Source organism: Brevibacillus sp. NPDC003359, from assembly GCF_042878995.1.
Taxonomy (GTDB): domain Bacteria; phylum Bacillota; class Bacilli; order Brevibacillales; family Brevibacillaceae; genus Brevibacillus.
In genome coordinates this window covers 1-57,671 of the sequence record NZ_JBIAOR010000018.1, presented here as the reverse complement: position 1 = coordinate 57,671, position 57,671 = coordinate 1, and the positions used below count along the sequence as shown (strand labels likewise).

The 57,671-nt window shown below is 48.0% G+C and carries 55 protein-coding genes and 2 tRNA genes (1 of these 57 running past the window's edge); 50 read left to right on the top strand and 7 right to left on the bottom strand.

Features of this window, described 5'->3' with window-relative positions:
* Together rsmI and ACFYU8_RS27485 are read left to right on the top strand one after the other, a co-directional pair.
* On the top strand, positions 1–48 hold the 3' end of the coding sequence (gene rsmI, locus ACFYU8_RS27490; RefSeq protein WP_390305809.1) for a 16S rRNA (cytidine(1402)-2'-O)-methyltransferase. It extends 825 nt beyond the left edge of the window; 48 of the gene's 873 nt are visible here — the last part of the coding sequence; its start codon lies beyond the left edge, outside the window; it ends in the stop codon at positions 46–48.
* Positions 49–178: 130 nt separating this feature from the next.
* Positions 179–829: a class I SAM-dependent methyltransferase gene (locus ACFYU8_RS27485; RefSeq protein ID WP_390305807.1), complete on the top strand. Its 651-nt coding sequence runs from the start codon at positions 179–181 to the stop codon at positions 827–829.
* Between the two features lie 61 nt (positions 830–890).
* Here the strand turns inward: ACFYU8_RS27485 and ACFYU8_RS27480 are convergent, their stop codons facing one another.
* Entirely contained in the window at positions 891–1,139 is a 249-nt protein-coding gene (locus tag ACFYU8_RS27480) for an AbrB/MazE/SpoVT family DNA-binding domain-containing protein (RefSeq protein ID WP_007719913.1), read from the bottom strand.
* A gap of 754 nt (positions 1,140–1,893) precedes the next feature.
* Between ACFYU8_RS27480 and metG the strand changes: the two genes are divergently transcribed.
* The 11 genes from metG to spoVG all read left to right on the top strand — a co-directional run bounded on the left by metG (position 1,894) and on the right by spoVG (position 11,431).
* Complete coding sequence (gene metG / locus ACFYU8_RS27475; RefSeq protein ID WP_390305805.1) at positions 1,894–3,921, top strand: methionine--tRNA ligase; 2,028 nt, start codon at positions 1,894–1,896, stop codon at positions 3,919–3,921.
* Positions 3,922–3,948: 27 nt separating this feature from the next.
* Positions 3,949–4,719 carry a TatD family hydrolase gene (locus tag ACFYU8_RS27470; protein ID WP_017246933.1) on the top strand — a complete coding sequence of 257 codons (771 nt, stop codon included), beginning with the start codon at positions 3,949–3,951 and terminating at the stop codon, positions 4,717–4,719.
* Between the two features lie 358 nt (positions 4,720–5,077).
* Positions 5,078–6,175 (top strand): resuscitation-promoting factor, encoded by a 1,098-nt coding sequence (locus ACFYU8_RS27465; protein ID WP_390305803.1) that lies wholly within the window; start codon positions 5,078–5,080, stop codon positions 6,173–6,175.
* Positions 6,176–6,346: 171 nt separating this feature from the next.
* Positions 6,347–6,895 (top strand): ribonuclease M5, encoded by a 549-nt coding sequence (gene rnmV, locus ACFYU8_RS27460; RefSeq protein WP_390305874.1) that lies wholly within the window; start codon positions 6,347–6,349, stop codon positions 6,893–6,895.
* 3 nt (positions 6,896–6,898) lie between these two features.
* Positions 6,899–7,792: a 16S rRNA (adenine(1518)-N(6)/adenine(1519)-N(6))-dimethyltransferase RsmA gene (gene rsmA / locus ACFYU8_RS27455; RefSeq protein WP_390305801.1), complete on the top strand. Its 894-nt coding sequence runs from the start codon at positions 6,899–6,901 to the stop codon at positions 7,790–7,792.
* Between the two features lie 216 nt (positions 7,793–8,008).
* Complete coding sequence (gene veg / locus ACFYU8_RS27450; RefSeq protein WP_005830485.1) at positions 8,009–8,281, top strand: biofilm formation stimulator Veg; 273 nt, start codon at positions 8,009–8,011, stop codon at positions 8,279–8,281.
* A 118-nt stretch (positions 8,282–8,399) separates the two neighbouring features.
* Positions 8,400–8,579 carry a small, acid-soluble spore protein, alpha/beta type gene (locus tag ACFYU8_RS27445; RefSeq protein WP_017246937.1) on the top strand — a complete coding sequence of 60 codons (180 nt, stop codon included), beginning with the start codon at positions 8,400–8,402 and terminating at the stop codon, positions 8,577–8,579.
* Between the two features lie 217 nt (positions 8,580–8,796).
* Positions 8,797–9,675, top strand: a complete 879-nt coding sequence (gene ispE / locus ACFYU8_RS27440) for a 4-(cytidine 5'-diphospho)-2-C-methyl-D-erythritol kinase (protein WP_390305799.1) — start codon at positions 8,797–8,799, stop codon at positions 9,673–9,675.
* 55 nt (positions 9,676–9,730) lie between these two features.
* The gene (gene purR / locus ACFYU8_RS27435) at positions 9,731–10,564 is read left to right on the top strand and encodes a pur operon repressor (RefSeq protein WP_007719934.1); all 834 of its coding nucleotides are present in this window, start codon (positions 9,731–9,733) and stop codon (positions 10,562–10,564) included.
* Positions 10,565–10,570: 6 nt separating this feature from the next.
* Complete coding sequence (locus ACFYU8_RS27430) at positions 10,571–10,951, top strand: RidA family protein (RefSeq protein ID WP_017246939.1); 381 nt, start codon at positions 10,571–10,573, stop codon at positions 10,949–10,951.
* A 192-nt stretch (positions 10,952–11,143) separates the two neighbouring features.
* Positions 11,144–11,431, top strand: coding sequence for a septation regulator SpoVG (gene spoVG / locus ACFYU8_RS27425; protein WP_007719936.1), 288 nt, complete (start codon positions 11,144–11,146; stop codon positions 11,429–11,431).
* Positions 11,432–11,486: 55 nt separating this feature from the next.
* Here the strand turns inward: spoVG and ACFYU8_RS27420 are convergent, their stop codons facing one another.
* Positions 11,487–12,503 carry a CobW family GTP-binding protein gene (locus ACFYU8_RS27420; protein WP_390305797.1) on the bottom strand — a complete coding sequence of 339 codons (1,017 nt, stop codon included), beginning with the start codon at positions 12,501–12,503 and terminating at the stop codon, positions 11,487–11,489.
* 195 nt (positions 12,504–12,698) lie between these two features.
* Between ACFYU8_RS27420 and glmU the strand changes: the two genes are divergently transcribed.
* The 12 genes from glmU to ACFYU8_RS27360 all read left to right on the top strand — a co-directional run bounded on the left by glmU (position 12,699) and on the right by ACFYU8_RS27360 (position 28,088).
* A complete protein-coding gene (glmU, locus tag ACFYU8_RS27415) occupies positions 12,699–14,084 on the top strand; it encodes a bifunctional UDP-N-acetylglucosamine diphosphorylase/glucosamine-1-phosphate N-acetyltransferase GlmU (RefSeq protein WP_390305796.1) in 1,386 nt (461 codons plus the stop codon).
* A gap of 22 nt (positions 14,085–14,106) precedes the next feature.
* Positions 14,107–15,057, top strand: a complete 951-nt coding sequence (locus ACFYU8_RS27410) for a ribose-phosphate diphosphokinase (RefSeq protein WP_007726399.1) — start codon at positions 14,107–14,109, stop codon at positions 15,055–15,057.
* A gap of 92 nt (positions 15,058–15,149) precedes the next feature.
* Positions 15,150–15,758 carry a 50S ribosomal protein L25 gene (locus tag ACFYU8_RS27405; protein ID WP_390305795.1) on the top strand — a complete coding sequence of 203 codons (609 nt, stop codon included), beginning with the start codon at positions 15,150–15,152 and terminating at the stop codon, positions 15,756–15,758.
* 105 nt (positions 15,759–15,863) lie between these two features.
* Positions 15,864–16,433 (top strand): aminoacyl-tRNA hydrolase, encoded by a 570-nt coding sequence (pth, locus tag ACFYU8_RS27400; RefSeq protein WP_390305793.1) that lies wholly within the window; start codon positions 15,864–15,866, stop codon positions 16,431–16,433.
* Between the two features lie 61 nt (positions 16,434–16,494).
* Entirely contained in the window at positions 16,495–16,725 is a 231-nt protein-coding gene (locus tag ACFYU8_RS27395) for an anti-sigma-F factor Fin (protein ID WP_007726431.1), read from the top strand.
* A gap of 146 nt (positions 16,726–16,871) precedes the next feature.
* Positions 16,872–20,420, top strand: coding sequence for a transcription-repair coupling factor (gene mfd, locus ACFYU8_RS27390; RefSeq protein ID WP_390305791.1), 3,549 nt, complete (start codon positions 16,872–16,874; stop codon positions 20,418–20,420).
* Positions 20,421–20,460: 40 nt separating this feature from the next.
* Entirely contained in the window at positions 20,461–21,528 is a 1,068-nt protein-coding gene (locus ACFYU8_RS27385; RefSeq protein ID WP_390305788.1) for a peptidylprolyl isomerase, read from the top strand.
* A gap of 236 nt (positions 21,529–21,764) precedes the next feature.
* Positions 21,765–22,307 carry a stage V sporulation protein T gene (gene spoVT, locus ACFYU8_RS27380; protein ID WP_106837126.1) on the top strand — a complete coding sequence of 181 codons (543 nt, stop codon included), beginning with the start codon at positions 21,765–21,767 and terminating at the stop codon, positions 22,305–22,307.
* A gap of 108 nt (positions 22,308–22,415) precedes the next feature.
* Positions 22,416–24,062, top strand: coding sequence for a putative polysaccharide biosynthesis protein (locus ACFYU8_RS27375; protein WP_390305785.1), 1,647 nt, complete (start codon positions 22,416–22,418; stop codon positions 24,060–24,062).
* A 27-nt stretch (positions 24,063–24,089) separates the two neighbouring features.
* Complete coding sequence (gene yabN / locus ACFYU8_RS27370) at positions 24,090–25,562, top strand: bifunctional methyltransferase/pyrophosphohydrolase YabN (RefSeq protein WP_390305872.1); 1,473 nt, start codon at positions 24,090–24,092, stop codon at positions 25,560–25,562.
* The gene (locus ACFYU8_RS27365) at positions 25,549–25,842 is read left to right on the top strand and encodes an RNA-binding S4 domain-containing protein (RefSeq protein ID WP_012683879.1); all 294 of its coding nucleotides are present in this window, start codon (positions 25,549–25,551) and stop codon (positions 25,840–25,842) included. Before yabN ends, ACFYU8_RS27365 begins: the two co-directional genes overlap by 14 nt.
* Positions 25,843–25,952: 110 nt before the next feature.
* A complete protein-coding gene (locus tag ACFYU8_RS27360; RefSeq protein ID WP_390305783.1) occupies positions 25,953–28,088 on the top strand; it encodes a GDYXXLXY domain-containing protein in 2,136 nt (711 codons plus the stop codon).
* Positions 28,089–28,121: 33 nt separating this feature from the next.
* Here ACFYU8_RS27360 and ACFYU8_RS27355 read toward each other — a convergent pair whose 3' ends face one another.
* On the bottom strand, positions 28,122–29,402 hold the full coding sequence (locus tag ACFYU8_RS27355) for an MDR family MFS transporter (protein ID WP_390305781.1): 1,281 nt from the start codon (positions 29,400–29,402) through the stop codon (positions 28,122–28,124).
* Positions 29,403–29,501: 99 nt separating this feature from the next.
* Between ACFYU8_RS27355 and ACFYU8_RS27350 the strand changes: the two genes are divergently transcribed.
* From ACFYU8_RS27350 to nadA, 16 genes are all read left to right on the top strand, one after another.
* On the top strand, positions 29,502–31,280 hold the full coding sequence (locus ACFYU8_RS27350; protein ID WP_390305779.1) for an SgrR family transcriptional regulator: 1,779 nt from the start codon (positions 29,502–29,504) through the stop codon (positions 31,278–31,280).
* 60 nt (positions 31,281–31,340) lie between these two features.
* Positions 31,341–33,389, top strand: a complete 2,049-nt coding sequence (locus tag ACFYU8_RS27345; RefSeq protein ID WP_390305777.1) for a copper amine oxidase N-terminal domain-containing protein — start codon at positions 31,341–31,343, stop codon at positions 33,387–33,389.
* Positions 33,390–33,573: 184 nt separating this feature from the next.
* Positions 33,574–33,858, top strand: coding sequence for a sporulation protein YabP (yabP, locus tag ACFYU8_RS27340; protein WP_007726414.1), 285 nt, complete (start codon positions 33,574–33,576; stop codon positions 33,856–33,858).
* Positions 33,855–34,427: a spore cortex biosynthesis protein YabQ gene (gene yabQ / locus ACFYU8_RS27335; protein ID WP_390305775.1), complete on the top strand. Its 573-nt coding sequence runs from the start codon at positions 33,855–33,857 to the stop codon at positions 34,425–34,427. The genes yabP and yabQ overlap by 4 nt, the downstream gene beginning before the upstream one ends.
* 18 nt (positions 34,428–34,445) lie before the next feature.
* Positions 34,446–34,754 (top strand): FtsB family cell division protein, encoded by a 309-nt coding sequence (locus tag ACFYU8_RS27330; RefSeq protein ID WP_390305772.1) that lies wholly within the window; start codon positions 34,446–34,448, stop codon positions 34,752–34,754.
* A 41-nt stretch (positions 34,755–34,795) separates the two neighbouring features.
* Complete coding sequence (locus ACFYU8_RS27325; RefSeq protein WP_390305770.1) at positions 34,796–35,167, top strand: S1 RNA-binding domain-containing protein; 372 nt, start codon at positions 34,796–34,798, stop codon at positions 35,165–35,167.
* Positions 35,168–35,452: 285 nt separating this feature from the next.
* Positions 35,453–37,927 (top strand): stage II sporulation protein E, encoded by a 2,475-nt coding sequence (gene spoIIE / locus ACFYU8_RS27320; protein WP_390305768.1) that lies wholly within the window; start codon positions 35,453–35,455, stop codon positions 37,925–37,927.
* A 138-nt stretch (positions 37,928–38,065) separates the two neighbouring features.
* Entirely contained in the window at positions 38,066–38,827 is a 762-nt protein-coding gene (locus ACFYU8_RS27315; RefSeq protein ID WP_142067473.1) for a vWA domain-containing protein, read from the top strand.
* Positions 38,817–39,752 (top strand): serine/threonine protein kinase, encoded by a 936-nt coding sequence (locus tag ACFYU8_RS27310; RefSeq protein ID WP_390305766.1) that lies wholly within the window; start codon positions 38,817–38,819, stop codon positions 39,750–39,752. The genes ACFYU8_RS27315 and ACFYU8_RS27310 overlap by 11 nt, the downstream gene beginning before the upstream one ends.
* Before the next feature lie 15 nt (positions 39,753–39,767).
* A complete protein-coding gene (locus tag ACFYU8_RS27305) occupies positions 39,768–40,517 on the top strand; it encodes a threonine/serine exporter family protein (RefSeq protein ID WP_390305764.1) in 750 nt (249 codons plus the stop codon).
* A 5-nt stretch (positions 40,518–40,522) separates the two neighbouring features.
* Positions 40,523–40,975 (top strand): threonine/serine exporter family protein, encoded by a 453-nt coding sequence (locus ACFYU8_RS27300; RefSeq protein ID WP_390305762.1) that lies wholly within the window; start codon positions 40,523–40,525, stop codon positions 40,973–40,975.
* Positions 40,947–42,374 carry a tRNA lysidine(34) synthetase TilS gene (gene tilS / locus ACFYU8_RS27295; RefSeq protein WP_390305760.1) on the top strand — a complete coding sequence of 476 codons (1,428 nt, stop codon included), beginning with the start codon at positions 40,947–40,949 and terminating at the stop codon, positions 42,372–42,374. The genes ACFYU8_RS27300 and tilS overlap by 29 nt, the downstream gene beginning before the upstream one ends.
* Positions 42,371–42,910, top strand: coding sequence for a hypoxanthine phosphoribosyltransferase (gene hpt, locus ACFYU8_RS27290; RefSeq protein ID WP_390305758.1), 540 nt, complete (start codon positions 42,371–42,373; stop codon positions 42,908–42,910). Before tilS ends, hpt begins: the two co-directional genes overlap by 4 nt.
* A gap of 69 nt (positions 42,911–42,979) precedes the next feature.
* The gene (ftsH, locus tag ACFYU8_RS27285) at positions 42,980–44,953 is read left to right on the top strand and encodes an ATP-dependent zinc metalloprotease FtsH (RefSeq protein WP_390305756.1); all 1,974 of its coding nucleotides are present in this window, start codon (positions 42,980–42,982) and stop codon (positions 44,951–44,953) included.
* A gap of 342 nt (positions 44,954–45,295) precedes the next feature.
* The gene (locus ACFYU8_RS27280; protein ID WP_390305754.1) at positions 45,296–46,165 is read left to right on the top strand and encodes an HAD family hydrolase; all 870 of its coding nucleotides are present in this window, start codon (positions 45,296–45,298) and stop codon (positions 46,163–46,165) included.
* A 275-nt stretch (positions 46,166–46,440) separates the two neighbouring features.
* Positions 46,441–47,385, top strand: coding sequence for a quinolinate synthase NadA (gene nadA / locus ACFYU8_RS27275; RefSeq protein ID WP_390305752.1), 945 nt, complete (start codon positions 46,441–46,443; stop codon positions 47,383–47,385).
* A gap of 59 nt (positions 47,386–47,444) precedes the next feature.
* Here the strand turns inward: nadA and ACFYU8_RS27270 are convergent, their stop codons facing one another.
* The 3 genes from ACFYU8_RS27270 to ACFYU8_RS27260 form a co-directional block, all read right to left on the bottom strand.
* Positions 47,445–48,599, bottom strand: a complete 1,155-nt coding sequence (locus ACFYU8_RS27270) for an FtsW/RodA/SpoVE family cell cycle protein (protein WP_390305750.1) — start codon at positions 48,597–48,599, stop codon at positions 47,445–47,447.
* Entirely contained in the window at positions 48,596–48,931 is a 336-nt protein-coding gene (locus ACFYU8_RS27265) for a PadR family transcriptional regulator (RefSeq protein ID WP_007729943.1), read from the bottom strand. The genes ACFYU8_RS27270 and ACFYU8_RS27265 overlap by 4 nt, the downstream gene beginning before the upstream one ends.
* 111 nt (positions 48,932–49,042) lie before the next feature.
* Positions 49,043–49,537, bottom strand: a complete 495-nt coding sequence (locus tag ACFYU8_RS27260) for a PCYCGC domain-containing protein (RefSeq protein WP_390305748.1) — start codon at positions 49,535–49,537, stop codon at positions 49,043–49,045.
* A 191-nt stretch (positions 49,538–49,728) separates the two neighbouring features.
* On the opposite strand from ACFYU8_RS27260, the gene ACFYU8_RS27255 reads away from it, so the two are divergent.
* The 7 genes from ACFYU8_RS27255 to ACFYU8_RS27225 all read left to right on the top strand — a co-directional run bounded on the left by ACFYU8_RS27255 (position 49,729) and on the right by ACFYU8_RS27225 (position 56,288).
* Positions 49,729–50,694, top strand: a complete 966-nt coding sequence (locus ACFYU8_RS27255; protein WP_390305746.1) for a metal ABC transporter solute-binding protein, Zn/Mn family — start codon at positions 49,729–49,731, stop codon at positions 50,692–50,694.
* Positions 50,695–50,826: 132 nt separating this feature from the next.
* On the top strand, positions 50,827–51,597 hold the full coding sequence (locus ACFYU8_RS27250) for a metal ABC transporter ATP-binding protein (RefSeq protein ID WP_390305744.1): 771 nt from the start codon (positions 50,827–50,829) through the stop codon (positions 51,595–51,597).
* A 35-nt stretch (positions 51,598–51,632) separates the two neighbouring features.
* On the top strand, positions 51,633–52,472 hold the full coding sequence (locus ACFYU8_RS27245) for a metal ABC transporter permease (protein ID WP_390305742.1): 840 nt from the start codon (positions 51,633–51,635) through the stop codon (positions 52,470–52,472).
* 39 nt (positions 52,473–52,511) lie between these two features.
* Positions 52,512–52,937 (top strand): Fur family transcriptional regulator, encoded by a 426-nt coding sequence (locus tag ACFYU8_RS27240; RefSeq protein WP_016740938.1) that lies wholly within the window; start codon positions 52,512–52,514, stop codon positions 52,935–52,937.
* A 113-nt stretch (positions 52,938–53,050) separates the two neighbouring features.
* The gene (nadB, locus tag ACFYU8_RS27235; RefSeq protein WP_390305740.1) at positions 53,051–54,673 is read left to right on the top strand and encodes an L-aspartate oxidase; all 1,623 of its coding nucleotides are present in this window, start codon (positions 53,051–53,053) and stop codon (positions 54,671–54,673) included.
* On the top strand, positions 54,660–55,508 hold the full coding sequence (gene nadC, locus ACFYU8_RS27230; RefSeq protein ID WP_390305737.1) for a carboxylating nicotinate-nucleotide diphosphorylase: 849 nt from the start codon (positions 54,660–54,662) through the stop codon (positions 55,506–55,508). The genes nadB and nadC overlap by 14 nt, the downstream gene beginning before the upstream one ends.
* 12 nt (positions 55,509–55,520) lie before the next feature.
* Complete coding sequence (locus tag ACFYU8_RS27225) at positions 55,521–56,288, top strand: type III pantothenate kinase (protein ID WP_390305735.1); 768 nt, start codon at positions 55,521–55,523, stop codon at positions 56,286–56,288.
* Here the strand turns inward: ACFYU8_RS27225 and ACFYU8_RS27220 are convergent.
* On the bottom strand, positions 56,283–56,714 hold the full coding sequence (locus ACFYU8_RS27220) for a GNAT family N-acetyltransferase (protein ID WP_390305733.1): 432 nt from the start codon (positions 56,712–56,714) through the stop codon (positions 56,283–56,285). The genes ACFYU8_RS27225 and ACFYU8_RS27220 overlap by 6 nt on opposite strands.
* A 757-nt stretch (positions 56,715–57,471) precedes the next feature.
* Here ACFYU8_RS27220 and ACFYU8_RS27215 point away from each other — a divergent pair.
* Together ACFYU8_RS27215 and ACFYU8_RS27210 are read left to right on the top strand one after the other, a co-directional pair.
* A tRNA-Ser gene (locus ACFYU8_RS27215) sits at positions 57,472–57,564 on the top strand.
* A 16-nt stretch (positions 57,565–57,580) separates the two neighbouring features.
* Positions 57,581–57,654, top strand: a tRNA-Glu gene (locus ACFYU8_RS27210).
* Positions 57,655–57,671: the final 17 nt, after the last annotated feature.

Sequence of the window (57,671 nt, the reverse complement as noted above, 5' to 3'; positions counted from 1 at the left end):
CGAAACGTACCCAAACGAGATGTCTACAACGAATATCATCGCGAATAGAAGTCAATGAGTGAGCGAAGCTGGCCGATACGGTCGGCTTTTTCTTTTTCGTCATCTCGATGTTGTGTGTGAATACGATGGTAAGGAACGCTGACGGTGTTTTCGGAAGGAATAGATGGAGGGATCAGCAGTGAGTATTCGTGATTCTCGTTTTATTGTGAATACAGATGAAAAAGACGATCATTTCATATTTACACTGCCGGATACATGGAACAGTAGACCGTACGAATATGCCTGGGCCAAACAGTTTGTCAATCCGAATGACGTTGTGCTTGATTCGGCCTGCGGGATATGCCACCCATTCAAATTTTATTTGGCCGATCATTGTCGAGAAGTACACGCTTGTGATCTCGATCAGCGGATTCTGTCCAAAGATGCTATCTACCAAGAGATTGTGGACGTCTTTGGCAAAAGCGTGGCTGACAGCTTGCCTCCCCATTATTTTGATGGTATTCATTATTTGCGAGCCAATTTGACCAACTTGCCTTATTCCAATCAAAAATTTGACACCGTATTCTGCATCTCCGTTCTTGAGCATCTCGAAGACGCGATTATGGTGCAAGCATTCCGCGAATTTCACAGAGTGTTAAAAGACGACGGGCAGCTCGTACTCACTTTTGATTACCCGTTGATCAATTTAGAGCGACTGCAGCAAGTATTGAAAGAGGTTGGGCTAACGTTTTCGGGCAGTGCCTCTTTTGATCTGTCACCGGACGTAGTCTATTCTGATTTGTATGCGCCAAGGCTGTTTTTCTTCCGAGCCTTGTTGCAGAAGAAATAGGAAACAAATAGCCTTCGCGAGGCTTGTCCTCACGAAGGCATGTTTATGTAATCATATGATGTTAGCGTTTAACAGGCATCTCAGTCAGGCAATCTTGGCACACAATTTTACCTTTAAAGTGAGATACTTTATCAGCGTTTCCACAGAAGATACATGCAGGCTCATACTTTTTCAGGATGATGCGCTCTCCGTCAACGTAGATTTCCAAAGCATCTTTCTCAGCGATACCCAAAGTGCGGCGCAATTCGATTGGAATAACAACACGACCCAACTCATCTACTTTGCGAACGATACCGGTTGATTTCATCATAGTTAAAATCTCCTCCCAAAATCTGTATATGTCGATGCTATTGTTAAACGCTCATCATTTATCGTCAATATTCGACATTTTCTGTTGGGATAATCATACCAGCCATTCCCAAAGGTGTCAACATGATTTTGACAATTCCTTGAAAAGCAAAATGTTTTTTCAAAACGAAAACGCTGTTAAATCGGTGTTTTTCGAAGTGTTGGAAGCGATATGGAAATTTTTATGGATAAAATTTACTGGAAGTATTGGGTGTCGAATAAGTCGACGAATGTCGAAACTCATCATGTCGATTCGACAAAAACCCCAAGTTCTCTCTTTTTTTCTTGTATTTTGTAAAGTTGTTATGCCGAACGATAAAATTCATCACTAAAATGGGGTAGCCGAGGATGTTTACAAAACAGGTTGGTCGTGTACAATAGAGGATAAATGCAGCAAATGATAGCAAACGACCATGATGGGAAGAGTAAGCCGATCCTCCTTATTTCAGAGAGCCGGGGTAGCTGAAAACCGGTATAAGCGAGCAAGCTGAACATGGACCCTGAGTCTTGCAAATGAACAGTGACGGGATTGACCGTACTCAGTAGTTTGTGACGTGTGCCCACGTTACGGGTCGAGTCAAATTTTTGACTCACCAAGTCCGTTATCCGCGAGGATACGGAGTGTTTGGGTGGTACCGCGAGATAGAGCTCGCCCCAATTTTTTTGGGGTGGGCTTTTCCTTATTTATAAACGTATACAGGAGGGGAATAGTTGCAATGAAGCCTACTTACTACATTACAACACCGATCTACTATCCAAGTAACAAGCTCCACATCGGTAACGCCTACACCACAATTGCATGTGATGCCTTGGCACGTTACAAGCGTTTGCGCGGCTATGATGTGTATTACCTGACAGGGACAGACGAGCATGGTCAAAAGCTCCAAGAGCGTGCAGCCGAAGATGGCAAACAACCGCTCGAATTCATCGACCCAATTGTCGATTGGGTAAAGGATCTGTGGGAAAAACTGGACATCTCTTATGATGATTTCATCCGTACCACAGAGCCTCGCCATAAAGATGTTGTACAAAAGGTGTTCCAGCGCCTGCTCGACCAGGGTGATATTTATTTGGGCGAGTACGAGGGCTTCTACTGTGTGCCTTGCGAGGCTTTCTGGACAGAAACCCAAGCGAAAACGGACAACGGATATGCTTGCCCAGACTGCGGTCGCGAAGTGAAAAAAGTGAAGGAGAAAAACTACTTCTTCCGCATGTCCAAGTACCAAGAGAGACTGCTTGCACACATCGAAGCAAATCCGGAGTTTATTCAACCGGAAAGCCGCCGCAACGAAATGATCAACAACTTCCTGAAGCCAGGTCTCCAAGATTTGTCCGTATCCCGCAGTACATTTGACTGGGGAATCAAGGTGCCAAGCGATCCAGAGCACGTTATTTATGTATGGATTGATGCATTGACGAACTATATTTCTGCTCTCGGCTATTTGTCCGAGGATGACAGCAAATACCGTAACTTCTGGCCAGCCAATGTTCACATGGTTGGAAAAGACATTTTGCGCTTCCATACGATCTACTGGCCAATCCTGTTGATGGCACTGGATATTCCGTTGCCAAAACAAATTTTTGGTCATGGCTGGCTTCTGATGCCAGATGGAAAAATGTCAAAATCCAAGGGCAATGTCATTGATCCGAAGGTTTTGATCGACCGTTACGGCTCTGACGGTGTTCGCTACTTCCTGCTTCGTGAAATCAACTTCGGTCAGGATGGCATCTTCACGCCAGAATCGTTCGTACAACGCCTGAACTACGACTTGGCTAATGATATCGGAAATCTGCTGAGCCGTACCGCTACGATGATTGAGAAATATTTCGATGGAATCGTTCCAGCTCCACAGGATGCAGGAGAGCCAGATGACAGTTTGATCGGTCTCGCGTTGAAAACAAAGGCGCTGGTGGAAGAGCACATGGAAGAAATGCGCTTCTCCAATGCATTGGCTCACATCTGGGAGCTGGTAGGACGTACGAACAAATACATTGATGAAACAATGCCTTGGAACTTGGCAAAATCCGAAGAAACCAAAGGTCGCTTGGCAACTGTTATGTACAATCTGGTAGAGAGCATCCGCATCAGCTCTGTGCTGATTCAACCGTTCATGACAAAAGCACCAGCGAAAATTTGGGACCAACTGGGTATCTTGGGTAATGCAGAAGCGACGAGCTGGGAATCTGCCACCGTATGGGGTGGGCTGCCTGCTGGAAGCACCGTTAGCCGCAAGGAACTGCTCTTCCCGCGTCTGGACGTTCAAGCCGAATTGGCATTCATCGATGATTCGACAGCGGAAGCGCGTCGTCAAGCAGAGGAAAACAAGAAGAAGCAAGCAGCTTTGAAAGGGGAAGCACCTGTGAGCGAAACGAACACCAACCAACCTGAAGCAGCGACAGACAAACCTGCTGATGCGAAAGAAGAAATCAGTATTGACGATTTTGGAAAAGTAGAGCTGCGTGTCGCACAGGTAGTGGAATGTGCAAAGCATCCAAATGCTGACAAGCTGTTGGTGCTGCAATTGGATCTCGGCTATGAGAAGCGCCAGGTTGTTTCCGGTATCGCGAAATACTACTCACCAGAAGATATGGTCGGCAAAAAAGTGATCCTCGTAGCCAATCTGAAGCCAGTGAAGCTCCGTGGTGAGTTGTCTCAAGGCATGATCTTGGCAGCGTCGGCAGGAGATCAGTTGACACTCGCGACTGTTGATCCAAGTATGCCAAACGGAGCAATCGTGAAGTAACGAGGGCAAGGAAAGGAAGGACCCATCTTGTTATTTGAAACCCATGCTCATCTAAATGCGAAGGAATTCGATGAAGATCGTGCGGAAGTCATAGCTCGTGCGCAGGAAAATGGCGTCAGTACGATTGTGAACATCGGATTCAACGCTGAAACAATTCCAACCTGCATGGATTTGGCTCATGCATATGACTTCATTTACGCCGTCATCGGTTGGCATCCGCAAGACGCCAAGGACATGACAGATGAACACCTAGAATGGATCGAGGAACTCAGTCGTGATCCGAAAGTAGTGGGATTGGGTGAAATGGGCTTGGACTACTACTGGGATACATCGCCTCGTGATGTGCAGGCAGAGGTATTCCGCAAGCAGATTCGTCTGGCTCGCAAGCTCGACATGCCGATCATCATACACAATCGCGATGCGCACCAAGACGTTTTGACGATCCTGAAGGAAGAGAAAGCAGCAGATGTTGGCGGCATTATGCACTGCTTCTCGGGCAGCTGGGAAACAGCGAAGCAGGCACTGGACATGAATTTTTATATTTCGTTCGGTGGTCCGCTTACGTTCAAGAATGCCAAGCAGCCAAAAGAAGTCGCAGCGAAGGTACCGCTAGACAAACTGTTGATAGAGACGGATTGCCCGTATCTCACTCCGCATCCTTTCCGCGGAAAGCGAAATGAGAGTGGATATGTGCGCTACGTCTGTGAAGAAATGGCGAACATTCATGGTTTGTCTTACGAGGAAATGGCGCAAATTACCGCAGACAATGCCAGACGTCTTTTTCGGATGAATGGTTAATAAAAACGGGAAATCACGATTGATCACGTGATTTCCCGTTTTTTCGTGTCAGGCAACCCAGTTCTACTCCATTTTGTCGACGCATACGATGAACAATGTGTCGAACGATTATTGTCCATCCGACATGGCTTCTCGACAGGTTTCTGCTACCATTCGCCATGCCTATTTTGCTAGTCTGGTAGCATTATCGCTTCAGCCAAAAGGGAGGGTAAATTTGACAAAGCCGGGAAAGTGAAATACAATCAAAGCCGACCTTGTGAAGTACCGGCCACTTCCAGAATATTAGTGCAATTACATCGACCCTTACCTGGCTAGACAAGAAGAGCCTTGTGCTTTTCTAGGAAAAGGAGTGTGGGAAATGGAGTTACGCGCGATATGGGAAAGGTATAAGAATCGTGGGCTAGTCATTTTTGGCTGCCTTGCTCTTGTGCTCGTACCCATGATTGGCTATTTCTCTGCCCAGGCTACTCAGCCAAAACAGGTCACTTTTTCGTTGGACGGAGAAAGCAAGACGGTCGCTACAAAAGCCAAGACCGTTGAGCAGTTCTTGACCGAGCGAAACATTACGGTAACGGAAAAGGATTCCCTTCAACCGACACCTGAGACGAAGCTAAAAGACGGAGCACTCATTACTTTATATACGACCTGGTCCATACCAGTCCAGGTTGACGGGCAGAAAAAAACGATAGAGACACTTAGTCGTGATGTTGCTGGTGCGTTGAAGGACGGCGGCATCGTGCTAGGTGAGAAGGACCGGGTAGAACCGGCATTGACCGCTACAATTACCAAGGACTCCTCGATCAGCGTAAAGCGGGTTGTTGAGAAAATGGTAAAAGTCGATGAGCGAGTCACCTTTCAAGAAATACGCAAAAATGATCCAGCGCTGGAAAAAGGTAAGACCCGCGTATTACAGAGCGGGCAAGAAGGTAAGGCAATTGCACACTATAAGCTAGTCATGGAAGATGGAAAAGAAGTCTCCCGTGATCTGGTCAAAAGAGATGTACTTGTACCGAAGAAAGATAATGTCGTAGCCATGGGTACCGCAGTCCCAACGTTGCAGAAAAAGGGTCAACCAGATCGGGTCCTGGTTGCTTCTGCAGCGGGTCCGGTCTCGCGTGGTGGAAAAGTGTTTAGGCCGAAAAAAGTACTGAATGGGGTTACCCTGACTGCTTATACTCCTTCGGGAGGTGGAAAACACCCAAGCTCGCCGGGCTATGGACGCACATCGACAGGGGCAAAAGCCAAGACAGGTCATACCATCGCTGTAGATCCTAAAGTCATTCCGTATGGATGGTGGGTGTACATTGAAGGTGTAGGGTATCGTCGAGCTGAAGATACGGGTGGAGCCATGAAAGGTGGCAAAATCGACGTATTCGTAGGCACGGAGTCCGAGGCGAGGAAATTCGGTCGCAAGCGCAACAAAACTGTATATATCATTGGACCACAGAAGCCTTAGGACAGGAGCGATTGCTCCTGTTCTTCTGTTTCCTCCAAGGTTATTGTGATAAGCTGTTTGTTAGTTAGACGATCCTTATTTACCAAATGTTTCATGTAATTTGGGCTTTGGGTACGGTTTTTTTTGGAACACTAGTATTGTACCGACTTTGTACGAAAGTAGGAGCACATGATGAAGATCAAGGAAGTCATCGTGGTGGAAGGACGAGATGATACCGCAGCAATCAAGCGTGCGGTTAATGCCGATACGATTGAAACTGGCGGTTCTGCCATTCATAAAAGAACGATTGAAAAAATCAGGCTGGCGCAACAAAAACGCGGTGTTATTATTTTTACAGACCCTGATTATCAAGGGGAGCGCATCCGTAAAATTATCAGCAAGGCGGTTCCAGGCTGCAAGCACGCGTTTATTACCCAGGAGGACGGGACCAAAAAGGGCGACATCGGCGTCGAAAACGCCACACCTGACGTGATTATTCGTGCGCTCTCAGAAGTGCGTACCGAAATGGCGGAAACGGCTGGAGAGATTACTTCTGACGATTTGTTGACAAATGGCCTTACGTCCGGAGTAGATGCCAAAGAACGTAGAATCAAGCTGGGAGAAGCATTGGGGATCGGGTACGCCAACGCGAAACAAATGCTGCAGCGTCTCAATGCCTTCCAAATCAGTCGAGCAGAATTCGAAGCGGCCATTACGGCCATCAACAAAGAGAGGGAGTAAGCCATGACCCAAATAGCGGGCAAGGATATTGCCACACCTACGCGCACAAAAGAAATATTGGAGAAGTACGGCTTTTCTTTTAAGAAGAGTCTGGGCCAGAACTTCCTGATAGACACCAACATTTTACATAACATTGTTTCAGAGGCAGACCTGACCAAGGAAAAGGGCGCGATTGAAATTGGGCCCGGTATCGGTGCGCTGACGGAGCAATTGGGACGAGCAGCCAAAAAAGTGATGGCGATCGAAATCGACCAACGTCTTTTACCTATTTTGCAGGACACGCTGTCACCCTATGAAAATATCGAAGTCGTTCATGGGGACGTATTAGAGCTGGATCTGAAGAAGTTAATAGAAGAAAAGATGGCAGGAGTGGAAAAGCTGAGCGTAGTGGCGAATCTGCCCTACTATGTGACGACACCGATCCTGATGAAGCTGCTGGAAGAGAGATTGCCTCTCGAAAACATCGTGGTTATGATTCAAAAGGAAGTGGCAGAGAGAATTGCAGCCAAACCAGGAACGAAAGATTATGGCTCTCTATCGGTCGCAGCTCAATTTTATGCAGAAACAGAAGTAGCGATGATTGTGCCTGCTAGTGTGTTTATCCCGCGTCCAAATGTCGACTCGGCAGTGATTCGCTTAAAGGTAAGAGATCGTCCACCAGTAGAAGTAGACGATCAGGATATGTTTTTCCGGGTGGTACGCAGCTCGTTTGCACAGCGCCGTAAGACATTGTTGAACAACCTAATGAACGGACTGTTTCCTAAAACCCAAAAGGATGAAGTAATACAGATGCTCACTGACATCGGGATCGATCCGATCCGGCGTGGTGAAACACTCAGTTTGGACGAATTTGCCCGCCTAGCGAACGAAAGTATGCGCCGCGGACTGATTTCGTAAATCGTGTAGACGACCCCCTTATTTTTGGGCGAGATCCCCCAAGAATGGGGGTTTTTGCTTATTTAAGCCCTTTATGCATATCTTTTGACAAATATCTACGTTTTTTATGAAAAAAACCCCGTTGACAAAATATCTGCAGGGTTGCTATAATTTTTTATTTCTTTGACAAAATATAAGGGAGCTGTTATACTAGATGTAAGCGAGGTGGATGGAACAATGGCAAGAAACGCGTTACTTGACATTAAACGTAGTTTAGACGGACACATTGGTGAGCGCATCCTGCTGAAGGCTAATGGCGGTCGCCGCAAAACCGTTGAACGTAGTGGCATCCTCGAAGAAACTTACCCATCTGTGTTTGTGGTAAAGCTGGATGACGACCAACTCTTTGAGCGGGTATCTTACAGCTATGCTGACATCTTGACGGAAACAGTAGAATTGACGGTGTGCCGCGAAAACGAGCACATCCGCATCACATTTGTACAACAGTAGAGCCCTTTTGGGTTCTACTGTTTTGTTTTTTATATCGAAAAGCTCTGAACATTTGGGTGATGCAATGAAAAAGGACTGCGTGGAGCACACTAAGCCTGTCAACGAGAAGGAGGGTGCTATGGGTCGCAGACGAGGACTGATGTCAGAGCAGTTTAAGATGGAACTGGCCAAAGAGCTTGGGTTTTACGATACGGTAAAAGCCGAGGGTTGGGGGGGCATCACGACACGGGATGCGGGTAACATGGTCAAGCGCGCTGTTCAGCTTGCTGAGGAAGCGTTAGCCGCTAAGCGATTGTAACGTTTGGGTTTTATCGTAGGGACGTTTCTCACCATATAAACACTCGTTGACAAGGCCGGGGCATCCCGGCCTTTTTTCAATTAAAGAGAGCTGAATTTTCGAAATACCCATAATGATCTCGATCCTATTCTTTTTAATTGATCAAGTGGCATGGGTGAGTTTTCCTATGCTACAATAAGAAACTAGGAAATTTAGAAAGTAGGCAGAGGTGAACTACGTGCGTATCTCGGTCAAAGCTCCGGCCAAAATTAATTTGACTCTCGACGTGCTTGCCAAACGGCCGGACGGTTATCACGAAGTAGAAATGGTGATGACAACCGTAGACTTGGCAGATCGTGTGGACATGACTCTACGCGAAGATGGTGAGATTACGCTGGACTGTTCTGCCAGCTTCGTACCGGATGATATCCGTAACCACGCATATAAAGCGGCAACGCTCATGAAAGAAAAATTTAAAGTACGCCAAGGCGTACACTTGTATATCGACAAGCAAATTCCGGTTGCGGCTGGACTGGCAGGCGGGAGCAGTGATGCAGCAGCAACACTGCGCGGCTTGAACCAATTGTGGAATCTCGGACTGACTAGAGATGAGTTGGCTAAAATCGGTGCGGAAATTGGCTCTGATGTGCCATTTTGCGTTTATGGAGGAACAGCGCTAGCGACAGGGCGTGGCGAACAGATTGCGCATCTGGGAGCGCCTGCACCGTGTTGGGTCATTCTAGCGAAGCCGCCTATCGGGGTATCTACACCGGATGTATACGGAAACCTGCGTGTGGCTCAGATCGATAATCATCCAGATAATAAACAAATGCTGCAAGCCATCGCGACTCAAGACTTTTCACTCATGTGCCACTCTCTTGGGAATGTGTTGGAGAACGTCACGCTCTCGCTCCATCCACAAGTAAAGCAGATCAAGGATCTCATGGTCGCTTCGGGAGCAGATGGTGTCCTGATGTCTGGTAGCGGTCCTACTGTGTTTGCTCTTGTGCAAAAGGAAGCGAAGGTGCATCGGATCTACAATGCGTTGCGAGGTTTTGTCAAAGATGTGTTTGTTGTCCGAATGTTAGGCGCTCAAGATGGGGAAATACTTGCATAAACCCGTATGGAAATGATACATTAACAGCATAATATTCGGTTTTGGAGGAAGAGCCATGAAGAAATTGCGCAGAAGTGCACGTCTGGTTGACATGACGCAGCACTTGCTCGCCCATCCCCATACGCTGACTCCTCTCACTCTGTTCGCGGAACAATACGGCGCAGCGAAATCATCCATCAGTGAAGACTTGTCTATCATCAAAGAGGCTTTTGAAGTCCAAGGGGTAGGCTTGTTGAAAACGGTGGCGGGAGCGGCAGGCGGAGTGAAGTATATTCCACAGGTAAAGACGGAAGAGGCCCTTCACTTCATGCGCGAACTGATCGGTCAACTCGCTAATCCAGAGAGACTTTTGCCAGGTGGATACTTGTACATGTCCGACATTCTCGGGAATCCACAAACGATGGCGAAGATTGGAAAGCTCTTTGCAACCGCTTATGCGGATAAAAATGTGGATGTCGTCATGACGGTGGAAACAAAGGGGATTCCACTTGCGTATGCGACGGCTATGTTTTTGAATGTGCCTGTTGTGATTGTGCGTCGTGACAACAAGGTGACGGAAGGTTCAGTAGTGAGCATTAACTATGTATCGGGTTCCAGTAAACGGATTCAAACCATGTCACTCGCTCGCCGCGGTTTGGCCGAGCAGTCTCGCGTCCTCATTGTGGATGACTTTATGAAAGCTGGCGGGACACTGCGGGGCATGATTGATCTGTTGCAGGAATTCCGTGCAACCGTAGTAGGATGCGGCGTACTGGTAGAAACGACAGCGGATGTATCTGAACGTCTGGTAGATGAATATGTATCGCTTGCAAAACTGCAGGATGTAGACTTCAAGGGCAAGCAAATCGAAATAGAGCTGGGCAGTTTTTTTGAAAATAGAGGGGAGTAGATAGGTATGGCAATCTCTTTTGTTTCAACTGACAAGGCTCCTGCCGCTATTGGTCCTTACAGCCAAGCTGCAAAGGTAGGTCCATTTCTTTTTGCATCGGGTCAGATTCCTCTGCGTGCAGACGGCACTTTGGTAGAAGGTGACGTCGTGGAGCAAACCCATCAGGTTTTTTCCAACATTCAAGCGGTACTGGCAGAAGCCGGTGGCAACCTGACGAACGTAGTGAAGGCGACTGTATTCATCAAGGACATGAATGATTTTGGCCAACTGAATGAAGTGTACGGCCACTATTTCGGCGATCACAAGCCAGCTCGTTCCACTGTGGAAGTGGCACGTCTGCCGCGCGATGTAAAAGTCGAGATCGAAATTGTAGCTTATATCGAATAGTGAAAATTGGAAAATAGCCTAATGCCACGCGCGTTAGGCTATTTTTTGTGTGATTGTAGAAAAACTTCCAAAAAATGACATATAAACATATTTATATATTTTTTCAAATATTGCATAATGGTAAGCAGGAATATTTACCCAGCGGGTGGAAATAATCCTAAACGCGTTACATAGATAAAGGGAGTGAACTAGATGGAAGTAACAGACGTAAGACTTCGTCGAGTGAATACGGATGGTAGGATGAAAGCGATTGCATCCATTACAATTGACCATGAGTTTGTGGTTCATGATATCCGTGTCATTGACGGAAACAATGGTATGTTTGTAGCTATGCCGAGCAAGCGCACGCCAGACGGAGAATTCCGTGATATTGCCCATCCGATTTCTTCGACTACCCGTGAAAAAATCCAGGCAGCAGTTCTCACAGAATATGACCGCGTAGGTCAAGAGGAAGAAAGCACTATCGAAGCTGGTGCTTAAAAAGTCCTTATACTCAAAGCACCCTGTCACATGCGGCAGGGTGCTTCGGCGTCCGTTAACCATAACATTTTTTTAGGTCGTTCAAAATAATTTCTCGGTCCATGCCTTCCCCGATGAAAACAGCCACCATTTTGGGGCCGAAATTTTCAAAAGGGAACAGGAGCACCTGATTATCGGTATGTTGAAAAGAGATCAGTTCGGGCTTTCCGTGGAACTGGACGTAGCCTTTTGCCCGATAGACGTTTTTGGGGAGATCGTATAGAAAGTCTTCGAATTTTTTCGCGTCTACGGGTCCGGTGAATGCATAGGAGAACGTTTCGATACTATTGTAGAGAGAGGGCGGGCTTGTTTTCAGGCCAAGGGATTGCTTGAGCCTGTCCATCGTTGACATTCGGCCGATGCTTTTCTGTACGGCAATGGGGCGGTTCGTCTCATTGTCGAGCGACCGCTCATGGATGGTGCGTTTGACAGACAAAAGCCGGGAGACTTCTATTTCAGCCTGAACAGTAGAGTGTATGGTTGCAGTCGGATTGATTTCACTGAGCTTTTGCTTGACCCGCTCTACGACATCAGGACTGGTCAAATCGGTTTTGTTCAAAAGGAGCAGGTCTGCGTAACGCACTTGGTTTCGAATCGTTTTGACCAGAGTGGCAGTCGAGGAGAATCGTGAGTTGAGGTCCAGAAAGCGAGAGGCGTCGACAACACTGATGGTCCCTTTTAACTCCAGTTGATCATACAGCTCTGGATGGGTAATCGTATCGATAACATCAAGCGGATCGGCTACGCCAGTAGTCTCGATCAGGATTCGGTCTGGCGCAATGGCGTTCATAATATCTTTCAAGCTTTCTGTGAGCTCACCCTTGATCGAGCAGCATATGCAGCCATCGAGCATTTTTTGGACGGGAAAGCCGAAGCCTTGCAATTGTTCTCCATCGATATCTTCCTCCCCCATTTCATTCATCAAGACGACTACCTTCTGGTCTTGGATGCGCAAATGAGTCAGCCATTTTTGCAAAAGGGTGGTTTTTCCGCTCCCTAAATATCCAGTCAGCAAGTATACCTCTGCGCTCATCTAATCCTACCTCCTTCAAATAACCCCTTTCGCCCAACAATATATCACATTTCTTTCAGAAAATTAAATGTTGTCTGCCTTGCGTCTAACTACTGGCAATGCAAGGAATCGTCGATAATCATGTATCGATTGTCTTGAAATTCACATACGAATTAGGATATAGTCATTGTGGAACTTCTACGATGGAGGGTTGACATGTCTAAGATCCATGCCGTGGTTCTGGCTGCTGGTCAGGGTACACGGATGAAATCGAAGCTGTACAAAGTCCTGCACCCTGTGTGCGGAAAGCCTATGGTTCAGCATGTAGTCGATACGATGGCGTCCATGCAGGTTCAGGATATCGTTGTCGTCGTAGGTCATGGTGCTGACACTGTCCGCGCCAAACTAGGCGAAGACGTCACTTATGCACTGCAAGAAGAACAGTTGGGAACGGCACATGCCGTTTCGCAGGCAGCGCCGTTTTTACAGGATAAAGAAGGAACTACGTTTCTTTTATATGGAGACGTTCCACTCTTGTCAGCGACTACGTTGTCGGCCTTGCTGACCTATCACGAGGAGCAGCAAGCGGCTGCAACCGTATTAACTGCCGTGTTACCTGATGCAACAGGTTATGGGCGTATCGTGCGCAATGAGGCGGGCGAAGTATTGCGAATCGTGGAACATAAGGACGCTACAGAAGCGGAACGGGCGATCAGTGAAATTAATACGGGCATATACTGCTATGACAACCGAAAATTATGGAAAGCCTTGGCGGAAGTGAAAAATGACAACGCACAAGGCGAATACTATGTAACAGACGTTGTCGGTATTTTGCGTGATGCGGGTGAAAAGGTAGTCGGATTTGAAGCGATTGACCCGGAGGAAACGATGGGTGTTAACGATCGTGTACAGCTATCAGAAGCAGAAGCCTACATGAAAAAGCGTATTATGACTGGTCACATGCGAAATGGTGTGACAATCATCGATCCAGCTTCTACGTACATCGAAGCGGATGTGAAGATTGAGGCAGATACCGTGATCCACCCAGGCTCTTTCCTGCGTGGACAAACAACCGTTGGAGCTGATTGTGTAATCGGACCCCAAGCGGATCTGACGAATGTAGAAGTAGCGAGTGGCGTGGCCATTTCTTACTCGGTGATGGTTGATTCGAGTGTGGAAAGCGAGTCTTCTGTAGGGCCATTTGCTTATGTTCGACCAGGAACACAGATTGGAAGCAATGCTAAAATCGGTGATTTCGTGGAATTGAAAAATGCGAAAATTGGTGACGGTACGAAGGTTCCTCATCTCAGCTATGTAGGAGATGCAGAGATCGGAGACGGAGTCAATATTGGCTGTGGAACGATTACAGTTAACTACGATGGTGCAGTGAAGCATAAAACGACAGTAAAAGACGGCGCATTCATCGGTTGCAACAGCAATCTGGTGGCGCCCGTTACAGTTGGACAAAATGCTTATGTAGCTGCTGGCTCGACCATTAACCAAGATGTGCCGGATAATGCGCTTGCGATCGCACGTGAGCGTCAAGTCAATAAGATCGATTACGCGAACAAAATGCCTCGCAAGGGCAAAAAGCAATCATAAACGGGAGGTTCTTGAGAAGATCATGGCTAACTACCGCGACCCAAAACTGAAGGTATTTACGTGCAACGCAAACCCGGAACTGGCAAAAGAAATCGCCGAACACATCGGTGTACCACTCGGAAACGCACAAGTAGTGCGCTTTAGTGATGGCGAATGCCAACTCAAACTCAATGAAAGCGTTCGCGGTTGTGACGTATTTGTCATTCAGCCAACGTCTGCTCCCGTAAATGAGCATTTGATGGAGCTTTTGGTCATGGTCGATGCATTGAAACGCGCTTCGGCTAAGAGCATTAATGTGGTGATTCCTTACTACGGTTATGCTCGTCAAGATCGTAAGGCACGCGCTCGTGATCCGATCACGGCGAAGCTAGTTGCTAACCTGATTGAGACGGCTGGTGCTCAACGTGTCATTACGATGGATCTGCACGCAACACAAATCCAAGGCTTCTTCGATATTCCAGTTGATCATCTGCTGGGTGTGCCTATCTTGGGTAAACACTTCTCTGAAAAAGGTCTGAAAGATATCGTTGTCGTATCTCCAGACCACGGTGGAGTGACCCGTGCTCGTAAATTGGCAGAACGTCTGGAAGCGCCTATTGCCATTATTGACAAACGTCGCCCAGAACCAAACGTAGCCGAAGTAATGAACATCGTAGGTAACATCGAAGGTAAAACAGCGATCATCATCGACGATATCATCGATACAGCTGGAACGATCACACTGGCTGCAAGTGCACTTGTAGAAGCAGGCGCACGTGAAGTATATGCATGCTGCACGCACCCAGTTCTGTCTGGTCCTGCTATCGAGCGTATTGCTAACTCGAAGATCAAGGAACTGATTGTGACCAACTCGATTCCGCTGACAGAAGAACAAATTATCGATAAGATTACCGTTCTTTCCGTAGCGCCAATCATTGGTGAAGCAATCATTCGTGTTCACGAAGAGCTTTCCGTAAGCAAGTTGTTCGATTAATATACCAATCCCCATTTCGGGGATTGAACTAAACCTCCGATGGACAAGCTAGTGAGGAAACTTTTACTAGCGGTCCGAAGGAGGTTTTTTTTGTGGAACAATTACAGGCACAGTCTCGTGAGAAAAAGACAGGCAATGCTGTAAAGGTACTTCGCAACGAAGGTTGGGTTCCCGGTATCATGTACGGCAACGAAGTGGGCAATAAGCCGATTCAGGTCAAAGGAAGAGAGCTGGATGCTGCCCTGCGTCACCAGTCGACGAACAAGCCATTCCGGTTGAGAGTAGACGGGGACACGCACGATGTCATGGTTTATGAACTGCAACGGCATCCGCTGCAGGGGAACATTTTGCATGCAGATTTCATGAAGATCAATATGAATGAAAAAATACACACGTCTGTCCCTGTCCTCATGACAGGAGATCCGGAGTTGGGTGTAGCTACTCTTGTCCGCCACAGTGTGGAAGTTACTTGCTTGCCAGGTAATATACCAGAATCGTTCTTGGTCGATGTCGACGGGTTCAACATCGGGGATGTCGTATTGGTAGCTGATCTGACTGTACCGCCAGGAGTGGAGCTGGGGCTTGATTCCACGGAAGTGCTGATCAGTGTCTTACCGGTTAAGGTCAAGTCCGAAGAGTCGATTGATGCGGAGAAAGAAGCAGAAGCAGTAGCCGAAAAAGCAGGAACAGCAAACGAATAAAATCATGGCATGAGAAAGAAGGGCGAGGTGATTTCATCTCTGCCCTTTTCCTTTTGTTCACGTGACCATTCGAGTACAATGGGGAGAGAGTAGGAGGGAATAAGCGTGAAAGTCATAATTGGATTGGGCAATCCCGGCAAAAAATATGAAGACACCAGACATAATGCTGGCTTTATGGCCATAGATAAGATTAGCGACAAATGGGGAATTCCTGTTACGCAAAACAAGTTTCGTGCACTCGTTGGCGAAGGCAGAATCGAAGGCGAGAAGGTACTGCTGGTGAAGCCGCAGACGTACATGAATCTCTCCGGTGAATCGGTAGCGGAAGTCCTCAAGTTTTACAAGCTGATTCCGGACGATCTCGTCGTCATCTACGACGATCTTGATTTGCCGACAGGACATCTTCGTCTGCGAGAAAAAGGCAGCGCTGGTGGGCACAACGGTATCAAGTCGATGATTCAGCATTTGGGCACACAGGAGTTTAAACGAATCAAGGTTGGAATCAGTCGTCCAGAACCAGGGCGGAGCGTCAGCGACTATGTTTTGAATACGTTTCCAGTGGCGGAAAGAGCCGACATTCAAGAAGCGGTGAGCATCGCCGCTGATGCATGCGCTATGTGGACAAGAGAATCGTTTTTAAAGGTCATGAACCATTACAACAGCTTGAAAAAGTAGTATGATTTCCCACCCAATCGTCCATACTAAGCGATAGAAACAGTATGGGGGTGGTATGTGCATGAGCATACGCTATACATGTCGTTGCTGCGGCATGAAGATTGCAGAATTTGACGAATCGCAAGTAACAGAAGCGCAGCTCGGGTTTGATTCCTTGACCCCGGAGGAACGTGCTCTTATAATATCGAGAGAACAAAGTGGAGATACGGTCGTCAGCATCACGTGCGACTATTGCCGTGAAGCGCTGATTCAGCATCCAGAGCTTTCGCTAGTGGGAAACCCACTTCAATAAGTGGATACGCATTAGGAAGGCTTGCACTGACAAGGCCTTAGCTTGGGGAGCTAAGGCTTCTTTTCGCATGGCTGACCTGCGGTTGTTGTGAACGTAAGCGAGGCTCTGATTTTAGTTGAGAGAAGAATTAGAGAGGGGATTAGTGAATGCAAGTCATCATTAACCCGATGAAACAGGACACGAACGTCGGGACAATCGTGGCTGGTTTGGAGAAGGGGCTGCATGAGCAGCTTGTCTCTGGCTTAGCTGGTTCCGCCCGGCAAGTATTAATGGCGTCATTACAACAAATGTCAGATCGTCCGGTCTGCGTAGTGACGCATAACATGTACCAAGCACAAAAAGTATACGAAGACTTGATCGAGTTGGTTCCCGCTGATCAGGTGTTGCTTTATCCCGGTAATGAGCTGATTGGCTCTGAGCTTGCCATTGCCAGCCCAGAAATGCTGGCGCAGCGAATTCATGTATTCAACCGTCTGGCCCAAGGCTTTACGGGTTTTTTGGTTGCACCTTTTGCAGGCTTGCGTCGCTTGGTCGTTCCCCCGCAAGTATGGAAGGAAGCACAGATTCAGCTATCCGTCGGCTCTGAGCTCGATATCGAGGCCTTTTTGCTCCGATGTATTGAGCTTGGCTATGAGCGCGTGGACATGGTCGAGCGCAAGGGAGAAATGAGTATTCGCGGTGGCATTATCGACTTGTATCCGATCGATTCGGAGTGGCCGGTGCGGATTGAGCTTTTTGATGTGGAGATCGACTCGATTCGTACGTTTGACATGCTCTCCCAACGGTCATTGGAATCCGTGCAGACTTATATTCTCGGTCCGGCAAAAGAAATGATCGCTTCGACTCCGTTATTGCAGGAATCGGCTGTTCGCTTGGAGCAAAAGCTTGGGGAAACCATCGCCAATATGAAGGATGGGGCTGCCAAGGAAAAAGTGATGGAGCGAATCGGGTCTGATGCAGAGAGAATGAAGCAAGGACAGCGTATTACGCAGCTGTATTCGTACATCTCCGTCATTTACCCGACTGGTGATACATTATTGTCCTATATGCCGTCCGATACTTTACTGATCGTTGATGAGCCCTCCCGTGTGTTGGATACGGCAGCGCAATTGCAAAAAGAAGAAGGGGAATGGCTGACAGGACGCATCATCCAGGGCGAGTATATGTCCAATCTCAGCCTGTCGCGCACGTACGACGAGATCGTGTCGACGAAAAAGCGCCAGATCGTTTACCTCTCGCTGTTTTTGAGACAATCACCGAAGACCCAGCCGCAAAACATCGTAAATCTAACTTGTCGTACTATGCAAAACTTCCATGGACAGATGAACGTGCTGAAAACAGAGCTGGCCCGTTGGAAGAAGTCGCAGGATCAGATCGTCTTTGTCGCAGCTGATTTGGAGCGTGCAAAGCGACTGGAGCGTGTCCTGCATGACTACGAAATGGAAGCGGATGTTTTAACAGAAGCAGTGGAGACAGTACCTCCGGGGCGCCCTACGATCATTTTAGGAAACCTCCAGACAGGTTTCGAGCTGCCATTAAACAAGCTGGTAGTCATTACAGAGGGTGAAGTATTTACAGCGAAGCAGCGCAAGGCACGCAAAGTTCAACAGACGATGAACAACGCGGAGCGTATTAAAAACTACCTTGAGCTCAAGCCCGGTGATTTCGTCGTGCACGTGAATCACGGGATTGGAAAATACCTTGGAATTGAAACCAAGGAAATTCTCGGAATTCATAAAGATTACCTTCATATTCAATACGCAGCAGGCGACAGTCTGTTTGTTCCGATTGATCAAATCGACCATGTGCAGAAGTACGTGGCGAGCGAAGAAGCACAGCCGAAGATTTACAGCTTGGGCGGCAGTGAGTGGAAACGGGTCAAAAATAAAGTCCAGTCGTCTGTAAAGGATATTGCTGAAGATTTGATCAAGCTGTACGCTGCTCGCGAATCGGCTGTCGGTCATACATTCTCTCCCGACACGACAGAGCAGCGTGAATTTGAAGCGATGTTCCCGTATCAGGAAACGCAAGACCAGCTCCGCGCGATTTCAGAAGTCAAAGCGGACATGGAGCGCAAACGCCCGATGGATCGCCTCGTGTGTGGGGACGTGGGTTACGGGAAGACAGAGGTTGCGATTCGTGCTGCCTTCAAGTCTGTCATGGACGGAAAACAGGTAGCCCTTTTGGTTCCAACTACGATTCTGGCTCAGCAGCATTACGAGACGTTCCGTGAGCGTTTTGCGGAATATCCAATCCGCGTGGAGGTATTGAGTCGATTCCGTTCGCGCAAAGAGCAGAATGCCACGTTAAAAGGACTGAAGGAAGGCACAGTCGATGTCGTCATTGGTACGCACCGTCTGCTTTCCAAAGACCTGACATTCCGCGAGCTCGGTCTGCTAATCGTAGACGAGGAGCAGCGCTTTGGTGTGAGCCACAAGGAGAAGTTGAAGCAGATCAAAACGAATGTGGATGTCATGACACTCACCGCTACGCCGATTCCACGTACCTTGCACATGTCGATGCTCGGTGTGCGTGATTTGTCTGTTATCGAAACGCCGCCAGAAAATCGTTTTCCGGTGCAGACTTATGTGATGGATTACAGCCCTGCTCTCGTTCGCGAAGCGATTGAGCGCGAGATGGCTCGTGATGGGCAAGTGTTCTTCCTCTACAACCAAGTACAAGGAATCGAACAAATGGCGGAGCAGATTTCGATGCTCGTTCCTGACGCGCGCATCGCTGTGGCGCATGGGCAAATGAACGAAAGCGAGCTGGAAGGCGTCATTCTCGACTTCTTGGAAGGGAATTTTGACGTATTGGTCAGCACGACGATCATTGAGACCGGGGTGGACATCCCGAACGTCAATACGCTGATTATTTACAATGCGGACAAAATGGGCTTGTCCCAGCTGTATCAGTTGCGTGGACGTGTAGGTCGTTCCAATCGAATTGCTTACGCTTACTTTACGTATCAACGGGACAAGGTGCTGACAGAGGTAGCGGAAAAACGTCTGCAAGCCATCAAGGAATTTACCGAGCTCGGCTCTGGTTTCAAGATCGCGATGCGTGACTTGTCCATTCGTGGAGCGGGTAATTTGCTGGGCGCGGAGCAGCATGGTTTTATTAATACGGTCGGGTTCGATTTGTACAGCCAGATGCTGAAAGAGGCCATTGATGAGCTGAAAGGCGAAGTCAAACACGAAATTGTCACACCTGTGGAGATCAATCTGCAACTGGATGCCTATATTCCGTCGATGTACATTACGGACAGCCGACAAAAAATCGAGATGTATAAAAAGTTCGTCGCGGTGTCTACATTGGACGACGTCGACGATTTGTCAGAGGAGCTGCTAGACCGTTTTGGACCAGTTCCGAAGCCGGTTGATAATCTTTTGACCATTTCCCGTTTGCGTGTTTATGCCTTGAAACACCACATCACCGAAATTAGCCAAAAGAATCCGGACGAGATTAAATTGTTCCTGCACACTAGTCAGAACAACAACATCGATGGTGGAGCCCTGTTTGCCCTTACCAGTAACTGGGGCAAGAGGGTTGGGCTGTCGGGTGGACAACAGATCACGATTGCTGTTAAAGTAAAGGGGTTAAAAGAAGATGAGGGCGTGCAGTTGGTTGAAAAGCTGCTGCGCCAATTTCACCAGGTGCGAAGAGACACTGGTACGGAAAGCCCTGTGTCTTAATTGACAAAATGGGCTTGCCCGGGAAGGGAGAACCTTATTTATGAAACGTTCTGTAGCGATTCTATCTTCGGCTGTTTTGGTCGTGGCACTCATGACTGGTTGTGGCGGTAAAGCAGAAGAAGCGAAACAAGATCCAACAACTCCAGCGAATCAGACAGATGGCAGCAATCAAGCTGCTGACGATCCTTTGGTACAATTCCCTAAACTCACTCTGCCTTACTCAGCAGACCAGAAAGCTGTCGTTGTGGAGTATCAGGGAGGAACTGTCACAGGACAAGAGTTCGAAGAGTTCCTGCGTGTTATTAACTTCATGAACCCACAACAAGGTACGATGATTGAAATGGCTGATAGCAACTCATTGAAAGCTTTTGCGCGTGAGTTTACAGCTACCAAGGTTTTGGCTAGCCGTTCTGACGATGCCATGAAAAAAGAGTCCAAAGAACTCGCTGAGAAAACTTTCGAGAAAATCAAAACGCAGTACATGGGCTTTTTGGGCAAGGATGAAGCTCAGTTCAACAAGCTCATGGAAGGCCAAGGCGTAACGAAGGACATGATCGTAAATCAGATGGACCTGATCAACCAGTCCATCAGTGTGATGAAAAAGAACATCGACGATGCTACGCTGAAGCAAACCTATGATGCGATGGACAAAACTTCCCGTACAGTTGCTTCTGTTCGCCACATCCTGATCTCTACCGAAAAGCGCACACCAGAAGAGGCGTTGAAAATTTCCAACGACTTGGTATCGCGCCTGAAAAAGGGTGAAGACTTCGCGAAACTGGCAACAGAGTTCACAGATGACCCAGGCAGCAAGGAGTCCGGCGGCTTGTACGAAAATGCGGATGTAACGCAATGGGTACCGGAATTCAAAGAGGCATCCCTGAATCAAAAAGTTGGTGAAGTAGGCCCGCCAGTAAAAACTGATTTTGGTTACCATATTATCAAGGTCGAGAATCGCAAAGAAAAGACCTTTGATGAGATGAAAGAACAGCTCCGCGCGAGTTCTTTGGAGAAAGCCTACGATAATTTCGGCAAGAACGAGCTGGACAAGCTCATTACGAAATTCAACATCCCGCAGTCCAAAAACGAGCCTGCGGCGAAGAAATAAGAAGTCCGAAGAAAAACAGGGAATTCGTTTCCCTGTTTTTTCGTTTTCTCGCATATTCTTCAAACATGGGCAAATACTATTATCACTCGCTACCACCCGGGGGAGAGTAATTGAAGCAACTGGTAAAAATTGATGCCATCACCCATAGTTAAAATTAGAATTTGAGGAAAAAATACAACTAACCAACCACCATCTATTCACTACCGACTTCTTACGGGAAAGCGAGGCAACAAGACATGAAAGCAACTGGTATCGTTCGTCGAATTGACGACCTCGGTCGGGTCGTGATTCCTAAGGAGATTCGTCGTACACTGCGCATTCGTGAGGGCGACCCGCTTGAGATTTTTGTGGATCGTGACGGAGAAGTTATTCTCAAAAAGTATTCACCGATTGGAGAGTTGGGTGATTTTGCAAAAGAGTACGCCGACTCTTTGTATGAAAGCATGAATCATACCGTACTGATTTCAGACAGGGATACTGTCATTGCAGTGGCAGGTGCCTCCAAAAAGGAATACTTGGAGAAAGCAATTGGCAGTATTGTCGAGAAATGCTTGGAGGAAAGAAAAACCCGACTGGAGAAAAACGCAGGCTCTTATGAAATTTGTCGTGATATGAACGAGACGATGGGCTCGTTCGTCATCGCACCGATTGTTGCAGGAGGCGATCCAATCGGGTCCGTGATCCTTCTCAACAAAAACGAGTCAACCAAGATGAGTGATTTGGAGATCAAAATGTCGGAAACAGCGGCCGGTTTCCTGGCAAAACAGATGGAGCAATAAGATAGCTCAGCAAAAACAGCCTCGTACCCCGGGGCTGTTTTTCTTGTGCCTATGGCCTTGTGGTATAATGAACAAAGTTTTAGGGTGGAGAGGAGAAATTTCACGCACATGGCTCAAGAAAAGGCTTCGGTTCAATTTGTGAAAGGCGCGGCGATACTTGGAATTGCCGGTCTTGTCTCCAAGCTTTTAGGCGCTGTATACCGCATCCCATACCAAAACATTGCCGGAGATATCGGCTTGTACGTATATATGCAAGTATACCCGCTGTACACCACGTTGTTGATTCTGGCGACGGCGGGTTTTCCCATCGCCATCTCCAAGATCGTCTCAGAGCGCGTCGCTGTTGGGGATGCGATCGGGGCGCGCAGGGCCTTTCGAGTAGCCAGTATATCGCTGGTCGTTTTCGGGATCTTTTTCTTCTTACTGTTATATGGAGGGGCACCTATTATTGCCCGTATGATGGGTGATGAGCATTTGATTACCCCGCTCCGAGCTGTAGCTTGGTCACTGCCGTTGGTGCCGATGGTTGCGATCTTGCGCGGCTATTTTCAGGGGCATCAAAATATGATGCCGACTGGCGTCTCTCAGGTTGCTGAGCAGTTCATTCGCGTGATTTTTATCTTAGTCGCTGCATTCTGGGCGATGAACGTGTATCAAGACCCGTACCTGGCTGGTACAGGTGCCGTTTTTGCTGCTTTTCCAGGGGCAATTGCTGCTATTCTCGTCTTGCTTTGGTATTGGAGAGGGGACAAGAAGTTGAGGCAGCTGTCCACCAATCAGGTTCATCAATCGGCAGCGAATTCGTGGACCAATCGTCAAATATTACGTCATCTCTTGACCTATGCCGTTCCGATTTGTATGGGCGCACTGGTTCTGCCGCTTGTTCCGCTTGTAGACTCGATGACCGTCGTCAATATGCTGCAATGGAGCGGGACTCCAGAGGACTTGGCCAAGCTTTTGAAGGGTGCGTTTGACCGTGGTCAGCCGCTCATTCAGTTTGGTACGTTTTTTGCCACGTCCTTGTCGCTGGCATTAGTGCCTGCGATCAGTGAAGCTGTTGCCCAGCGCCAGCATCAACTGATTGCTCATCGTGCCGAAGTAGCGATTCGACTGACCTTCCTGTTGGGATTGCCTGCTTCATTTGGACTTACTCTGTTGGCGGAGCCGATCAACGTCATGCTCTACGGAGACAGCAACGGTACCGAGGCACTTGCTGTACAGTCCTTCACGATTATTTTCGCCACGGTGAGTATTGCCAGCGCGGGGATTTTGCAAGGCTTGGGACGTGTTATGCGACCTGCCCGCAACCTGTTTATTGGTGTATTGGTGAAGCTCATCCTCAATCTGGCGCTCGTTCCGTTCTGGGGTATCTCTGGTGCGGCAGTGTCCACTGTGTTAGCTTATTTGGTCGCTATGGGACTGAACGTTCTTGCGGTAAGCAAATACACGGGAGCACACATCGGATTCCGCCAAACGGTGAAAAAGCCATTCATCTCCGTTGTGGTGATGTCAATTGTCGTGCTAATTGTGGAGTGGCTCGCTAATACGGTGCTTGGCAGTGCCGGACTTTCGAATCGCTTGTTCCATACGCTGGTCGGATTGATTGCTGTCGGTTCGGGAGCATTGGTCTATTTGCTGGCGCTATTGAAAACGGGTGGACTCACGAGAAACGATATTCAATTTTTGCCAAAAGGAAAGCGAATTGCTTCGCTATTAACGAAATATAAGCTCCTCCCAGCGGAGAAAGCGAGATAGAACGAAAAGGAGGCGTGACGAGTGGAAATGAAGAATAAGACCATTACCGTAGTCGGTCTTGGTGCCGGAGATTTGGACCAGCTCCCTTATGGCATCTATCGTACGCTCAAAGCTGCTAAACAGCTGTATTTGCGCACAAAAGAGCACCCGGTCGTAGCCGAGTTGATCGCAGAAGGCATCGTGATTGAGTCCTTTGATGCTGTATATGAGCAGCACGATACGTTTTCCGATGTGTATACCGAAATTGTGGAGCGGCTTTTTTCACGGGTAAACGAAGCAGGCAGTCTTGTCTATGCCGTGCCTGGTCATCCTTTGGTGGCGGAACGTACCGTGCAGCTATTGTTGGCTGAGGGACCAAACCGTGGCGTGGAGATCGAAATTGGCGGTGGACAGAGCTTCATCGATCCGTTGTTTGCCCGCCTACATATTGACCCGATCGAGGGATTCTCTTTGCTGGATGGGATGGCGCTCGCTGCTCATCAGGTATCTCCGGGTCTGCATACGATTATCGCGCAAGTGTACGATGCCTTTGTGGCTTCTGATGTGAAGCTGACCTTGATGGAAGTGCTGCCGGACGATTACGAGGTGACGGTAGCCACTGCCGTAGGGGTAGCGGGGCAAGAAATCATTGAGACAGTGCCGTTGTATGAACTGGACAGACTCGATCATTTCGGGAATTTGTCCCTGGTGTATGTACCGCCGACGAAGGATGAAAAGGTATCGTATCGCCAATTCTCCTACTTGAAGGAGATCGTGGCAATCCTACGCAGTCCGGATGGATGCCCGTGGGATCGCGAGCAAACACATCAAAGCATTCGCAAAAACTTGATTGAAGAGACGTACGAGGTTTTGGAGACGATCGACGACGATGATCCAGATGCGATGTGTGAAGAGCTGGGTGATTTGTTGATGCAAATCATGCTGCATTCGCAGATGGCAGCCGAAGACGGATATTTTTCGGTAGATGATGTTGTTGCGACGTTGAATGAGAAGCTGGTTCGCCGCCACCCGCACGTATTCGGGGAAAAGAGCGCAAATGATTCCGAGGAAGCGCTGGCGAATTGGCAGGAGATCAAAGCACAGGAAAAAGCAGCAAAAGGCATCGATATAACGGTTCAATCGCAGTTGGCGGGAATACCGCGCGACTTGCCAGCCTTGATGTATGCGTATAAGTTGCAGAAAAAAGCAGCCCAAGTCGGCTTTGACTGGGACGATATTGCAGACGTGTACAAAAAGGTAGAAGAGGAGTATCGCGAGCTGCAAGAAGCATCAGAAGAAGAACGCGCTGGCGAGCTGGGTGATTTGCTATTTGCGGTAGTCAATCTAGCACGCTTTCAGGGGCTCGATCCGGAGGAAGCCCTCGCATTGACCAACAACAAGTTCAAGAAGCGCTTTTCCTATATTGAAGGCAAGCTGCAAGAGGCGGGCCGTACCTTTGAGCAGACGGACCTGCAAGAGATGGACAAATGGTGGGAGGAAGCCAAACATGAGACTCGATAAATATTTGAAAGTGTCTCGACTGATCAAGCGACGCACACTCGCCAAAGAAGTGTGTGACAAACAGCGTGTAGAAATCAACGATCGCCCTGCAAAGGCATCCAGTAACGTGAAAATCGGCGACAAGCTGGCGATCCGTTTTGGACAAAAAATCGTGTCGGTAAAAGTAGAGGACATCAAGGAAAACCCGCGCAAGGAAGAAGCGGCTTCGCTGTATACCGTCATTGGCGAAGTTCCCGTTCCACGTGATGAAAAAGAAGAAGACGCCTACCTTAAAGGGTAATGTGCGCGCAAAAAGAGACTGCCGAGATGGTAGTCTTTTTTTAGGCTTTTTTTCCAGTCAAAGGATATAATGAGAGTACCTGTTGGCATTTCCGAAGGGATGTGAGCTGCATGCAACAAAACGGCGTTAAAACGGGTTACTTTTTGGCCATTTCGCTACTGTTATCATCTATCCTATACTTTTTTGCCTCGAACTGGCCGCTTATGGTCAGGGAGCAAAAGATCGGCGTCAGTGTGGCGATCCTCGTTCTTTTTTATTTGTTATCCTATGGACTCAGTTTCTTCAAACGGCATTCGTTTTTGAGTAACTGGCTGCTGGTGGCTGGAAGCTTGGCTTTTGGCATCAGTGTGGCATTGTTGGGGCAAATATACAATTCTCATGCGGACAGTTATATGTTGTTCGTCGTATGGTTCATTCCGAATTTGCTGTTTGCGATTTTCACGCGCTATCAGCCATTCTATGTCACTAGCTATGTTCTCGGTCATTTGGCTATTTATTTCTTCCTCGATCCGTCTGTCATCCACGTCACCCGTGAGGACGTGTGGTGGTTCATGATGTATTGGTTGATTGCCTTGGGAAATATCATCTTGTTCTGGCTAACCTCTACGGGGAAATTGCATTCCAAGCCGATCTACTACTTATCGTTTCTAACGTTTTCCGTCAGTCTTTTCGGTTCATCCTTCACCGAAGTGTATGGTCCGCTCCCAGAGCTGTTATATATCCTGACGGGCGGGATCCTGTTTGTCACGTTTTTAAAATGGGTACCAAGTCGTGGGTTTCTGATTGTGACGGCCTCGCTGCTCTCGCTGTTTGTACTCGTTAAATTCATATCCTATATGGTGATGTATTTCTCAGAGGGCTTCTTTGTTTTGATGCTGCTGCTGACCGTACTCATCGTTTGGGGAGCAGTTGCAGGGATTAATTGGTTGCGCAAGGAATCTGCGCATCAAAAAAGCAAATGGGTTGTGTTTTTCCAAGAGGCATTCACGATTCTCGTCACGACCATTGCCGCATCCATTGGAGCCATTTCGTTAACAGGTCTGCTTTTTCTGATCATGGAAGATGAAACGGTTATTGATTTTCTGTTTTTCCTTTCCTTAATCGGTTTTTTAGGTCCCGTGCTGTTTATTCGTGCTATGAATGCAACAGTGCGCTATACACTGCTCACGATGGGGTATATGCTGGGTGTCGGTTCTGTTCTCTTTTTAGAGGGAGCTTACTGGATTATCTTCCTGTTGGTGCTTGTATACGTGTGGATGTCCGTCCCTGCCATTCCGGCGAGGCTGTTAACACAGCTGACCTTTTTAAGCGTGTTGGCTACCAAGCTGGATGAGTATCTGCCCTCCTTTGAGTATGTACTGCTGATCCTATTTGCTACGCAGCTAGCGATGCATTACGTGAAGCGATTGCCAGTCGTTTTGCAAAACAGCTCGTTGGTGTACGCCTTACTCTCGCTTTTGATCCTGACAGAGGAGTACTCTCAATCGCTTGCCGGAAATGTGGTAGTGAATTTGGCCTTTTTCCTATTCAGCACGTATTTGTTGTACCGGACATTGCATCAGCAAAATCGGGTGAGATTCGGAATTGTGCTCGGTTTCTGGTTTGCTTTTCTCCTCATGAAGTACTACGACATGCTATGGAGCTTGCTGCACAAGTCACTGAGCCTGCTTCTGCTCAGCTTGGTGTTTTTCATCGCTACCCTTTGGTGGGATCGAAGGTCGAAGATTGAGTATCCGAAAAGCGAGCCTTCCAATTTTGCGAGAAAAGCGCTTGTGTTGCTTCCTGTCATTTTGCTGCAATTTGTTTTGATCGGCTATCAAGTATGGAGCAGTGAGACGATCCTGGCTAAAGGAAAAACGGTGAAGCTGGAACTGGTCCCAATTGATCCGCGTTCGCTGCTGCAAGGTGATTACGTCATACTTGGCTACACCATTTCTACGCTGGACCAAGAAGATATTGAATCTGGTGACAAGATTCGCGTCGTACTCCGCCAACAAGCTAACGGCTTGTACAGCTACAGTGGCTTTTATGAAATCGATGGTCAATGGAATCGTACCTACGAGCCTCAGCCATCGGATGTTGTGATAAATGGAAACACAATCGGTAGCAACCGAGTGGAATACGGCATAGAAAGCTATTTTGTCCCAGAAGGAACCGGACTAGATGTGGAGCGGAATGCCAAATACGCTATTGTGAAAATTGGCGAGAAAGGCGATGCCATTCTGGAGAGCCTGTCGAACCAGTAAACATTGACATTACTAAAGAAGAAGCTGCTTGTGTCATCGGGCAGCTTCTTTTGCGTGAGGAAGTAATCGTTCGTTGGAATCCATTTGCAACACGACCGAGCTGGTGAGGATAACGCCTACGATCCCCAGCGAAAAGATGAGGAGTGCCATTAGATAGGAAGGGAGAACAGCTCCCAAAGTGATACCGACTGCCCCTAATATCCGTGCGCCGGGCACAACGAGTCCATTCACTGCCATGTAGGAGCTACGCAAATCATCTTTTACAATTTGCGCCAGATAGGTTTGGCGGATGGGAGCGTGAATCAGCTCGCCCAACGTGCTTATAAGCACCGCGACCAGGATAACAATAAGGGAGTTGCTATACATGATCAGCGAGTACCCGGCAATATACATCAGCCCACTTATATACAAGGCAGGAGCTTCCTTCAAATGCCCGATGAGCTTGGTGACGGCAAGGGAGAACAATACCACGAGTAGCGTATTTTCGAGCTGGATCAGGCTGAATATTTTGATGCCAGTCAGTTCAACAGAAAACCAGTCAAACAAGCTAAAGCTCTGCGGGGTAAACTCCTGAGCAAGCCTGACAGCGATGTAGTTAGGCGTTTGAAATTCTGGTGCAAAGATGAGCATGCCGCTTAGTGAAAAGAGGATGAAACGACGGTCAGTCATTACTAGCTTGTAGCTTGCGACCATATCCTGTAAGATACCTGTCCCCGTTCCAACAGGGTTCATTGGTTTCGGCTGGTACGATTCCTTGAGGCATAAGGAAATGATCACAAGTGTGAAAAAACTGATAGCGGTAAGCGCGAGGAGCAGTTCGAAACGATGGGTAGCAAACAAGAGTCCTCCCACTACGGAACCTAGCGCAATTGATAAGTTGTTGGACCAGTAGTTGATTCCGTACATATACGTTCGGTTTTCTTTCGTACTGACATCGATGAGCATCGCATCTGCGGCGGGGTTGATCATTCCGTTACTCGCATTCTGGACGAGCATCATGGCAAACGTGAGCAAAGCAGAATCGAGCCACGGGGAGTTCGCTGCCATCATGATGAAGAGGCCCAAGCATTGAATCCATTGTCCGTATACCATCACTTTTTTTCTGCCCCACCGATCAGCCAAGTAGCCGCCGTAGAAGCCCATCAAGATTTGTGCACATACGGCCAGGACTAACAAGAGCCCTGTTATAGCTGGACCGAGCTTGGCAGAAAAGTAGATGGCCATAAACGGGAAGATCATGTTTCCCACTAGACGTGTCAGAAAGGAAGTCACGATGCGAATACGGATGTTGGGATGCAGGTGAGAAAAGCTCATGGGGATGACCTCCTTTTTTTCCAATTGTAGCTATGAAAAGGAGAAGAAAAAGGGTAATATTCCTCTATGAATTTCACCTTTTAAGGAATGAGATACCTTATGAAAAGCAATGAGCACTTTATGCAGATGCTACTCGGGCTATCCGAATGGGAGAAGGGGCGCGAACAAAAGATCGGCATACAGGAGTTGTCACAGCTTCTGTGCTGTACGCCCCGCAATGTGAAATTGATTTTGCGCAAATGGGAGAGTGAGGGTCTTCTTCTATGGAAGGCAGGGGTAGGACGGGGAAATCATTCTACACTCACGATTCTCTGCGATATCACTGACTTTTTGATCAGTTACTTTCAGAAGCTATTGATAGACGGGAACGTTGGGGAAGCAGTGGAGCTTTTGCATCATAAAAATTTACCTGTGGGTGCGAAGCGGCTTTTGCAGGAAACGTGGGACAGTCAATTCGGATTTGTCGCAGAAGAGAACGATAAGAGGCGACAGGAGATTTTACGTATTCCACGTGAACGAGCTTTTTCAACCATCGACCCCGCATTCGTAGCAGTAGCGGCGGAGAGTCATTTTATCCAGCAAATTTGCCATACGCTCGTCATTTTCGATTTGGCTACACAAGATTTTAAGCCCCAGCTAGCCTATGCTTGGGAAAGCAATCTAGATATGACTGCTTGGACCTTTTATTTACGAAAAGGAGTTCGATTTCACCACGGTCGTGTACTGACAGGAGAAGACGTAGCCTATACCGTTCAGCGGCTGATTGAGCTGGATTCTCCGTATCGTTGGCAAGTGAATGATATCGATTGGATCGAACAGCGAAATGACGGTGCGATTACTTTTCATCTACAAAAGCCGAACGGTTTTTTCTTGCATTTGGTATCTTGCATCGGGATGTCAATCTTGCCGCATGATGTGCCTTTTTCGGAGTCTGCGATTGTAGGGACAGGGCCGTTTCGGATGGTCGAATTTACAAAGGATCGGATGATATTGGCAGCGTTCGACGACTATTATCGGGAGAGGGCGATTCTGGATCGGGTAGAAATTTGGCGAGTTCCGGGATCTTGTTCTTCTAAGCAACGGTATCAACTCTCGCTGGCTGATGAAGAAGCCACTGAAGAGGAGAGTAATTACTTGGAGGTTCAAGAGGTAGGCTGCCATTATCTGAACTTTAACTTTCGAAAATCCGGTATTCAGCACGACTTCGCTTTTCGCCAGGCAATCAAGCTTTTGATGGACCCGGTACAAATGATACGAGATTTGAAAAAAGACACGTTTACACCTGCCGGAAGCTTTTTACCAGAGAGAAGCCAACGTATGCAATTTGCCGCGCATACCATAGAAGAATCAGCAGAATGGATGAAAAAAAGCGCATATCAGGGGGAGCCTGTATTTCTATGTTTCAGTGACGTGAAAAAAGTCTGGGAAGAAGCTGAGTGGTTTCAGAGAAGATGTCAGCAGATTGGCATTCGACTCGAATTGAAGCCTATCACGAAAGACCAATTCTTTTCGTGTTATGCCGAACAACATGCTGAAATGGCTATGATGGGGGAAGTCTTGCAGCGAGATATCGAGCTGGGACTAATTGAGATTTACAAAAACAAATGCTCGATGATTCACCAGTTTTTAGATGATGACAGGCTGGCGATTGTTGAGGAGCGGGTGTCAGAAATTCTTCAGCTGCAAGGCAGTAGAGACCGTATGCGGGCTTTGGAAAAGATGGAGGATACACTTAGAGATGAGGTGTGGTTACTTTTTCTGTACCATACGAAACGCATTGATCACTACCATCCCGCCTTGCAAGGAATTGCGGTTGATTCGTTTGGGTGGATCGACTTTTCCAAACTATGGGTAAAATCATTCGTTACCAGTCTGTAACCCTTTCCTGCCGAACATTTTCTATCATAGTAGGGAAATGTAGAGAAGGAGGCGTTACCGATGAACAAAAGCGTAAACAAAGGGATCTCGGTGCTGTTGGCCACCGCGGTATTGGCAAGTCCACTGATGCTTGAGCCAAAAGCGGCTTATGCTCTCTCTATTGAGGATGTTTCTGCAGACGATACAGGTGTGGATGAGGAAACAGAATATACGATTGAGTTTGAAATCAATAAGGACCTATCATCGGGTGACAGTATTTTCGTTAGGTTCCCATCCGAATATTCGGTGGATAAAAAATTGAAAACATCGGATGTCACGCTAAAAGATGACGATAAAAACAAGATTTCAATCGAAAACGTATACGTAAGCAAAAATGTGGTTGAGGTCGAAGTCGATGAAAAGATCAAAAAAGGTACTGTACTCACACTGACTATTGATAATATCACCAACCCGGAAGACAAGGGTAGTTACGAAATCGAAGTAAAAACAAGTGCAGAGACCAGCTACAAGGGAGATAAGATTTCGATCACCAAGTCTTCAAGCAGCAGCAGCAGCAGTAGCAGTAGCAGCAGCAGCAAGGGCGACTTCGAGGCTTCCCACAGCAGTAAAAATGCCGAGGATGCCATCTCCTTAACAATCGGAAAATTTAATCTCTCCTCGAAGAGCAAGCTGAAAGAGGGCAAATACATTTATGTCAATTTTCCCTCTAAGGACATGCTGCCAAAGAGCATCAGCAAATCTGATGTGAAAGTAAACGGGTACAAACCGGATTACGTCTCGATTCTCGACAACGACTCGATTCGGATTGAGATTCCGAGTGGCGCAGACGGAGATAGCTACATAAAACTGGAGTTTACATCTTCAGCGGGGATCGTAAACCCATCCAAACCAGACAAGTACTATTCGTATGAAGTGGAATATGACAGCAAGAAATACAAGTCAAAAGATGTAGAGATTACAAACACAAGCAATACGCCATTCACTGTTTCATTGTCGGACAGTTCAGCGGGAGCACGCACAAGCTATACGTTTGACGTGGATCTTTCCTCCAAGCTAGGGGCGAACGCAGAAATCGAGGTCGAATTCCCAAGTGGGGTAACCATTCCACCGATTCTTACCAGCAATAGCGTCACCGTCAATGGTGCTCAAGTGACGAATGTAAGCGTGTTGGGAAATAAGGTTTATTTCCGCACGCCTTACGGATTCAGTAGTACGAATCGCGCGACCATCAAGTTTGCATTCGAAGGCTACTTGACCACTCCGATAACAGCGGGAACCTATACCGTGACGGCCAAAATCGACAACAAGACCTACAAATCGAAAGAATTTCAAGTTAGCGGAGTGACTCCACCAGTCGCGGTGGATAATACATTGGCAACTGTGGGGCTGACGAGAGCGACTGCCTCTACTCCTGCTGGCCTTTCAATCGGCATCAAAGCCATGGGCGCTCCGATTGTTCGCAATCAGGGCTTCATTGAAGTCGTACTCCCGGTTGGCTTCCGTGTTCCAGCCTATTTGCCAGCAAACACAGTAACGGTGAATGGTGTGGCCGCTAGCTTTGTTGGTGTGCGCGGACAAAATCTGATTATTATTCCTGCCCAGGATATTCCGGCAAAAACAGCAGCTCAGGTCAATATCGCCGAGACAGCTGGCATTGTGAATCCGGCTACTCCAGGTGTGTACAACATTGGCGTCTACAACTCTGAGGAGAGAGGCTTGCTCTTCTCTCGTCCGGCGACCATCGTGGCTCTGAATGGCGTGAGCTTCAAGCAGAACGTCGCTTCCTTTATGAAGTCTGGTAAAACAACAGGACTCGCAGTGGCACCGTATACTGTAAATGGCAACACGCTGATGCCAACTACGTTTTTCCGTGATGCTCTCGGGTTTTCCATCAGCTACACCAAAACGACTGCAAAAGTTGTGAGCGGCAATACGGTCATGCAATTTAAGGTCGGTTCAAACGTAGCGACCATCAATGGAAAAAATGTAACGCTGCCTGCAGCGGTTCAGCTGAAAAACAACGTTCCTACTCTGCCTCTTAAAACCATCACCGAGAGTACCGGTTATAAAATCATCTATGTGAACGGGAACTACACCGTTTACAAGTAAGAGCAGTTTGGCAAAAACCCCGTATGCGTACGGGGTTTTTTTTGTGAAAAACATCTCGATGTTTTTCATTAGAGTTAATGAGACCGTTTGCGGTCAACAAAAACGGTATTGACCGTTTTTGTTCTAACGGGACATCCCTCCCCATACAAATAGTACAAGAAGGGTACGTGAGGAGGGAGTAGTCATGAACGATCACACGAGACGGCCACGCCATGAAGTCGTGATGATTAATCGTCGCAGCTTAGCGATATCGGGAGTAAAAAACGTCGAAAGCTTTGACAGCGAAGAATTCCTCTTGGAGACGGACGGCGGCTTTTTAACCATACGAGGCCAAAACCTGCATATGAAAAATCTGAGTCTGGAAACCGGAGAAGTAGCGATCGAGGGGCTTGTTCACGAGATGGCCTATCTGGAGCAAGGGCAGGCCGGCGATCGGTCGAGAGGATTCTTCGGCAAGTTATTCAAGTGAATATCGTCATCCAGTTGCAGACGGTATTGGCCATGTCGACGTGTGGTGCAATTATGGGTATGGGCTTCGATACGTACCATGTATGTAAGGGCAAGGCCAGGCTGCCACTCTGGTTGGTCTTTTTCTTTGACATCCTTTTTTGGGTGGGCAGTATGGGCGCTGTCTTCTTGATTTTGGTGAAAGTGAACGACGGAATTATTCGGTTTCCGATATTTTTTGGAATGATATTTGGCGCGTGGCTGTACTTCTTATTAGGTAGTAAGAAGTATATCCTTTTCTTGCACCGCGTGATAAAATTCTGTCAGTGGTTTTACCGTACGGTCGTAAAAATTATAGACACTCTGCTTGTACGTCCTGTGCTTTTTCTTATCCGAGTGATCATCATGGTGCTGGCATTTTTGTATTCCGTGTTGCTCGCGATCCTCGGCTTTTTGTGGAAAGTGACGCGTTTTGTCACCTCTCCTTTTGCCAGATGGGGTCAACATTTGTGGAAAAAAATGTACGGAAAAACAACAGGAATTTGGACCAATTGGAAGAATTGGTTTCACTCAAAGAGAAAGCGGGAGTAGAATCGAGGTGGCGTACTGATGCAGGAAGCAAGAACCTCTTCCATTAACCGAAAAGGGCAGAGAAGGAGAATGCGTCTCTTTTTCTTTGTGATCCTGTGCTTTTTCGTCTGGACTAGCTATACCTTGTTCTTGCAAAGTGGCGAGTTGTCCAAGAAAGAGACAGAGCTGGAAGCCCTGAAGCAAGAATCAGCGGTCTTGCAGCATAAGCAAGAGGATCTGACATATGAGGCAAGCCGGCTAAACGATCAGGAGTACTTGGCAGAGCTGGTGCGCAAGCGGATTTTGTTTACCAAGCAGGGCGAAAGCATCTACATCATTCCGGATTGAATATACAGCTGATCTTCAACGAGAGGGAGGCATTCCACGTCATGGAGATCGAGGTCGGGAGCATACTAGAAGGGAAAGTCACGGGTATCACCAAATTCGGAGAGTTTGTTGAACTGCCGGGCAATGTGACCGGACTGGTGCATATTAGTGAAATTGCTGACGTCTATGTCAGGGATATCCATCAATTTTTAAAGATAGGAGACACGGTAAAGGTAAAAGTCCTCAGCCTCCGTGAAGGCAAAATCGGGCTTTCTATCAAGAAAACAATGGTAAAGGAACGACCACCCCGCTATCAGCGGGACCGACGTGAAGGCTTTGAAGAAAAGCTGAACCGCTTTTTGAAAGAAAGTGAAGACAGGCAGTCCTCCTTGAAGAAAAGCGTAGAGAAAAAGAACCGCGGTCGGTCTTTGTGATTCGGAAAATTACGACTTTTCTTTCTTTGTGAAAAGCACACTTTGACTGTAAAAATAGGAAGGTCATTTCAAAGTCTTGACGAATACAGTATCCTAAGCCCGTTTCGCAAAGCGCGAATCACCTGTCAGCCGACGTTATCCGCCATAACGTCGGTTTTTTTTGTCCATTTGCGTTACTGAATTTGTCGCACGATTCTGTGAATAATCATTGGATTTTTGACAAATTTTACAATGCCCCCTCCGTATAATGGAGAAACACATTGACCAAGAACGGGGTGGAGCGAAATGATTGCGAACAAAAACGTAACACAGGTCGGACAGGCTTGGACGCGGCAGGTATCCGATCGAATGGGTACCACTGCCCAGACGTGGGGAGAAAAAGTAGCAGACTTCATAGAGAAGTGGAATGTTCTCCCCATTCTCATGGGCTTCTTATTGGGACGAGCTCTGATCGTGGAAGAGCTAACGCCCTTTGCTATACCGTATTTCATTGTCATGTTTTATATTCGTCGAGATTGTTTGCTTGTCACGGGGATGGCTCTTATTATCGGGGCTTTTACCCAGTCGGTGCCAGTCGGACTGGAAACCGCCTTGAGCGTGATCCTTGCCTTGTTTGCCTGCAAACTAATGAATAAAATGCGCAAAAAAGATTTTTCACGGACGCCTTTGCTGGTCGTCGGGACGATTTTTATCAGCCGTCTGTTGTTTGCGGTTCTGACCAACCAGGTAACAACTTACGAGCTCGTAATGGTCGCAGTGGAAGCGATTCTTGGTTTCGTACTGACGCTCATATTCATTCAGTCTTTATCGATCATTCATTTAGCGAAGCCTTATGAGCCTCTCAAAAATGAAGAGATCGTTTCGTTAGTCATTTTACTGGCCTCCTTGATGACAGGTACTGTGGATTGGATGGTCGAAGGTATTTCGATGGAGCATGTACTTACACGCTATTTGCTGCTCGTCTTTGCTTTTGTCGGTGGTGGCACGATCGGCGCGGCTGTTGGTGTGGTCACGGGTCTCATCCTCAGTCTGGCTAATGTAAGTGCGCTTTTACAAATCAATCTGCTCGCTTTCTCCGGTCTTCTGGCAGGCTTATTGAAGGAAGGCGGCAAAGTGGGCGTATCCGCAGGCTTATTGATTGGTACGGCTATTCTTGCGATTTACGGTGGAGCAGAAGAGACACTCTACTACTCCTTGATCGAAACCTCTCTGGCGATTGTGCTCTTCATTCTGACCCCTGCTGCTCTTTGGAAAAAAGTAGCCCGATTTATCCCCGGAACTCCCGAGAATCTACAATCCCATCAAGAATACATGCGTAGAGTCCGCGATGTGACAGCGGGCAAAATCCAGCAATTCTCCGACCTGTTTACGCAACTCTCCCATAGCTTTGCCCAGACAGCTGCTCCTGAAGAAATCGAAGAACAGGCCGATGCCTTTCTCATTCGCGTATCTGAATTTACCTGCCAGAAATGCTGGAAAAAAGAACAATGCTGGGAAAAAGATACGCAATCGACCTATGAGGGAATGCGCTTTTTAATGGAAAAAGTGTACGAGCACGGTACCTTGGCCGGTGTGACACCGCCGCGTGATTGGGAGCGCAAGTGTGTCAAAACCGAAAAGGTCATGACTGTGATGGAGCAGGAATACGATCGCCAGCAATCGTTTGACCAACTGAAAAAACAGGTAAAGGAAAGCCGGATGCTCGTAGCTGACCAGCTATCGGGAGTCTCTCGTGTCATGAGCGATTTTGCCCGGGAAATACAGCGGGAGGGAATGGAGCTGAGTTTTCAGGAAAAGCAGGTCTCACAAGCATTGGAGGGCTTGGGTCTGTCGGTTCGCCGCGTAGAAATACACAGCTTGGAAGAAGGGAAGGTCGATATCGAAATCAGTCAGCCGACTTGCTATGGCCGCGATGAATGCGCGAAGATCGTAGCTCCTATGCTCACGGAGATTTTGGGAGAAAACATTGTTGTTCGCGAGCGGCATTGTGAAGCGCAAAAAGATGGTTCATGCACGATGTGCCTTGCTTCCGCCAAAACGTATGAGATCGATATCGGGATCGCAGGTGCGGCCAAAGACGGCCAGCTACTATCCGGTGACAGCTTCCGCACGATGGATTTGGGTAATGGAAAAATGGCGCTGGCGATCAGCGATGGAATGGGAAATGGCGAGCGGGCATCCATAGAGAGTCAGTCCGCCCTCGATATGCTCCAGCAGCTTCTGCGTTCTGGCATGGACGAAAAAATTTCGATCAAAACCGTTAATTCGGTTCTTGCCTTGCGCTCCAAGGAAGAAATGTTCGCGACGGTGGACTTGGCGCTGATTGATCTGCAAACAGCTCATACCCGTTTTGTAAAAATCGGCTCCACCCCGAGCTTTGTCAAAAGAAATAAAGATGTCATCACGATCACGGCCAACAACCTGCCAGTGGGGATTTTGGAAGAAATCGAAGTGGATGTCGTATCTCGTATGCTCAAGCCAGGAGATTTGCTCGTAATGATGTCCGATGGCATCTACGAGGCGCCGCGCCATATAGAGAATAGGCAAGCGTGGATGAAACGAATCATTAGTGAACTGGAGACGAATGATCCACAGGAGGTCGCTGATTTACTGTTGGAAAAAGTCATTCGCCAGCATTCCGGACAAATTGTCGATGACATGACCGTGTTGGTGGCGCGAATTGATCGCTTTGTACCACAGTGGGCTGCGATTGCTGTGCATGGGATGGAGAAGCTCGAACGTCCACGGATTGTGAGTTAGAAGTATGTTTTCCCCATTACCCGTCGATACTGTTGCTAAAAATACCCTGCGAAGTGAGCGGATGTACAGTCGCTGCACAGAACAGGGAACCTCAACGACAGTAGAGGGATTAAAAACAGATCGAATGGGGAGATTATTGTGAAAGAAGCGACACTTCGTCAAATACTGGTAGTGACAGACGGCTGCTCCAACTCGGGGATGAGTCCCGTTGCTGCGGCAGCTCTGGCACGGGAGCAAGGGATTACGGTCAATGTGATTGGCGTAATCGACAAGAGTGAGCTGGGAGAAAAAGGGGAGAAGGAAATCAGGGATATTGCGGAAGCTGGCGGTGGACTCTGCGACATCGTGTATCCCCAACAGCTTGCGCAAACGGTACAGATGCTGACGCGAAAAGCAATGACGCGCACCATTCATCAAGTGGTCAATAAAGAATTAAAAGAGATTTTGGGCGACTCCGGTATAGAGGAGCTGGCACCTGATAAAAGAGTGCAGGTTGCCGGGATGGTTGACGAGCTGGGTGAAAAAAGCAGCTTGAACGTCGTGATGCTGGTCGATACCTCGGGAAGTATGAAACCAAAGCTGTCGGCTGTTCAGCAAGCGATACACGATTTCAGTATCAGTCTGCATTCGCGGAGTGGACAAAGCAGAATGGCGGTCGGTTCATTTCCGGGGAAACAAAAGCATCTCGATATCCGCATCCCGTGGACAGAGAAGGTTGAGCAGGCCCATCAAATTACGAGTGATTTGGCGATGAGCGGAATTACCCCTACTGGACCCGCCATCGTAGAGGCAATTGCCCTGTTTGAGCAGGATAAGCTCCCACGCTCACTGCAAGAGCGTTACACCGATCAAGACGAAGAGGACGACTCGAACGGAATGCTGCGTGACCATGTCTTTTAAGGCAGCCACCCCCGACCTGCCCAAGCACTTTACAGGCAAATGGAACAAAAAATCGTACCACGTTTTACGGGAGTTGGGGCGTGGTGCAAACGGGACCGTGTACTTGGTATCCCAAGGCGGCGTACAGCGCGCGGTTAAGGTCGGTGTGGAAGGCATAGACATTTTAATGGAAGTGAATGTGTTGAAAAGCACACAGCAGGGGCGGGATTCCAAAGTGGGACCGCTCCTGTGCGACGTGGACGATCTCGTTGTAAACGGGAAGGCCTGTACGTTTTATGCCATGGAGTACCTTCAAGGCCTGCAATTGGATGAATATATCCAACAAGAGGGTACCGACTGGGTAGCTGTGATGATGGTTCAATTACTGGCGCGTCTGGATGTATTACACCAGCATGGCTATATTTTTGGTGATTTGAAACCGCAGAATGTAATGGTTACCCAATCGGACAAGCAGGTACGGTTGATTGATTTCGGTGGAGTAACCAAGTTGGGCAACGCCGTTCGGCAGTTTACAGAAGAATACGATCGAGCTTTTTGGCATGCAGGTGATAGACGGGCTGAAGTAAGTTATGACCTGTTCTCCACAGCTGTGATGATGGTGCGTCTGACAGTTGGACCCCAGACGTGGAAAAACAGCCTTGGTGACCCACGTCACACGGTATTGCTCTGTGATATAATACGAAAAAGTGACAGCCTGTATCCTTATCGGGAGCCTTTATTGAAGGCGTTTCACGGTAAGTTTGCGACCGCGAAAGAAATGCGAGCGGAGTTGTTGGCAGTCTTGCGAGATAGCATGGTTGCCAAAGCACAAAAGCCGCAAAAGAAAACGCGGACGAAAGGGAAAGCAGGGTCGGGCATTAGCGGTCTTTTTGTCGCCTCGCTACTCCTATTGGCTGGCACTTTGTATTACGCATGGTTTATGTGAAGGATGTGACGGTTCGTGTCCTCAGATTTGGTGATGGATACTTGCTTGTTGGCAGGCTCGATTATTTTGAAAAACGGTGGAGAGACTTACCGGACGGAAGAGACAATGGCATTGATTGCAAAGGCTGCGGGGATGGATGACGTCAACAGCTCCGCTACGCCCACGAGTATTATCCTGTCCTTTCGTTGCAGTGGGCTGGATCATACAAGAATGGTTCGTACCCCAAAACGTACGACCAACCTCAATAAAATTACGCTCGTGAATGATGTTTCCCGACAGTTTGTCGGTGGGAAAATTAATTTGGAGCAAGCCTATCGGTCGCTGCGTGAGATCGATCAGAAAAAGCAGATTTATCCGAAATGGTTGCAGCATCTAGCAGCCGCTACGGCCAGCGGCTCCTTTTCTATGCTTGCAGGGGGAGATTGGAGCAGTCTGGTTCCTTCTGCGATGGCCGGGTTGATTGTGAACCTGAGCCAGGAATATTTAGAACAGTTTGTCCGGATGAAGTTTTTTACGGAGTTCTCCGCCGCTTTATTAGGTGGGCTTTTCGCGTTGTTGAGCGTGACGCTCTTTCCACAGTTGCCTTTAAGTATCATTATTATTGGTGCGATGCTTCCGTTGTTTCCGGGGATTGCCATCACCAACTCGCTTCGGGATTTGATGGCTGGTGATTTGGTTGCAGGTGTTTCACGCGGAGTAGAAGCCATGCTGACAGCTGTTTCCGTAGCGGTAGCCACAGCCATTATTCTTTCGTTTACGAGGTGAGTACGATGTTGTTACAAGGATTGGCGCTTAGCTTCGCCTCTTCAGTAGCGTGGTGTGTGCTGTTTAATGTGCCGGTTCGAACAATCGTAGCGGGTGGTTTTGCTGGAGTGATCGGTTTTCTCGTCTACTCCATTCTTCCTATCTACGGTGCTGAGGTCTTGTTGTCCACGTTTGTTTCGGCTGCTGCTGTCTCTTTGCTCAGTCAGCTCTTATCTATTATACTGCGAGTTCCCTCTACGAATTTTAGCGTCGCGGGCATCATTCCGTTGGTACCGGGATCGTTGGCTTACAAAGCCATGCTAGCCTTCGTCAACAATGATTACGTCGGAGGGATTACCCAGGCGACCAAGACATTGATGGTGGCCGGCGCGATTGCTTCTGGACTTATATTTGGAATTTCGGTTCTGACGATTTGGAAAGGAGCCCGCTATGCTGGCAAGCGTGCGCAACGAGATTGAGTCCGAGGGGCTTTTGCTTCCAGGTGAGACCATTGTCGTCGGAATTTCCGGTGGCAACGATTCTACCGCACTGTTGCATATATTGGCTTCTCTCAATAAACAATATCAGTATAATTGGAAGCTGCATGCTGTCCATCTGAACCACGGCTTTCGTGGGGAAGAAGCAAGGCAGGACGCGCTTTATGCAGAAAAGCTGTGTCGTGAACTCGGCGTTGATTTCCACCTGTTTGAGTATGACGTCCCCAGTTATATGGAAAAAACAGGACTGGGCGGACAAGAAGCAAGTCGCGATATTCGCTATCGGCTGTATGAAGAGGTAGGTCTCGCGCAAGGAGCGATCAAGCTGGCATTGGCCCATCATGCTGACGATCAGGTGGAAACGATCCTCTTTCGTTTTGTGCGAGGCAGCAGGTTGCAAGGACTGACAGGGATGCCGAAGCGAAGAATGCTTGCAGATGGTCCTATTGAGCTCGTGCGTCCGCTCTTGCATAAAACGCGTCAAGAACTGGAAGGCTACTGTCGGGAACATCAACTTACCCCCCGTGAGGATAGCAGCAACCAATCGCGCAAGTATACGCGCAATCTGCTGCGTCTGGATGTCATGCCCTTATTGGGAAAAGTGAACGACAAGTATCGGGAGCATATCTTGGCTACTGCGGAGGCAATCCGTCAGGACGAAGCACTTTTAATGAGGCTGGCACGGGAGCAGTTGAAAGAGGTAACCATTGAGAAAAAACCAGAAGCATTTTTAATGGACAATGACAAGTTTCAAACTTGTGACGTTGCTTTACAAAGGAGAATGATTACTCTAATATTAAGTTATCTCTCAAAACATACCGAATGGTCTTCGCAACATGTGGAGACCGTTTTGCACATGCTAGGGGGAAGTCGCCCTTCTGCGGAATTGCATTTGCCGAATGACCTGGTTGTCGACCGGGTGTACGAGCGAATCAATTTTCGTCGTAGGAAGCGACAGGATCGCATACATACGTATAGTTACGAGCTCGCCGTTCCCGGTGTAACCTGGATCGACGAGAGCAAGGCCACGGTACATATTACTTACCTGGAAGGTCCCATGGATTGGGAGCGACTCCCGGCGAATGAAGCGGTTTTTGATGCCGATCAGTTGCCAGGATCGCTGTATTTGCGTAACCGAAAACCAGGAGACCGTATCACCCTGTTTGGCTCAGCAGATGGAAAGAAGCTGAAAGATTTATTGATTGATGCCAAATTTCCGCGAGCATGGCGTGACAAACTTCCGCTTTTGACGGCGGGCGATGAGGTGATTTTGGTACCAGGTGTGCGCCGTTCCGCCGTAGCGCCTGTCAATGGACAGACCAGGCGTTTTCTACACGTGCGGGTAGAGTTTGGAGAAGATTGGCGGGAGGTTTTTTCATGAATCAAGACATCGAGAAGATTTTGCTATCAGAAGAGGATATCGCGGGTAAAGTTCAAGAATTGGGCAAGACGCTGGCTGCAGAATACAAGGATAAAAATCCATTGGTTATCTGCGTGCTGAAAGGCGCAGTCGTTTTCATGGCTGATCTGATCCGTCACATGGATATTCCGTGCGAAATGGACTTCATGGCAGTTTCCAGCTACGGAAGTGGAACAGAGTCCTCTGGCATGGTGAAAATCTTGAAGGATCTCGATACATCTGTGCAAAACAGACACGTGCTGGTTGTAGAAGACATCATGGACAGTGGACTGACGCTGAGCCGCTTGGTAGAGTTGTTGCGCCATCGGGAAGCTGCTTCTGTAAAAGTGGTGACTCTCTTGAACAAACCAGAGCGTCGCAAGGTGGATATTTCACCAGACTATAAGGGCTACGACGTTCCAGACGAATTCGTAGTGGGATACGGCTTGGACTATGCCGAGCACTATCGTAACCTGCCTTATATCGGTGTCTTGAAGCCTGAGGTCTACACGAAGTAGGTTTGTTGTGGAGACCGTGCTTTCTATGATAAAATGTGAAAAGTGTCTGTTCGTGAGAGGAGGTAAGGAATGAATCGCTTTTTTCGTAATACCGGGTTCTACCTACTGATTTTTCTTGTCACGGTCGGGATCGTGAATTTCATCCTCTCCGGTACTGATAAGGTTGGGAAACTTACATATCAGGAATTCCGGGTACAGCTAAAAGCTGACAACGTCACTGAGTTGGCGCTTCGACCAGAGAATGGTACTTACAGGGTTGAGGGTACGTTGGCAAAAGCTATTCCGGGACAGGAAAGTAACAAATTTTTTACCAATGTTCCTTTGTATGACTCAGATGTTGTGACGCTAGTCGAAGAGAAAATCGATGCGCAAAAGGTGAAGAATGTAGCGTTCAATCCTGCGGAGGGCAATAGCATTTGGCTCACGTTCTTGACCTCTATCATTCCTTTTGTCATCATCTTCATCTTGTTTTTCTTTCTTCTGAACAACGCGCAAGGTGGCGGAAGCCGAGTAATGAACTTCGGTAAAAGCCGCGCGAAGCTTTACAACGAAGAGAAGAAACGCATTACATTTGACGATGTAGCAGGAGCAGACGAAGAAAAGGCGGAGCTGGAGGAAGTCGTTGATTTCCTGAAAGACAACCGTAAGTTCAATGCGGTTGGCGCTCGTATTCCAAAAGGGGTACTGCTCGTAGGACCTCCGGGTACAGGTAAAACCTTGCTCGCTCGTGCTGTTGCAGGCGAAGCTGGTGTACCGTTCTTCAGTATCTCCGGTTCTGACTTCGTGGAAATGTTCGTTGGGGTAGGTGCATCCCGCGTACGTGACCTGTTTGAAAATGCAAAGAAAAATGCTCCTTGCATTATCTTTATTGACGAGATTGACGCTGTTGGTCGTCAACGCGGAGCTGGACTCGGCGGCGGCCACGACGAACGCGAGCAAACTCTCAACCAGTTGCTCGTAGAGATGGACGGTTTTGGAGGAAACGAAGGGATCATCATGATCGCTGCGACGAACCGACCTGACATTCTCGACCCGGCTCTCTTGCGTCCGGGACGTTTTGACCGTCAAATTACAGTAGATCGTCCTGATATCAGAGGCCGTGAAGCGGTGCTCAAGGTTCATGCCCGCAACAAGCCGATTGGTGAAGACGTGAAGCTGGAAGTGATTGCTCGTGGTACATCGGGCTTCACTGGCGCAGATTTGGAGAACTTGCTGAATGAAGCGGCTCTCTTGACTGCCCGCAGAAACAAAAAGCAAATCAACATGACTGAGGTAGATGAAGCGATTGACCGCGTGATTGCCGGTCCAGCGAAGAAGTCTCGCGTAGTGAGCGAAGACGAACGACGCCTGGTGGCCTTCCACGAAGCAGGTCATACGATCATCGGATACCACCTGAGAAATGCAGAAATGGTACATAAGGTAACAATCATTCCGCGCGGCCAAGCTGGCGGATACACAGTGATGCTGCCGAAAGAAGACCGTTTCTTTGCTACCAAAACGGACCTGCTCGACAAAATCGTCGGTCTGTTGGGTGGACGTGTTGCGGAGGAAATAGTGCTTGGGGACATTAGTACCGGCGCACATAATGACTTCCAACGTGCGACTGCTATCGCTCGCAGCATGATTACCGAATACGGAATGAGCAAGCTCGGTCCTATGCAGTTCGGTAAGAGTCAAGGACAGGTATTCCTGGGCCGCGACTATGGCAATGAGCGTAACTACTCCGATCAGATTGCTTACGAAATCGATCAGGAAATGCAAAATATTATCAACGAGTGCTACTCAAAGTGTACAGAATTGCTGACGACGCACCGTGATCAGCTCGATCTGATTGCGAACACGCTGCTCCGTGTAGAGACTCTCGATGCTGAGCAGATCAAGCAATTGATCGAAACAGGTAAAATGGATAACGATCCAGAGGTAAATAAAGATGTGGTCGTGAACATTCAACCGAAGCTGGAAGAAGTAAAAGAAGTACCAAAGCAAGAAGAAACAAACGAAGAACCAAAACAAGAAGATACAAAAGAAGAACCGAAACAATAAGGGGCGCCTCAGGTGCCCTTTTTTGTAATATCGGAAAGTATTAGGTTAAGTTTTTAAAAGGTATCGATGAACCAATAAAGCTAGTGAGAAGAAAAAGCACAGGGCTCGTAGACCTTGACAACGCCAACCCAGTCGGAACTTTAAAATGGGGACCAAGCTTGTCGAACACTTCTTCCTTGAGAAACTTCCGCCCGTAGGGTGGCTTTGGCTCGACGGTCCCTTTTTTAAAGTGGAGACGGCCAGTGAATCCCCCTGCTGGCGTGTCAGAGTCGAATAGAACTGTGCTTTTTCTTCTCCTTCACTATGGTGACTCAAATCCAAAGCGAATGAGAGGGATTGGATATGTTGCTTACACCGGGCATGGCTGCATTTGACATGGATGGAACCTTACTGAATCACGAATCAAAGATGACAGAAGGAACGAAAGAAGCACTTCGCCAATTGCAACAGCAAGGCTGCAAACTCGTTTTGTCTACGGGGAGAATGTATGGTTCCGCTCAAATTCCGATCGATTCCTTTCCTTTTGACGGCTATGTCTGTAGCAATGGGGGCGCTGTTTTCGAAGGGAACGGCACGCTGGTCCGTCGATGGCTCCTTCCTACTGAGATGGTAATCGGTGCGATCCATGCACTTAGGCAAGAATCGATTTATTATGAGCTTCATGATATCAACAGCAATCGCTGGATGATCAAAGAAGACCGTGAACGATTGGAAGCGACGATGAGTGAGGACGCATCTGTGGAAGGATTCTCGATCTTGAAGTTTCCTTACTACAGGCTCGCTCGGGTAGAGCCATTGGCTGAGATGCTGAACAAGCTGGAGTCCGGGGAAGTGGAAATCGTCAAGGTTTTCATCTGGCATGATGACCCGGAGCGTCTGGAGTGGGCAAAAGTGCAACTGGAGCCTTGGAGCGAGCAAGTGACCATCACTTCATCCGGCAAGCAGAATGTCGAGGTGATTCCTCAAGGGGTTTCCAAATGGGAAGGGCTTCAATACTTCTGTGAGAAATGGGGAATCTCCCCAGAGAAAGTAATGGCATTTGGCGATGCAGAAAACGATCGTGAGGCATTAACGGGAGCAGGATATTCCGTCGCGATGGAAAACGCTTCTGACGAGATTAAGCAGGTGGCCAAATATATCGCCCCACACCACAATGAGGAAGGCGTAGCCCGATTTATTCGGGAGCGCGTTCTCGGAGAAAAAGGCGAGTAGAGAATGAAAAAGCAGAAACTGCGTCTGTACAGGTCGGTTTCTGCTTTTTTCTCATTGTTGTTGAGAATTGTTATCAATCATAATGGTCGTATGAATACTGGTAATTTATGAGAGTGACTTCCATTCTTTTGAGCGAGGTGTGCAGTACGTTCCAGATGCCATGCAGTGGTTGTTCAACACCAAGTGAATCCGTTTACAGGTACCACGTTGACAAGGTGGGGTTATACGCTTACAATGACCGTAAATTATGACACCACCGTAGGGGGATTTTTTCCATGGACGCTTTAGCGTTAGAAAAAAAAGCCCAGCGCAACGCTGAGTTACGTGAACGACTGCTGCAGTTGAAGAAAGAGCGTAATGCCATCATTCTTGCTCACTTTTACCAACGTCCCGAGATTCAGGAGGTCGCTGACTTCATTGGAGATTCCTTTGGACTGGCGCAGAAAGCGAAAGAAACGGATGCCGATGTGATTTTGTTCTGTGGGGTTCATTTTATGGGAGAAAGTGCAAAAATTCTCAATCCCCAGAAGACCGTCATTATTCCCGACGAACGGGCTGGCTGTCCAATGGCAGACATGGTAAACGTAGACGGGCTGCGCAAGCTCAAAGATCAGCATCCAAATGCAAAGGTAGTGGCTTACATCAATACTTCTGCGGATGTAAAAGCAGAAACCTACATCTGCTGTACGTCGTCCAACGCGAAGCGAGTGATCGAGTCGATCGACAGTGACGAGATCATTTGGGTGCCGGACAAAAACCTCGGCCACTATGTATCCCAATTCACGGACAAGAAAATGATTATTTGGGAAGGGTACTGCAACACGCATGACCAACTGTCTGTGGAGGACATCATGACGTTGAAGCAGCAACACCCTGAGGCTGTGGTTGTCGTTCATCCGGAGTGCCGCCCAGAAGTGGTATCCCTGGCTGACTACGTTGGTTCCACGACCGGAATTTTGAAATATTGCCGTGAGTCTTCGCACAAAGAGTTTATTATCGGTACGGAAGACGGCACTCGTTACATGCTGGAAAAGGACAGTCCGGACAAGAAGTTCATTTTCGCTTCCAAGTATCTGGTTTGCCCGAACATGAAGGTGAACAACCTGAAAAAGTGCGTCGAGGCGCTGGAGAACATGAAGCCGGAGATTTTTGTTCCGAAAGATGTTGCGGATGCGGCGCGTGCATCGCTGGAGCGTATGCTTGCGGTAGCGCCTGCTTAATGGGTAGTTTGATGAAATGAAAAAAGGAGTAGAGCGTATGGGCTTTACTCCTTTTTCTTTTAAGAAGCTTTGGTCAACGGTTGGATGTCTTTTCGTCGGTAAATGTTCAGGACGAGTCCTATCAAGGCCATTTGCAATACGGTATGCACGATTCCGAAGCCGACGAATGGCAGATTCACAGATATAGGAGGAACCAGACCGACAGTCATGAAAATACTCCAGAAAAACGGCGTGAAAAAGAGTACAATCATGCTGGATAACAGCAAGGAGCCATATAAATCTTTTACCCGCCTGATGGCATGGAGCAAACGAAGCAACAGCATAACGCCAAGAATGAAAAAGGCTATCCCTGCAATTGGTCCAAAGATATACACCATGTAGGCAAAAATATAGTCAGATTCAAGGGCGGGCAACATGTTTAGAGAGGCACCGAAGCCTTGTCCCCATAAGCCCGCTGACTGGACGGTTTTCAAGGATTGAATGATGATATATCCTCTTCCATCCGGTTCGAGGTAAGGATTCATGTAGTAAATCAGACGATCTAGCTGATAAGGTTTAGCGAACAGGTAAACCATCGCGCCGACACTCGTGAAAATCATAGTGAGGAAACTCAGAACAACAAGCTTTTTAGGCTTAGCGGCAATCACGAGCGCGATGTAGCCACCGACATACAAGAGAACGGCAAATTCGTATTCGCATAACGCGAGAAGCAGGCAAGGGGGCAGGAAGTACGCAATCGCTTTTATGATGGTATTGGTATAGCGATTGTGCTTCTTCCACTCCGTGAAAATTCCCGCGAGGGCTACGATGAACAGGAAGTAATCCCAAAAAAGTATCCCCACGAGGACAACGGTACCGATTACTATTCCGATTAGCTGCTTTTCAAAGTAATTACGTTGATCTTGTGCTACATGAAGTGAATACAACGTAAGCAGACCGACACCAAGTAGAATCACGACAATGGAAAGTATGCCCCACTCCATCCTCGGCTTATGTGCCTGATGAAGATGCAACCCTACCTCAACGGGATCACCCATCTCCGCAATCGCAATCCGAGTCGCTTCGTCTTCCCTATATCCAGCCTCACGATAATCCTCGATCTTTTCGGCGAAATGATTCTCCAACTCAAGCGTAATCGCTGCATGAACCTCTTTGTTCCTAATCTGATCACAAACCTCTTTTATGTAATCCGCAATTCGCTTGTTCCCGTTCATGTAGGCTGCCCTCCCAGCACGGAATCAACAGCGGTACGAAAAGACTCCCATTCCTGTTTTTTCTCTTTGAGATGCTTCTTGCCTTCACGGGTGATTTGATAATATTTACGTTTTCGCTCTCCTTCCCCCTCACTCCAAAACGCCTCGACCTTTCCTTCCGACTCAAGAGTATGGAGAATGGGATAGAGGGTGCCTTCCTTGAGAGACAGCACACCGTTCGAGCTAGTTTCCATCGTTTTGATCATCTCGTAACCGTACATCGCCTTTTGCTCGAGCAAGGTAAGAATGAGAATGACCGTACTGCCTTTCATCAGTTCTTTGTTAACTGCCATAGCTATCTCCTTATACCTCGGATTTCGATACCTCGATTATCTATGTATCATTGTATTCCATAAAAGGGGAAAAAGAAAGACTTCCTCATCGGGAAGTCTTGTTATATGCGTTTAGGAAGGCATCGGGGTAGGAGTTGGTTTTCCATAGCCTTGACCATAGGTTTGGTCTATGTAGTCACGAATTTCTTTTGTAGATTTGCCTTCTTCTTTCAGTTTGCCGGAAATAACGGCGATTTCCATGCATACGCCGCAGCGAGTGCCGTGGTCATCCCAGACAATGGAGCCATCAGCCTTTTCTTCTTTGATGAAGCAGTTGCCATTATGCTCGTGTCCAGCGCTTTCACCACAACCACAATAGCATGGAATGGATTTGAGCAGTTCACGGTTTGCCGCAGCAACCTTGTAGGATTCGATAATGACAGGGTCTTGGTTATCTAAAAATTTCGGTAGCTGATCAGCGGAAGCAGTCAATTCCTGCAAATCACCATTGGGAGCGTGCTGGGTGTGATCGCTATGGTTCTGTTCAGCTTGATCAGTAGAGCCACAGCCAGCAGTAAGCAGAGCTGCGGTGATAAAAGTAATGGCTAACCATGATTTACGTTTCATCTTGGACATACCTCCTGCCAGTATTTTATCATAATGAGATGGAGAAATTGTGAAGCTGGGAGAGAAGATATACACTTATGATTTTTAAATCGGAATAAATCCTATTTACTTTTTAGGCTCCTCTCCGTATAATGAAAAACGACGAGAACGTAAATCGGAATCATTTTGAATTGGAGCAGGAGGAAATATAGATGAAAAGAGTTATAGTTGCTGCCCTAGGCTTCATTACGGCAGTAGGACTGGTCGGTTGTGGAGCAGCGAACGAAACGGCTGGTACTCCGCAAACTGGCAGTGACGCGTCCGCGAAGCCAAAGGTATACACGACGATTTATCCATTGGAATATGTAGCGAAGCGAATCGGCGGTGAACACGTGGAGGTAACGAATCTGGTTCCCGCTGGCGTAGAGCCTCACGACTACGAGCCGACCGCAAAAGACATGGTCGCTCTGTCCAGAGCAGATCTATTTGCATACAACGGCAGTGGTTTGGAGCTGTGGGTAGAGAAGGCTGTAACCAATCTCGACAAAAACAAGACAACGATCGTCAATGCGACGGAAGGTCTCGATTTGATCAGCGCAGCCGAGCATGAGCATGAAGAAGAAGGGCATGCAGAAGAGGCAGGGCATGAGCACGGCGACCTGGACCCTCATGTATGGCTCGATCCGATGCACCTGAAGGCACAAGCAGAGAAAGTCAAAAATACGCTCGTGCAAAAGGATCAAGCACACGCTGCCGATTACGAAAAGAACTACGCACAACTAGCAACAGACCTGGAGCAACTGGATAAAGAGTTCAAAGATATGGTTACGCAAGCACCGAAAAAAGAATTCATGGTTTCTCATAGCGCATTCAGCTATATGGCAAAACGCTACGGGCTGGAGCAAGTAGCGATCTCTGGGGTCAATCCTTCTGATGAGCCATCCACGGCTGAGTTGAAGAGCTTGGTGGAGCATGTAAAAGAACACAAGATTTCTTATGTGTTGTTCGAGACGTTGGTTTCTCCGAAGGTAGCAGAAGTGATTGCGAAGGAAGCTGGTGTGAAGACGGCCACGCTCAATCCGTTGGAAGGTTTGACGGAAGACGATGTGAAAGCAGGCCGTGATTACTTGTCCATCATGCGCGACAATATGAATACATTAAAGACTGCACTCCAATAAGCTTTCCCTCGAAAAGATGTCGCTTGCTAAGCGGCATTTTTTCATTAGTAGGATGCTTGTGGTTCGGGCAAAATCGTAGTACGATGAAGGGGATCAAATAAGAACAAATCCGATTTAAGGGATGGATATTTCATGGAACCACATACACAAGAGGTGCCCGTCATTAAGCTCACAGGCGTCTCCTTTCAATATGAAGACAAACAGGTTCTCGATGAGGTTGAATTCACACTGGAGCGCGGAGACTTTGTGGGAGTCGTTGGGCCGAACGGGTCAGGGAAATCTACGCTGATGAAGCTGATTTTGGGTCTGCTGACGCCAAACAAAGGGACAGTGGAGCTGTTCGGGCAACCACTATCCAAGTTTCGTGAATGGAACCGTATCGGGTACGTCGCTCAACAGGTCGCACATGGAGCGGGTGGATTTCCGGCAACGGTGCGCGAAGTCGTGTCATCTGGATTAGTCGGCAAAGTAGGCCTTTTTCGCAGACTGACGAAACAGCATCATGAGAGCGTACGGGCCGCTGTGGAGCGTGTCGGCTTGTTGGAGAAGCTGGATCAACGAATCGGCAACTTGTCCGGCGGGCAATTGCAGCGTGTATTTATAGCGCGCGCGCTCGTAGCTGAACCAGAGCTGCTGATCCTCGATGAGCCAACAGTTGGGGTCGATCAGGAATCGATCGATCAGTTTTACAGCTTGCTTCGTGCGCTGAAGGAAGAGAACGGATTGACGATGATGATCGTCAGCCACGATGTGGGAGTCATGTCGCAGTGGGTGACTAAGGTGGCTTGTGTGCAGAAGAAGATTCACTTCCACGGAACGGCACACGAATTTGAACATAACCAAGAAAAAATCTTGCAAAGTATGTACGGTGACTCGGTCAGACTGCTGTCTCATCATCATTAAGCTTTGTAAATAGGTAAGAAAGAAGGAATATGCACATGCTTGCTGATTGGTGGCAGTATGACTTTTTGCGGTATACCCTGTTTTCAGGACTTTTAATTGGTCTGATCTGCCCTATTTTGGGCACGTTTCTCATTGTTCGTCGCTTGTCGATGATGGCAGATGGCTTGTCACACGTTACACTGTCCGGGGTAGCTGCCGGGATGCTCATTTCCAAAAAGGTCGCCTTCTTCTCCGCAGTCAATCCGCTGTTTTTCGGGATGCTGTTTGCGGTGATTGGTTCGTTGTTCATCGAGCGTCTGCGTAAGGTGTACAAAGCGTATCAGGATTTGGCGATTCCGATTATTTTGTCGGCGGGACTTGGGTTGTTTACGGTATTGATCAGCATCGCCGACGGTTTTAATGCAGATTTGTATTCGTACTTGTTCGGAAAAATCGTTACGGTGTCCATCGAAGACCTGTATGCGCTGATTGGTGTGGCAGTTGTCGTTTTGGCGACGGTCTTGTTGATTTACAAGGAGCTTTTCGCAGTTTCCTTTGACGAGGAATTCGCTCGCGTCTCCGGAGTGGCTAGACGATCGATCAACTTGTGGTTTATGGTGCTCGTTGCACTGACGATTGCGGCTTCCATGCGTATTGTCGGTGTCCTGTTAATCTCGGCGCTGATTACGCTTCCGGTGGCTGCCAGTTTGCAAATTGCAAAAAGCTTTCGTCAAACGATTTTCTTGTCGATTTTGTTCGCAGAGTTTTCCGTGCTGAGTGGTTTGTATTTTGCCTATCTCCTTGATTGGGCATCTGGTGGTACAATTGTACTGATGGCGGTACTGGTTATGCTGGTTGTATTGGGTGGAAAAAAGCTGCGTGTCGCTTTCCGGTAAGAGTTATCCGGATATGACAAAAGGAAGGAGTGTTTGTCGATGAAAGTAGAAGAAGCGCTGCAAATATTGAAAGAACATGGTTTCAAGTATACCGGCAAGCGGGAGGAGATGATTCGAATCTGCGCGGCCGAGAAGCGATACCTGTCTGCCAAAGATATTATGGAAAGAATCAAGGAGCAGTATCCAACACTCAGCTTCGATACCGTCTATCGCAACATTTCCACTTTTGTTGAGCTGGGGATTCTGGAAGAGACGGAGCTAGACGGGGAAGGCAGATTCCGTTTGGCCTGTTCTACAGATGGGCACCATCATCACCATGTGATTTGTACGGAATGTGGAAAGACGTCTTCTTTGCCAGGATGTCCGATGAATATCATTTCTGCGGTACCGGAAGAGTTTCAGGTGACGGGACACAAGTTCGAGGTATATGGTACGTGTAAGGAATGTGTAACGCATTCCAATTAATCAGATAGAGGGGAGTGTTCGCTTTTGCGGACGCTCTTTTTTCATCTCCTTCAAGCATGTATTTGCTATAATGGGTGGAAAATCATCAGTTACAAGAGAGAAGGGACACGGTCATGATTCCCCGTTATATTGTGGACTTTGATTTGCACGCCTTGCCTCGGATGAGGGCAGATGTAGCTGTTATTGGAGCAGGAATTGCTGGGTTGTATACGGCGTTGCAAACGAGTGAGTATGCGGATGTGGTGTTGATCAGCAAAAAGGGACTCGATGATAGTAACACACGCTGGGCTCAGGGAGGAATCGCTGCTGTAACAGCCCAATCAGATTCCCCTGCCCTTCATCGACAGGATACGTTAATCGCTGGAGCAGGTCTTTGCTCATATAACGCTGTGGAAGTCCTGGTGCATGAAGGCCCTGATCGCTTGCATGAACTGATTGCATATGGAACGGAATTTGACCGCGATGAACAAGGTCAGTACGAGCTGACACAGGAAGGCGCGCATAGCAAAAGGCGTATTTTGCATGCGAATGGGGATGCCACTGGGGCAGAGATCGTCCGCGCCTTGTCCAAGCGTGTTATGGAGCAGCCAAACATTCAGGTTTTGGAATATCATTTTGCTGTGGATGTCATCACGGAGGATGGCGAATGCGTGGGTGTCCTCGTGCGGAAGCCGGATGGCGAACTGTTTTTCCTGGAAGCCAAAGCAACGGTGCTGGCTACAGGAGGAGCGGGTCAGCTTTATCGCTATACGACAAATCCACAAATCGCCACGGCAGATGGGATCGGCATCGCGTATCGGGCGGGGGCGCGCATTAAAGATGTGGAATTTATTCAGTTTCATCCCACTGCGCTTTACTATCCGGGAGCCCCGCGCTTTTTGATTTCGGAAGCGGTTCGTGGGGAGGGTGCCATTTTGCGTAACAGTAATGGTGATCGCTTCATGGACAAGTACCATCCGCAAAAAGAACTGGCGCCACGCGATATTGTCGCCCGGGCGATTGTCTCTGAGATGGAACAGACGAAGTCTACGTTCGTGTATCTCGACATCACCCACGAATCAGAGGAGCTTATTAAGCGTCGTTTTCCGACGATTTATAATTTTTGCTTACAATACGGGCTGAATATGGTGACAGATTGGATTCCAGTAGCTCCTGCTTGCCATTATATTATGGGCGGAGTCCAGACTGACTTGAACGGGGAGACCTCGACGAAGCGGCTTTTTGCATGCGGGGAAGCATCGTGCACAGGGGTACATGGAGCGAATCGACTGGCCAGCAACTCGTTATCGGAAGCGGTTGTGTTTGGTCACCGGATAGCGGAGCGGATTAAGCATCTGGCTGATTTGCCGAGCATTCATCCCTTCCAGGTTGTATCCAAGCAAAAATTGCCCCAAACGTTCAATACACGTGAACAACGATTGAAAGTGCAAAAGCTCATGCTGCGGCATGTTAGTGTGAAGCGCGACGAAAAAGGATTAACGAAAGCATTTGCGGAGCTTGCGCGAATGGAGCAATACTATCAGTACGAGCCAGAGAGCGTGGAAACGTTTGAATTCTTCAATCTGCTGAATGCTGCCGTTCTGACAACGAGAGCAGCACTTTTGCGGGAAGAAAGCAGAGGCGGGCATTATCGTACTGATTTTCCGAACAAAGATGATTTGGTCTGGCGGAAGCATTTGATTCAGTCCGTAGAAGATGGTGTCCAAGAGGAGTGTGAGAAGCATGATGTGGAATAAGCGGGAGCTTCAGCGAAAAATAGAGGAATGGCTACAGGAAGACGTGGGATTTGGTGATGTGACGACGATGAGCACGATTCCTGAATCGGAGCAGGGTGTCGGCATTTTATATGCGAAGGAAGCGGGAATCGTGGCAGGATTGCCGATTGCGGAGCAAGTATTTGCCACGGTTGATTCTACTCTCGTTTTTGAGGCAAAAGTAGAAGAAGGAGCACGAGTGGAGGTTGGTCAGCAGATCGCCGAGGTCAGCGGCTCGGTTCGTTCGATTTTGAGTGGAGAGCGGCTCGCGCTTAATTTGATGCAACGTCTGTCTGGGATTGCCACGAAAACGAGTGAATACGCATTAGCCGTCACAGGGACGAAAGCACGGGTTGTCGATACGAGAAAGACGACGCCGGGGCTTAGGGCTTTGGAAAAGTACGCGGTTCGTGTCGGAGGAGGCTACAATCACCGTTTTGCCTTGTATGATGCCGTAATGATCAAGGACAATCATATCAAAGGAGCAGGCGGTATAGCCCAGGCTGTCGCTGCGGCACGCGCGGCCATACCTCATACGATGACGGTAGAGGTAGAGGCTGAATCGTTTGAACAGGTTCAGGAAGCATTGGCAGCAGGTGCAGATACGATCATGCTCGACAACATGTCACTCGATCAAATGGTGGAAGCCGTACAGTTTATCAATGGACGGGCCATTGTTGAGGCATCTGGCGGTGTCAGTCTGGAGACGATTGGTGACATTGCAAAAACGGGCGTAGATATCATTTCGGTAGGGGCTCTGACTCATTCCGTCAAAGCATTTGATATTAGCCTCGATCTGAATACGCGCAAGCGGTAAGGAGCGACCACGATGTTATTGGTGATCGATATAGGCAACTCCAATATTGTATTGGGCTTGTATGTAGGCGACGAGCTCCAACACCATTGGAGAGTGTCCACAGATCGTAATAAAACGGAAGACGAGTACGGCATGCTCGTCAAAAGCTTATTTGACAGTGTTGGACTCGATTTTGAACAGGTGAGAGGCGTAATTATCTCGTCTGTCGTACCCCCTCTTAACCTTACGATTGAACGCATGTGCGCGAAGTACATGCAACAAAAAGCACTGCTTGTCGGACCGGGTATCAAAACTGGATTGAACATTAAATATGAGTATCCACGAGAGGTAGGCTCCGATCGAATTGTGAACGCTGTTGCGGCGATTCATCATTATGGTACACCGCTGATCGTGGTCGATTTTGGAACGGCGACGACCTTTTGCTATGTAGACGAGCGGGCGCAATATTGGGGCGGGGCGATTGCTCCTGGTATTGGAATATCGACAGAGGCACTCTTTACTCGTGCTGCCAAGCTGCCGCGAATCGAAATCGCCAAGCCTGCAAGTGTAGTCGGCCGCAATACGATAGCGGCGATGCAGTCCGGCATTTTCTATGGGTTCGTCGGTCAGGTCGAAGGCATTGTACGCAGAATCATGGATGAATACAGTACACGACCTACCGTAGTTGCCACGGGAGGGCTGGCAGCACTTTTTGCCAATGAAACCTCTTGTATCCATGTTGTGGATCAGAATCTTACACTAAAAGGACTTCGTTTGATCTATGAGCGGAATCAATCATAGTGGATGTCGAACGTATTTGCAGAAAAACATTTCAGGATCATCTGGATCTAGGTGAGTAAGGGTTCCGCAGTGAGCGTATCCGAGCTTCAAACATAGACGTTGCATTCTTTTATTGGAAAGGTTAGTAGAAGTGAACAATTTCTCCGTAGGGGAGATCGTTTCCAGATAGCGCATCATCTCCTCGCCAATCCCTCTGTTTTGATAGTGAGGGTGAACAATGAGTAGATGTATAAAGCTATTCTTAAAAAAGGATTGATTGATGAGGGCAAAACCGACGATATTCATGTCGAATAACGCCACGTAGCAATGCCCTTGCTCAATGGCTTCTTGAAGTTCAGTTGAACGACTGGTTGAACCGAGCACCATTTCATCAATCGTACAGACAGCAGGAATGTCTTGAGGAGTAGCTAGACGGATCGAGGTCATCCATTTCAAATCCTTTCTATTTGCAAATCGTTGCCTAGGTTGTATGGAATGGAAAAAGGGTGTTAAACTACTGGTAGAGATATTGAATTTCCGACATATAAATAAAGGAGCCAATACCGTTGCAGCGGCAAGGCTCCTGAGACAAGTAGCTGTGGCACACCCACGGCGCGCAAGATTACAAAAACAGCGAACCCACCGTCAGGCGGTCAACCTTAGGCGGTGGGTTTTCGCTTGTTACGCCACTTTCTTATCCATCGGTAGAGCTTCCTGCTGCTAAACCAGAGGCTTAGCAAGGTTGCCAATACTTTTAGGAAAAGGTAAAGCGTGCCGAGCGAGACCATCAGCATCACCCCCTTTACAGGAAGCTGTGCCGTGGTCTTCCACCGCCAGTCTTGTCTCAGTTAAATTATACCATCTCAGCATTCTTTATGGTGAGATCTCTTGTTAGTGCAGATACGAGGATGCTCGACAAAAAGCGCGGCATTCGGCGAGTAACATTGCTACTGACAGGTAATGATATATGCGTGTTCCACATCAATGGATGGAGACAGAGATAAAAAGTTGAGATTTTCATTACTTTTCGTTGACAGCACATCCTGTACACGCTACAATGGCTATTGTGCCTAGCAGAAAAGTTATGTCACATTGAACTTTTTAAGCTTCTTTAAAAAAGTTCTTGCGTTTCACATGAATGCATGCTAACATATGAATTCTGAAAGGCAAACAAGCGGATCGCTTTGATCCACTTCATATATACGGATGGATGTCCGAGCGGCCGAAGGAGCACGATTGGAAATCGTGTAGGCGGTGTCGAACCGTCTCGTGGGTTCAAATCCCACTCCATCCGCCATCACTTTCTTAGAAATGGCCCGTTGGTGAAGCGGTTTAACACAGCAGCCTTTCACGCTGTCATACAGGGGTTCGAATCCCCTACGGGTCACCTAGCAAAACGCCCTG

Bases quoted from the DNA above. Each gene is read 5' to 3' on its own strand.
- ACFYU8_RS27480 (WP_007719913.1), bottom strand. From the start codon at position 1,139: ATGATGAAATCAACCGGTATCGTTCGCAAAGTAGATGAGTTGGGTCGT.
- metG (WP_390305805.1), top strand. From the start codon at position 1,894: ATGAAGCCTACTTACTACATTACAACACCGATCTACTATCCAAGTAAC.
- ACFYU8_RS27465 (WP_390305803.1), top strand. From the start codon at position 5,078: ATGGAGTTACGCGCGATATGGGAAAGGTATAAGAATCGTGGGCTAGTC.
- rnmV (WP_390305874.1), top strand. From the start codon at position 6,347: ATGAAGATCAAGGAAGTCATCGTGGTGGAAGGACGAGATGATACCGCA.
- rsmA (WP_390305801.1), top strand. From the start codon at position 6,899: ATGACCCAAATAGCGGGCAAGGATATTGCCACACCTACGCGCACAAAA.
- veg (WP_005830485.1), top strand. From the start codon at position 8,009: ATGGCAAGAAACGCGTTACTTGACATTAAACGTAGTTTAGACGGACAC.
- ACFYU8_RS27445 (WP_017246937.1), top strand. From the start codon at position 8,400: ATGGGTCGCAGACGAGGACTGATGTCAGAGCAGTTTAAGATGGAACTG.
- purR (WP_007719934.1), top strand. From the start codon at position 9,731: ATGAAGAAATTGCGCAGAAGTGCACGTCTGGTTGACATGACGCAGCAC.
- ACFYU8_RS27430 (WP_017246939.1), top strand. From the start codon at position 10,571: ATGGCAATCTCTTTTGTTTCAACTGACAAGGCTCCTGCCGCTATTGGT.
- spoVG (WP_007719936.1), top strand. From the start codon at position 11,144: ATGGAAGTAACAGACGTAAGACTTCGTCGAGTGAATACGGATGGTAGG.
- ACFYU8_RS27420 (WP_390305797.1), bottom strand. From the start codon at position 12,503: ATGAGCGCAGAGGTATACTTGCTGACTGGATATTTAGGGAGCGGAAAA.
- glmU (WP_390305796.1), top strand. From the start codon at position 12,699: ATGTCTAAGATCCATGCCGTGGTTCTGGCTGCTGGTCAGGGTACACGG.
- ACFYU8_RS27410 (WP_007726399.1), top strand. From the start codon at position 14,107: ATGGCTAACTACCGCGACCCAAAACTGAAGGTATTTACGTGCAACGCA.
- ACFYU8_RS27395 (WP_007726431.1), top strand. From the start codon at position 16,495: ATGAGCATACGCTATACATGTCGTTGCTGCGGCATGAAGATTGCAGAA.
- mfd (WP_390305791.1), top strand. From the start codon at position 16,872: ATGCAAGTCATCATTAACCCGATGAAACAGGACACGAACGTCGGGACA.
- ACFYU8_RS27385 (WP_390305788.1), top strand. From the start codon at position 20,461: ATGAAACGTTCTGTAGCGATTCTATCTTCGGCTGTTTTGGTCGTGGCA.
- spoVT (WP_106837126.1), top strand. From the start codon at position 21,765: ATGAAAGCAACTGGTATCGTTCGTCGAATTGACGACCTCGGTCGGGTC.
- ACFYU8_RS27375 (WP_390305785.1), top strand. From the start codon at position 22,416: ATGGCTCAAGAAAAGGCTTCGGTTCAATTTGTGAAAGGCGCGGCGATA.
- yabN (WP_390305872.1), top strand. From the start codon at position 24,090: ATGAAGAATAAGACCATTACCGTAGTCGGTCTTGGTGCCGGAGATTTG.
- ACFYU8_RS27365 (WP_012683879.1), top strand. From the start codon at position 25,549: ATGAGACTCGATAAATATTTGAAAGTGTCTCGACTGATCAAGCGACGC.
- ACFYU8_RS27360 (WP_390305783.1), top strand. From the start codon at position 25,953: ATGCAACAAAACGGCGTTAAAACGGGTTACTTTTTGGCCATTTCGCTA.
- ACFYU8_RS27355 (WP_390305781.1), bottom strand. From the start codon at position 29,402: ATGAGCTTTTCTCACCTGCATCCCAACATCCGTATTCGCATCGTGACT.
- ACFYU8_RS27350 (WP_390305779.1), top strand. From the start codon at position 29,502: ATGAAAAGCAATGAGCACTTTATGCAGATGCTACTCGGGCTATCCGAA.
- ACFYU8_RS27345 (WP_390305777.1), top strand. From the start codon at position 31,341: ATGAACAAAAGCGTAAACAAAGGGATCTCGGTGCTGTTGGCCACCGCG.
- yabP (WP_007726414.1), top strand. From the start codon at position 33,574: ATGAACGATCACACGAGACGGCCACGCCATGAAGTCGTGATGATTAAT.
- ACFYU8_RS27330 (WP_390305772.1), top strand. From the start codon at position 34,446: ATGCAGGAAGCAAGAACCTCTTCCATTAACCGAAAAGGGCAGAGAAGG.
- ACFYU8_RS27325 (WP_390305770.1), top strand. From the start codon at position 34,796: ATGGAGATCGAGGTCGGGAGCATACTAGAAGGGAAAGTCACGGGTATC.
- spoIIE (WP_390305768.1), top strand. From the start codon at position 35,453: ATGATTGCGAACAAAAACGTAACACAGGTCGGACAGGCTTGGACGCGG.
- ACFYU8_RS27310 (WP_390305766.1), top strand. From the start codon at position 38,817: ATGTCTTTTAAGGCAGCCACCCCCGACCTGCCCAAGCACTTTACAGGC.
- ACFYU8_RS27300 (WP_390305762.1), top strand. From the start codon at position 40,523: ATGTTGTTACAAGGATTGGCGCTTAGCTTCGCCTCTTCAGTAGCGTGG.
- tilS (WP_390305760.1), top strand. From the start codon at position 40,947: ATGCTGGCAAGCGTGCGCAACGAGATTGAGTCCGAGGGGCTTTTGCTT.
- hpt (WP_390305758.1), top strand. From the start codon at position 42,371: ATGAATCAAGACATCGAGAAGATTTTGCTATCAGAAGAGGATATCGCG.
- ftsH (WP_390305756.1), top strand. From the start codon at position 42,980: ATGAATCGCTTTTTTCGTAATACCGGGTTCTACCTACTGATTTTTCTT.
- ACFYU8_RS27280 (WP_390305754.1), top strand. From the start codon at position 45,296: ATGTTGCTTACACCGGGCATGGCTGCATTTGACATGGATGGAACCTTA.
- nadA (WP_390305752.1), top strand. From the start codon at position 46,441: ATGGACGCTTTAGCGTTAGAAAAAAAAGCCCAGCGCAACGCTGAGTTA.
- ACFYU8_RS27270 (WP_390305750.1), bottom strand. From the start codon at position 48,599: ATGAACGGGAACAAGCGAATTGCGGATTACATAAAAGAGGTTTGTGAT.
- ACFYU8_RS27265 (WP_007729943.1), bottom strand. From the start codon at position 48,931: ATGGCAGTTAACAAAGAACTGATGAAAGGCAGTACGGTCATTCTCATT.
- ACFYU8_RS27260 (WP_390305748.1), bottom strand. From the start codon at position 49,537: ATGAAACGTAAATCATGGTTAGCCATTACTTTTATCACCGCAGCTCTG.
- ACFYU8_RS27255 (WP_390305746.1), top strand. From the start codon at position 49,729: ATGAAAAGAGTTATAGTTGCTGCCCTAGGCTTCATTACGGCAGTAGGA.
- ACFYU8_RS27250 (WP_390305744.1), top strand. From the start codon at position 50,827: ATGGAACCACATACACAAGAGGTGCCCGTCATTAAGCTCACAGGCGTC.
- ACFYU8_RS27245 (WP_390305742.1), top strand. From the start codon at position 51,633: ATGCTTGCTGATTGGTGGCAGTATGACTTTTTGCGGTATACCCTGTTT.
- ACFYU8_RS27240 (WP_016740938.1), top strand. From the start codon at position 52,512: ATGAAAGTAGAAGAAGCGCTGCAAATATTGAAAGAACATGGTTTCAAG.
- nadB (WP_390305740.1), top strand. From the start codon at position 53,051: ATGATTCCCCGTTATATTGTGGACTTTGATTTGCACGCCTTGCCTCGG.
- nadC (WP_390305737.1), top strand. From the start codon at position 54,660: ATGATGTGGAATAAGCGGGAGCTTCAGCGAAAAATAGAGGAATGGCTA.
- ACFYU8_RS27225 (WP_390305735.1), top strand. From the start codon at position 55,521: ATGTTATTGGTGATCGATATAGGCAACTCCAATATTGTATTGGGCTTG.
- ACFYU8_RS27220 (WP_390305733.1), bottom strand. From the start codon at position 56,714: ATGACCTCGATCCGTCTAGCTACTCCTCAAGACATTCCTGCTGTCTGT.